The sequence below is a fragment of the Streptomyces sp. M41(2017) genome (assembly GCF_002078175.1).
Lineage (GTDB): Bacteria > Actinomycetota > Actinomycetes > Streptomycetales > Streptomycetaceae > Streptomyces.
In genome coordinates, this window is sequence record NZ_MWFK01000001.1 from 1,315,709 (window position 1) to 1,371,492 (window position 55,784).

The 55,784-nt window shown below is 72.1% G+C and carries 50 protein-coding genes, 1 tRNA gene, 1 pseudogene and 1 riboswitch (2 of these 53 running past the window's edge); of the genes and pseudogenes, 18 read left to right on the plus strand and 34 right to left on the minus strand.

What is annotated here, in order from left to right:
* Positions 1–196, plus strand: the end of a protein-coding gene (locus B0675_RS05740) for a UDP-glucose/GDP-mannose dehydrogenase family protein (protein ID WP_081217661.1). 1,148 nt of this gene lie to the left of the window's left edge; the window shows 196 of its 1,344 coding nt (coding positions 1,149–1,344); its start codon lies beyond the left edge, outside the window; it ends in the stop codon at positions 194–196.
* A gap of 126 nt (positions 197–322) precedes the next feature.
* Here B0675_RS05740 and B0675_RS05745 read toward each other — a convergent pair whose 3' ends face one another.
* The gene (locus B0675_RS05745) at positions 323–889 is read right to left on the minus strand and encodes a CGNR zinc finger domain-containing protein (RefSeq protein ID WP_081217662.1); all 567 of its coding nucleotides are present in this window, start codon (positions 887–889) and stop codon (positions 323–325) included.
* A gap of 91 nt (positions 890–980) precedes the next feature.
* Here B0675_RS05745 and B0675_RS05750 point away from each other — a divergent pair, with 91 nt between their 5' ends.
* Positions 981–1,340: a VOC family protein gene (locus B0675_RS05750; protein ID WP_081217663.1), complete on the plus strand. Its 360-nt coding sequence runs from the start codon at positions 981–983 to the stop codon at positions 1,338–1,340.
* Positions 1,341–1,402: 62 nt separating this feature from the next.
* The gene (locus B0675_RS05755) at positions 1,403–1,810 is read left to right on the plus strand and encodes a VOC family protein (protein WP_081217664.1); all 408 of its coding nucleotides are present in this window, start codon (positions 1,403–1,405) and stop codon (positions 1,808–1,810) included.
* Between the two features lie 49 nt (positions 1,811–1,859).
* Here B0675_RS05755 and B0675_RS05760 read toward each other — a convergent pair whose 3' ends face one another.
* From B0675_RS05760 to B0675_RS05775, 4 genes are all read right to left on the minus strand, one after another.
* Entirely contained in the window at positions 1,860–3,026 is a 1,167-nt protein-coding gene (locus tag B0675_RS05760) for a dipeptidase (protein WP_081217665.1), read from the minus strand.
* 186 nt (positions 3,027–3,212) lie between these two features.
* Entirely contained in the window at positions 3,213–4,427 is a 1,215-nt protein-coding gene (locus B0675_RS05765; RefSeq protein ID WP_081217666.1) for a dipeptidase, read from the minus strand.
* Positions 4,428–4,432: 5 nt separating this feature from the next.
* On the minus strand, positions 4,433–4,957 hold the full coding sequence (purE, locus tag B0675_RS05770) for a 5-(carboxyamino)imidazole ribonucleotide mutase (protein ID WP_081217667.1): 525 nt from the start codon (positions 4,955–4,957) through the stop codon (positions 4,433–4,435).
* The gene (locus tag B0675_RS05775) at positions 4,954–6,093 is read right to left on the minus strand and encodes a 5-(carboxyamino)imidazole ribonucleotide synthase (protein WP_241539899.1); all 1,140 of its coding nucleotides are present in this window, start codon (positions 6,091–6,093) and stop codon (positions 4,954–4,956) included. Before B0675_RS05775 ends, purE begins: the two co-directional genes overlap by 4 nt.
* A gap of 217 nt (positions 6,094–6,310) precedes the next feature.
* Here B0675_RS05775 and B0675_RS05780 point away from each other — a divergent pair, with 217 nt between their 5' ends.
* Positions 6,311–6,850, plus strand: coding sequence for a GtrA family protein (locus B0675_RS05780; protein ID WP_081217669.1), 540 nt, complete (start codon positions 6,311–6,313; stop codon positions 6,848–6,850).
* 60 nt (positions 6,851–6,910) lie between these two features.
* Here the strand turns inward: B0675_RS05780 and B0675_RS05785 are convergent, their stop codons facing one another.
* Both B0675_RS05785 and B0675_RS05790 read right to left on the minus strand, forming a co-directional pair.
* A complete protein-coding gene (locus tag B0675_RS05785; RefSeq protein WP_081217670.1) occupies positions 6,911–8,197 on the minus strand; it encodes an ATP-binding protein in 1,287 nt (428 codons plus the stop codon).
* A 209-nt stretch (positions 8,198–8,406) separates the two neighbouring features.
* On the minus strand, positions 8,407–9,084 hold the full coding sequence (locus B0675_RS05790) for a response regulator transcription factor (RefSeq protein ID WP_018566970.1): 678 nt from the start codon (positions 9,082–9,084) through the stop codon (positions 8,407–8,409).
* A 524-nt stretch (positions 9,085–9,608) separates the two neighbouring features.
* On the opposite strand from B0675_RS05790, the gene B0675_RS05795 reads away from it, so the two are divergent.
* Complete coding sequence (locus tag B0675_RS05795; protein ID WP_081217671.1) at positions 9,609–11,105, plus strand: oligopeptide:H+ symporter; 1,497 nt, start codon at positions 9,609–9,611, stop codon at positions 11,103–11,105.
* Positions 11,106–11,224: 119 nt separating this feature from the next.
* Here B0675_RS05795 and B0675_RS05800 read toward each other — a convergent pair whose 3' ends face one another.
* The 6 genes from B0675_RS05800 to B0675_RS05825 all read right to left on the minus strand — a co-directional run bounded on the left by B0675_RS05800 (position 11,225) and on the right by B0675_RS05825 (position 16,842).
* The gene (locus B0675_RS05800; RefSeq protein ID WP_179165381.1) at positions 11,225–12,508 is read right to left on the minus strand and encodes a hypothetical protein; all 1,284 of its coding nucleotides are present in this window, start codon (positions 12,506–12,508) and stop codon (positions 11,225–11,227) included.
* A 62-nt stretch (positions 12,509–12,570) separates the two neighbouring features.
* A complete protein-coding gene (locus tag B0675_RS05805) occupies positions 12,571–13,680 on the minus strand; it encodes a hypothetical protein (RefSeq protein ID WP_081221610.1) in 1,110 nt (369 codons plus the stop codon).
* Between the two features lie 17 nt (positions 13,681–13,697).
* A complete protein-coding gene (locus B0675_RS05810) occupies positions 13,698–14,675 on the minus strand; it encodes a hypothetical protein (RefSeq protein ID WP_081217673.1) in 978 nt (325 codons plus the stop codon).
* A gap of 30 nt (positions 14,676–14,705) precedes the next feature.
* Entirely contained in the window at positions 14,706–15,437 is a 732-nt protein-coding gene (locus B0675_RS05815) for an LPXTG cell wall anchor domain-containing protein (RefSeq protein ID WP_241539707.1), read from the minus strand.
* Between the two features lie 196 nt (positions 15,438–15,633).
* On the minus strand, positions 15,634–16,197 hold the full coding sequence (locus B0675_RS05820) for an ATP-binding protein (protein WP_081217675.1): 564 nt from the start codon (positions 16,195–16,197) through the stop codon (positions 15,634–15,636).
* Positions 16,198–16,473: 276 nt separating this feature from the next.
* Positions 16,474–16,842: an STAS domain-containing protein gene (locus B0675_RS05825; protein WP_081221611.1), complete on the minus strand. Its 369-nt coding sequence runs from the start codon at positions 16,840–16,842 to the stop codon at positions 16,474–16,476.
* A gap of 237 nt (positions 16,843–17,079) precedes the next feature.
* Here B0675_RS05825 and B0675_RS05830 point away from each other — a divergent pair, with 237 nt between their 5' ends.
* On the plus strand, positions 17,080–18,000 hold the full coding sequence (locus tag B0675_RS05830; protein ID WP_179165254.1) for an RNA polymerase sigma factor SigF: 921 nt from the start codon (positions 17,080–17,082) through the stop codon (positions 17,998–18,000).
* A 123-nt stretch (positions 18,001–18,123) separates the two neighbouring features.
* Here the strand turns inward: B0675_RS05830 and hutI are convergent, their stop codons facing one another.
* The 4 genes from hutI to hutU all read right to left on the minus strand — a co-directional run bounded on the left by hutI (position 18,124) and on the right by hutU (position 23,668).
* On the minus strand, positions 18,124–19,299 hold the full coding sequence (gene hutI / locus B0675_RS05835) for an imidazolonepropionase (protein ID WP_081217676.1): 1,176 nt from the start codon (positions 19,297–19,299) through the stop codon (positions 18,124–18,126).
* 120 nt (positions 19,300–19,419) lie between these two features.
* Entirely contained in the window at positions 19,420–20,778 is a 1,359-nt protein-coding gene (locus B0675_RS05840; protein WP_081217677.1) for a formimidoylglutamate deiminase, read from the minus strand.
* On the minus strand, positions 20,775–21,998 hold the full coding sequence (locus B0675_RS05845; RefSeq protein WP_081217678.1) for an allantoate amidohydrolase: 1,224 nt from the start codon (positions 21,996–21,998) through the stop codon (positions 20,775–20,777). Before B0675_RS05845 ends, B0675_RS05840 begins: the two co-directional genes overlap by 4 nt.
* A complete protein-coding gene (hutU, locus tag B0675_RS05850; RefSeq protein ID WP_081217679.1) occupies positions 21,995–23,668 on the minus strand; it encodes a urocanate hydratase in 1,674 nt (557 codons plus the stop codon). The genes B0675_RS05845 and hutU overlap by 4 nt, the downstream gene beginning before the upstream one ends.
* A gap of 175 nt (positions 23,669–23,843) precedes the next feature.
* On the opposite strand from hutU, the gene B0675_RS05855 reads away from it, so the two are divergent.
* The 5 genes from B0675_RS05855 to B0675_RS05875 all read left to right on the plus strand — a co-directional run bounded on the left by B0675_RS05855 (position 23,844) and on the right by B0675_RS05875 (position 28,115).
* Complete coding sequence (locus B0675_RS05855; RefSeq protein ID WP_241539708.1) at positions 23,844–25,484, plus strand: diaminopimelate decarboxylase; 1,641 nt, start codon at positions 23,844–23,846, stop codon at positions 25,482–25,484.
* Positions 25,485–25,924: 440 nt separating this feature from the next.
* Positions 25,925–26,332 (plus strand): hypothetical protein, encoded by a 408-nt coding sequence (locus B0675_RS05860; protein WP_081217681.1) that lies wholly within the window; start codon positions 25,925–25,927, stop codon positions 26,330–26,332.
* The gene (locus B0675_RS05865) at positions 26,329–27,144 is read left to right on the plus strand and encodes a hypothetical protein (protein WP_081217682.1); all 816 of its coding nucleotides are present in this window, start codon (positions 26,329–26,331) and stop codon (positions 27,142–27,144) included. The genes B0675_RS05860 and B0675_RS05865 overlap by 4 nt, the downstream gene beginning before the upstream one ends.
* A gap of 64 nt (positions 27,145–27,208) precedes the next feature.
* Positions 27,209–27,724: a roadblock/LC7 domain-containing protein gene (locus B0675_RS05870; protein WP_081217683.1), complete on the plus strand. Its 516-nt coding sequence runs from the start codon at positions 27,209–27,211 to the stop codon at positions 27,722–27,724.
* Between the two features lie 16 nt (positions 27,725–27,740).
* A complete protein-coding gene (locus B0675_RS05875; protein ID WP_081217684.1) occupies positions 27,741–28,115 on the plus strand; it encodes a hypothetical protein in 375 nt (124 codons plus the stop codon).
* A 50-nt stretch (positions 28,116–28,165) separates the two neighbouring features.
* Here the strand turns inward: B0675_RS05875 and B0675_RS05880 are convergent, their stop codons facing one another.
* The 3 genes from B0675_RS05880 to B0675_RS05890 all read right to left on the minus strand — a co-directional run bounded on the left by B0675_RS05880 (position 28,166) and on the right by B0675_RS05890 (position 31,399).
* The gene (locus B0675_RS05880; protein WP_081217685.1) at positions 28,166–28,735 is read right to left on the minus strand and encodes a hypothetical protein; all 570 of its coding nucleotides are present in this window, start codon (positions 28,733–28,735) and stop codon (positions 28,166–28,168) included.
* Between the two features lie 163 nt (positions 28,736–28,898).
* Positions 28,899–29,861, minus strand: coding sequence for a MurR/RpiR family transcriptional regulator (locus B0675_RS05885; protein WP_241539709.1), 963 nt, complete (start codon positions 29,859–29,861; stop codon positions 28,899–28,901).
* On the minus strand, positions 29,858–31,399 hold the full coding sequence (locus tag B0675_RS05890) for an aromatic amino acid ammonia-lyase (RefSeq protein ID WP_107482566.1): 1,542 nt from the start codon (positions 31,397–31,399) through the stop codon (positions 29,858–29,860). Before B0675_RS05890 ends, B0675_RS05885 begins: the two co-directional genes overlap by 4 nt.
* Before the next feature lie 214 nt (positions 31,400–31,613).
* On the opposite strand from B0675_RS05890, the gene B0675_RS05895 reads away from it, so the two are divergent.
* Positions 31,614–32,054, plus strand: a complete 441-nt coding sequence (locus B0675_RS05895; RefSeq protein ID WP_081217686.1) for a hypothetical protein — start codon at positions 31,614–31,616, stop codon at positions 32,052–32,054.
* Between the two features lie 469 nt (positions 32,055–32,523).
* Here B0675_RS05895 and B0675_RS05900 read toward each other — a convergent pair whose 3' ends face one another.
* The gene (locus B0675_RS05900; RefSeq protein ID WP_081217687.1) at positions 32,524–33,918 is read right to left on the minus strand and encodes a cystathionine beta-synthase; all 1,395 of its coding nucleotides are present in this window, start codon (positions 33,916–33,918) and stop codon (positions 32,524–32,526) included.
* Between the two features lie 144 nt (positions 33,919–34,062).
* On the opposite strand from B0675_RS05900, the gene B0675_RS05905 reads away from it, so the two are divergent.
* The 3 genes from B0675_RS05905 (at position 34,063) to B0675_RS05915 (ending at position 38,077) form a co-directional block, all read left to right on the plus strand.
* A complete protein-coding gene (locus B0675_RS05905) occupies positions 34,063–35,088 on the plus strand; it encodes an SGNH/GDSL hydrolase family protein (RefSeq protein ID WP_179165255.1) in 1,026 nt (341 codons plus the stop codon).
* Between the two features lie 667 nt (positions 35,089–35,755).
* Complete coding sequence (locus tag B0675_RS05910) at positions 35,756–36,976, plus strand: acetyl-CoA C-acetyltransferase (RefSeq protein WP_081217689.1); 1,221 nt, start codon at positions 35,756–35,758, stop codon at positions 36,974–36,976.
* Between the two features lie 294 nt (positions 36,977–37,270).
* Positions 37,271–38,077 (plus strand): hypothetical protein, encoded by an 807-nt coding sequence (locus B0675_RS05915; RefSeq protein WP_081217690.1) that lies wholly within the window; start codon positions 37,271–37,273, stop codon positions 38,075–38,077.
* Between the two features lie 60 nt (positions 38,078–38,137).
* Here the strand turns inward: B0675_RS05915 and B0675_RS05920 are convergent, their stop codons facing one another.
* Positions 38,138–38,449 (minus strand): hypothetical protein, encoded by a 312-nt coding sequence (locus tag B0675_RS05920; RefSeq protein ID WP_179165256.1) that lies wholly within the window; start codon positions 38,447–38,449, stop codon positions 38,138–38,140.
* A gap of 104 nt (positions 38,450–38,553) precedes the next feature.
* On the opposite strand from B0675_RS05920, the gene B0675_RS05925 reads away from it, so the two are divergent.
* The gene (locus B0675_RS05925; RefSeq protein ID WP_081217692.1) at positions 38,554–38,784 is read left to right on the plus strand and encodes a DUF4287 domain-containing protein; all 231 of its coding nucleotides are present in this window, start codon (positions 38,554–38,556) and stop codon (positions 38,782–38,784) included.
* Between the two features lie 107 nt (positions 38,785–38,891).
* Here B0675_RS05925 and B0675_RS05930 read toward each other — a convergent pair whose 3' ends face one another.
* The 3 genes from B0675_RS05930 to B0675_RS05940 form a co-directional block, all read right to left on the minus strand.
* Positions 38,892–39,773 carry a Bax inhibitor-1/YccA family protein gene (locus B0675_RS05930; RefSeq protein ID WP_081217693.1) on the minus strand — a complete coding sequence of 294 codons (882 nt, stop codon included), beginning with the start codon at positions 39,771–39,773 and terminating at the stop codon, positions 38,892–38,894.
* Between the two features lie 214 nt (positions 39,774–39,987).
* Complete coding sequence (locus tag B0675_RS05935) at positions 39,988–41,193, minus strand: 4-hydroxybenzoate 3-monooxygenase (protein WP_081221615.1); 1,206 nt, start codon at positions 41,191–41,193, stop codon at positions 39,988–39,990.
* A gap of 144 nt (positions 41,194–41,337) precedes the next feature.
* Positions 41,338–41,420, minus strand: a tRNA-Leu gene (locus B0675_RS05940).
* Positions 41,421–41,835: 415 nt separating this feature from the next.
* Here B0675_RS05940 and B0675_RS05945 point away from each other — a divergent pair.
* Positions 41,836–42,606, plus strand: a complete 771-nt coding sequence (locus B0675_RS05945; RefSeq protein WP_081217694.1) for an ABC transporter ATP-binding protein — start codon at positions 41,836–41,838, stop codon at positions 42,604–42,606.
* A 135-nt stretch (positions 42,607–42,741) separates the two neighbouring features.
* Positions 42,742–45,270 carry an FtsX-like permease family protein gene (locus B0675_RS05950; protein WP_081217695.1) on the plus strand — a complete coding sequence of 843 codons (2,529 nt, stop codon included), beginning with the start codon at positions 42,742–42,744 and terminating at the stop codon, positions 45,268–45,270.
* 96 nt (positions 45,271–45,366) lie between these two features.
* Here B0675_RS05950 and B0675_RS05955 read toward each other — a convergent pair whose 3' ends face one another.
* The 9 genes and pseudogenes from B0675_RS05955 to B0675_RS05995 form a co-directional block, all read right to left on the minus strand.
* Positions 45,367–46,656 (minus strand): cyclopropane-fatty-acyl-phospholipid synthase family protein, encoded by a 1,290-nt coding sequence (locus tag B0675_RS05955; RefSeq protein ID WP_081221616.1) that lies wholly within the window; start codon positions 46,654–46,656, stop codon positions 45,367–45,369.
* A gap of 252 nt (positions 46,657–46,908) precedes the next feature.
* A complete protein-coding gene (locus B0675_RS05960) occupies positions 46,909–48,303 on the minus strand; it encodes an NAD(P)/FAD-dependent oxidoreductase (protein ID WP_081217696.1) in 1,395 nt (464 codons plus the stop codon).
* A gap of 456 nt (positions 48,304–48,759) precedes the next feature.
* A complete protein-coding gene (locus B0675_RS05965; RefSeq protein ID WP_081217697.1) occupies positions 48,760–49,701 on the minus strand; it encodes a Ppx/GppA phosphatase family protein in 942 nt (313 codons plus the stop codon).
* Positions 49,698–50,258: a DUF501 domain-containing protein gene (locus B0675_RS05970; protein ID WP_081217698.1), complete on the minus strand. Its 561-nt coding sequence runs from the start codon at positions 50,256–50,258 to the stop codon at positions 49,698–49,700. Before B0675_RS05970 ends, B0675_RS05965 begins: the two co-directional genes overlap by 4 nt.
* Positions 50,259–50,298: 40 nt before the next feature.
* Positions 50,299–50,775, minus strand: coding sequence for a septum formation initiator family protein (locus tag B0675_RS05975; RefSeq protein WP_081217699.1), 477 nt, complete (start codon positions 50,773–50,775; stop codon positions 50,299–50,301).
* 124 nt (positions 50,776–50,899) lie between these two features.
* Positions 50,900–52,186 (minus strand): phosphopyruvate hydratase, encoded by a 1,287-nt coding sequence (eno, locus tag B0675_RS05980; RefSeq protein ID WP_081217700.1) that lies wholly within the window; start codon positions 52,184–52,186, stop codon positions 50,900–50,902.
* A gap of 345 nt (positions 52,187–52,531) precedes the next feature.
* Positions 52,532–53,218, minus strand: coding sequence for a transglycosylase family protein (locus B0675_RS05985; RefSeq protein WP_081217701.1), 687 nt, complete (start codon positions 53,216–53,218; stop codon positions 52,532–52,534).
* Positions 53,219–53,222: 4 nt separating this feature from the next.
* A riboswitch (cyclic di-AMP (ydaO/yuaA leader) is annotated at positions 53,223–53,414 on the minus strand.
* Between the two features lie 183 nt (positions 53,415–53,597).
* Positions 53,598–54,596, minus strand: coding sequence for a transglycosylase family protein (locus B0675_RS05990; RefSeq protein WP_081217702.1), 999 nt, complete (start codon positions 54,594–54,596; stop codon positions 53,598–53,600).
* Positions 54,597–54,866: 270 nt separating this feature from the next.
* Positions 54,867–55,784: pseudogene (locus B0675_RS05995) on the minus strand (cytochrome P450) (its annotated part continues 345 nt past the right edge of the window); the annotation flags it as partial.

Here is a 55,784-nt window from a genome sequence, read left to right on the forward strand (position 1 = left end):
CGCGACGCAGGCCGTGCGGGGCGCCGATGTGGTCCTGCACCTGACGGAGTGGCGGGAGTTCCGCGAGCTGGACCCGGCGGTGCTGGGCGAGGCGGTCACGTCCCGGGTGCTGCTGGACGGACGGAACGCGCTGGATCCCGAGGTGTGGCGCCGGGCCGGCTGGACGTACCGGGCGATGGGGCGGCCCACCGCCTGAGGGTGCCGGGGCGACGCCGGTCCGGCCGAGGCTCAGTCGGCCGGACCGGCGTCCGTTGCATTCTGCACCACTTCGCCGTGCGGTGGACGGCGGTCGCCCGACTCCCCTCGGCCCCCTGCCCGGGGGCTACTTGGCGCGGTAGCGGCGCATCTTGGCGCGCGCCCCGCACACCGACATCGAGCACCAGCGGCCGCGTCCCGCCGGTGAGCGGTCGTAGTAGGCCCAGTGGCAGTCCGGGGCCTCGCAGGCCTTGAGTCGCGGCCAGGTGCCCTCGACGAGCGACTCGGCGACCGCGACGGCGATCCGGGAGGCCAGGGGCACCCGGGCGGCCGACGAGCCCGAAGGACCCGAGGTGTTCGGGGAGTTCGGGTCGGTGGAGGTGTCGGCGTTCCCGGCGGGGGTCAGGCGGGCGCTGCCGTCGTGCTCGTCGACGGTCAGCCGCAGCGGGGCCCGGGCGAGGAGTTCGCCGAGCGGGGCGACCGCGGCGTGGGCCGGGTGTCCCGCGTGGGCCAGGCACACCGCCCGCAGCGACTCGCGCAGTTCACGTGCGCCGGCCACCTCGTCCGGGGTGAGGCCGAGGCGGGCGGGACCGTCGGCGGTGTCCAGGGAGTCGGCGCCCGATGCGAGGTCCAGGGTGTTCACCAGGGTCTGGACCAGGGCGAGGCCGCCGGGTGCGGGCGCTCGGTCGTTCATGCTTGCGACGTTACCTCCTGTGCGGGAGTATGGGGTAACCGTTACCTCTTGAGTCGACGTACCAGTAACCCGCACGCACACGGAGGAAGTCATGGCTCTCGCCACGCTCGACGTCGTCGTCCTGGACTGTCCCGACCCGCGCGCGCTGGCCGGGTTCTACGCCGAGGTGCTCGGCGGCACCGTCCGGAACGAGGGCGACTGGGTCGACCTCGACCTGCCCGGCGGCCGCAGGCTGGCGTTCCAGGCCGCGCCCGCGTACACGGCGCCCCGGTGGCCCGGCCCCGACGGGGCGCAGCAGTTCCACCTGGATCTGGCCGTCGAGGACCTGGACGCCGCGGAGAAGGGCGTGCTGGCGCTCGGCGCCCGCCCGCTGGACACCGAGGACCGGTCCCGCTCGTTCCGTGTGTACGCGGACCCCGCCGGGCACCCGTTCTGCCTCTGCGCCTGCTGAGCGCGGCTGTCCCGCCGCCCCGGCCCCCGCGCCCGCGGGGTTCACCTCTGGAGGAGCACGTCATGGAACAGCCCGTCGCCCGTCTGCGGAACGTCGTCCTCGACTGTCCGGATCCCCGTGCGCTCGCCGCCTTCTACGCGGCCGTGGCGGGCGGTATGCCGGAGGCGGAGGACGACGACTGGGTCGTCCTGCGCATCCCGGGCGGGCCCCGGCTGGCCTTCCAGCGGGCGCCGGGGCACGTCCCGCCGCGCTGGCCGAGCGCCGCCGGGGACTCGCAGCAGTTCCATCTGGACTTCGAGGCCGGTTCGACCTGGGAGGCCGTCGACGCGGCGCAGGAGCGGGTGCTCGCACTGGGCGCCCGTCCGCTCGACCTGGACGACGAGGACGGGAAGAAGGACTTCCGGGTGTTCGCCGATCCGGCCGGGCACCCGTTCTGCCTGTGCATGATCGACGCCCCCGGGGCAGCCTGACCCGGCACTCCGCCGGCGGTTCCCCGCCCGGGGCGCGGCCGCCGGGACCTCAGCCGTCCAGGTCGGCGATCCTCGCGCAGGACGGCGGGCGGCGCTGCTGGGCGGCCCGGGCCGTGAACTCCGCACTGCGCAGCACGCGCTGGACGTTGCCCCAGGTGAGCAGCGCGAGGTCGGACGTGGACCAGCCGCGGGAGATCAGTTCCGCGACGAGGTGGGGGTAGCAGGAGGCGTCGGCGAGGTCCTGGGGGTGGGCCGCGCCCGAGTCGTACGTGCCGGAGAGGCCGACGCACTCCGCGCCCGCGAGCGCGCGGACGTGGTCGAGGTGGTCGGCGACGTCCCGTACGGAGGGGCCGGTCTGCTCGGCGGTCAGCGGGACGAGGCACAGGCCCTTGGCGGCGCCCAGTTCGGTGAGGACCTCGTCGGGGAGGTTCGCCGGGTGGGGGCGCAGGGCGCGGGCGGCGGAGCGGGTGAACAGGACCGGGGCCTTGGTCACGGCGAGGACGCGGCGGACGGTGGCGTCCGAGGCGCCGGAGAGGTCGGCGAGGACGCCGAGCCGGTTCATCTCGCGCAGCACCTCCTCGCCGAAGCGGGTGAGGCCGGCCTCGCTCGCCCAGGAGACACCCGTGAGCGTGAGGATGCGCAGGCCGAGGGTGTGCAGGGCGCGCAGGATGCCCAGGGAGTCTCCGAGCGCGGCGGCTCCGGCGGGGCCGAGGACGACGGCGATGCGGCCGCAGTTGCGGGCGTCGGCGATCTCGGCGGCGCCGCGCGCCATGCGCAGCCCCTCGGGGTGTGCGAGGACCACCGTCTTGACCAGGTCGAGCTGCTCCATGGTGGCGCCGACGGCGCGGTCCCCGGCGAGGCCCTCGGGCAGGTGCAGGGACCAGAACAGGGCGCCCACGTGCCCTTCGCGCAGCCGGGGCAGGTCGGTGTCGACGGCGCTCTCGCCCAGCTCCAGATCGAAATAGGGCAGGTGGCGCAGCGCCCAGGGCAGGCCGGTGTAGCCGTCGGCGACGGGGTTGCCGACCAGGAACGCGCGGGCGCGCGCGAGCGGGTCCGCGCCGGGTTCGTTCCCGGGGGCTCCGCGGCCGGTGCCGGTGCCGGTGTCGGCGAGGCTGCGGGCCGCGGGGGCCGGCGGTTCGGACGCGGGCCAGGCAGCGGGCGGGTCGAGCTCTCCCACCTCGACGGCGGTGGCCAGTTCGTCCTGCAGGTCTGCCATGACAGGCTCCGGGGGGTGGACGGCGGTGATCGCAGTACCGCCACCGTGGCACGGAGCCCGGAGGGCCACCCGGTGGGTGGGGCGTTCGGGGGTACGTGTACGCCCCACGGGAGAGGCGGTGGCGGCCCTGGCATGCCGAAGGCGCCCGGCCGGTCGGCACGGGCGCCTTCGGAGGAGCGGGGGACGTCAGCCGTCCAGTTGCTCCAGGGTCGCGTTCGACGGGGCGCGGGTGGCCTGGAGGTCGCGGGCCACGTCCTCCGCCGCGCCCAGCACGCGTACGGAGTTCTGCCAGGTCAGCTTGGCGATGTCGGTGGCCGACCAGCCGCGGTCGAGCAGCTCGGCGATCAGGTTCGGGTAGCCGGAGACGTCGTCCAGGCCGTCCGGGGTGAACGCCGTGCCGTCGTAGTCGCCGCCGATGCCGAGGTGGTCGATGCCGGCGACCTCGCGCATGTGGTCGAGGTGGTCGGCGACCGTGGACACCGTGGCGACGGGGCGCGGGTTCGCCTCCTCGAAGACGCGGTGGACCTTCATGCCCTCGGCGGTGGTGTCGAGGTGGTGCAGGCCGTGCGCGCGCATGTTCTCGTCGGCGGCGGCCGTCCAGTCGACGGCGGCCTGGAGGACGAACTTGGGCACGAACGTCACCATCGCCACGCCGCCGTTGGCGGCGAGCCGCTCCAGCACGTCGTCGGGGATGTTGCGCGGGTGGTCGCACACGGCGCGGGCCGAGGAGTGCGAGAAGATCACCGGCGCGACGGAGGTGTCGAGCGCGTCGCGCATGGTGGTCGCGGCCACGTGCGAGAGGTCCACGAGCATGCCCTCGCGGTTCATCTCGCGGACGACCTCACGGCCGAAGGCGGACAGGCCGCCGACGGCGGGCACGTCCGTCGCGGAGTCGGCCCACGCGATGTTGTCGTTGTGGGTGAGCGTCATGTAGCGGACGCCGAGGGCGGCCAGCCGGCGCAGGACGGCGAGGGAGTTGTCGATCGAGTGACCGCCCTCCGCGCCCATGAGGGAGGCGATACGGCCCTCGGCGCGCGCCGCCTCCATGTCCGCGGCGGTCAGCGCGGCCCGCAGGTCGGCCGGGTGACGGTCGATCAACTGGCGTACGCAGTCGATCTGTTCGAGGGTCGCGGTGACCGCGCCGGGCAGGTCGGACCGGACGTACACCGACCAGTACTGCGCGCCGACGCCGCCGGCGCGCAGCCGGGCCAGGTCCGTGTGCAGGTGGGCGCTCTGGTCGGTGGCGATGTCCCGCGCGCCGAGGTCGTAGCGGACCTGTTCGCGCAACGCCCAGGGGAGGTCGTTGTGCCCGTCGACGACGGGGAACTCGGCGAGCAGGGCGCGGGCCCGGTCGAGAGAGGGGACGGAGGAGCCGGCGGGCAGCGGGGTCTCGGAGGACATGCGCGTCACTTCCCGAAGCCGAAGCCGCCGGAGCCGCTCTCGACCTTGGACCGCAGCCGCTTGCCCTTCTCGGTGGCCTGGTCGTTCAGCTCCTGCTGGAACTCCCGCATCCGGCCGAGGAGTTCCTCGTCATGGGCGGCGAGGATCCGGGCGGCCAGCAGACCGGCGTTGCGGGCGCCGCCGACGGAGACGGTCGCGACGGGCACGCCGGCCGGCATCTGCACGATGGAGAGCAGCGAGTCCATGCCGTCGAGGTACTTGAGCGGGACGGGCACCCCGATGACGGGCAGCGGGGTGACGGACGCCAGCATGCCCGGCAGGTGGGCCGCGCCGCCGGCGCCGGCGATGATCGCCTTGAGTCCGCGCTCGGCGGCCTGCTCGCCGTACGCGATCATCTCGCGCGGCATGCGGTGCGCGGAGACGACGTCCACCTCGTAGGGGATCTCGAACTCGTCGAGGGCCTGGGCCGCGGCCTCCATGACGGGCCAGTCGGAGTCCGAACCCATGACGATGCCTACTACTGGGCTCATTCGGTGATCGTGCCTCTCAGGTAGCCGGCTGCGTGCCGGGCGCGATCGAGGACGTCGTCCAGGTCGTCGCCATAGGTGTTGACGTGGCCGACCTTGCGGCCGGGCTTCACGTCCTTGCCGTACATGTGGATCTTGAGCTGTGGGTCGCGGGCCATGCAGTGCAGGTACGCGGAGTACATGTCCGGGAAGTCGCCACCGAGGACGTTGGCCATGACGGTCCACTTCGCGCGGGGGCGCGGGTCGCCGAGCGGGAGGTCGAGGACGGCGCGGACGTGGTTGGCGAACTGGGAGGTGATCGCGCCGTCCTGGGTCCAGTGGCCCGAGTTGTGCGGGCGCATCGCCAGTTCGTTGACGAGGATGCGTCCGTCGTGGGTCTCGAACAGCTCGACGGCCAGGTGGCCGACGACGCCGAGCTCCTTGGCGATGCGCAGGGCCAGCTCCTCCGCCTGGAGGGCCAGCTCCTCGGCGATGCCGGGTGCCGGGGCGATGACCGTGTCGCAGACGCCGTCGACCTGCTGGGACTCGACGACGGGATAGGCGACGGCCTGACCGTGCGGGGAGCGGACGACGTTGGCCGCCAGCTCCCGAACGAAGTCGACCTTCTCCTCGGCGAGGACGGGAACGCCCGCGCGGAAGGGTTCGGCGGCGTCCTCCAGGGAGCGGACGAACCAGACCCCCTTGCCGTCGTAGCCGCCGCGGACGGTCTTCAGGATGACCGGGAATCCGTCACCGCCCGCGCCTTCGGGCAGGCCCTCCGCGGCGAACGCGGCGACGTCCGCCACGTCCGTCACGATGCGGTGCCGCGGGCAGGGCACGCCGATCGCGTCGAGCTTCGCGCGCATCACGCCCTTGTCCTGGGCGTGCACGAGCGCGTCGGGTCCGGGGCGCACGGGGATGCCGTCCGCCTCCAGGGCCCGCAGGTGCTCGGTGGGGACCTGCTCGTGATCGAAGGTGATCACGTCACAGCCCCGCGCGAAGTCGCGCAGCGTGTCGAGGTCGCGATAGTCGCCGATGACGACGTCGCCGACGACCTGCGCCGCGGAATCCTGTGGAGTGTCACTGAGGAGCTTGAATTTGATGCCGAGCGGGATGCCCGCCTCGTGTGTCATACGAGCGAGCTGGCCGCCGCCGACCATGCCGACTACCGGGAACGTCACGCTCCAAGAGTATCGGCCACGCCGCGCGGGCTGGTTTCGGCACCGGTACGCCCGATTTTCCGCGCTGGTGACCGGGTCTTTTCTTACCTGTGAAGTCATGCACGGGCACCGCGCGGGGGCGCTGGTTAGCATGGCTGGGTTGACGTATTCCATCGCTTGATCGACGACGTACCCACCGACGGGGGCTGGCGACACCATGGACAGTGCTTCCTCGGGGCCTCAGGCGGGGCCCCGCAGCGCGGTTCGCCGCCGCTTCGACCTGCTGTTGCGTGAGGTCGCCAAGTTCGGCGCGGTGGGCGGGGCGGGGCTGCTCGTCAACCTGCTCGTGTTCAACCTGGTGCGCCACACGACGGACCTCCAGGTCGTGCGGGCCAGTGTCATCGCGACGGTCGTCTCCATCGTCTTCAACTACGTGGGCTTCCGCTACTTCACGTACCGGGACCGCGACAAGGGCGGCCGCACCAAGGAGCTGACGCTGTTCCTGCTGTTCAGCGCGGTGGGACTGGTCATCGAGAACGGCGTGCTCTACGCCGCGACGTACGGCTTCGGCTGGGACAGCCCGCTCCAGAGCAACATCTTCAAGTTCCTCGGCATCGGGGTCGCGACGCTCTTCCGCTTCTGGTCCTACCGCACCTGGGTGTTCCGGGCGCTTCCGGCCCGTGAAGCGGTGGCCAGTGCCGAATCGTTCCTGGACGAGGAGCCGGAGCCCCGGCGGGCCCAGGCACGCGCCAACTGACCCCGGAGGGGCCGTCCGGGAGAGACCGTCCGCTCCCCCGGCTCCCTCTGCTCCCCGCCCCTACCTGACCGTCCGCTCCTCGTCGTCGTCCTCGCCGATCAGCGGGCCTCGCTTCAGGGGGGTCCGGGACAGGAACAGGCCGAAGACCGGGGGCTGGGCCTGGAGCATCTCCAGACGGCCGCCGTCGGCCTCCGCGAGGTCGCGGGCGACGGCAAGGCCGATGCCGGTGGAGTTGCGGCCGCTGATGGTGCGCTCGAAGATGCGGGCGCCGAGGTCGGTGGGCACGCCGGGTCCCTCGTCGGTGACCTCGATGACGGCCTGGTTGCCGATGACCCGCGTCCGCAGGGCGACCGTGCCGCCGCCGTGCATGAGGCTGTTCTCGATCAGCGCCGCGAGCACCTGGGCGACCGCGCCCGGGGTGCCCACCGCCTGGAGATGGCGCTTGCCGGAGCTGACGATCGCGCGCCCCGCGCTGCGGTAGGCCGGGCGCCACTCCTCCAGCTGCTGCTTGATGACCTCGTCGAGGTCGAAGGTGACCGCGGAGCCGGTCCGCGGGTCGCGGGCGTTGGTGAGCAGCCGCTCGACCACGTCCGTGAGGCGTTCCACCTGCGTCAGCGCGATCGTCGCCTCCTCCTTCACCGTGTCCGGATCGTCGGTGAGGGTGATCTCCTCCAGGCGCATCGACAGCGCCGTCAGGGGCGTGCGCAGCTGGTGGGAGGCGTCGGCGGCGAGCCGGCGCTCGGCGGTGAGCATGCGGGCGATGCGCTCCGCACTGCCGTCCAGGACGTCGGCCACGCGGTCCAGCTCGGGGACGCCGTAGCGCTTGTGGCGCGGGCGCGGGTCGCCGGAGCCCAGCCGTTCCGCCGTTTCGGCGAGGTCGGTGAGCGGGGAGGCGAGACGGTTCGCCTGGCGTACGGCGAGCAGGACGGCGGCGACGATCGCCAGCAGGGCGACGGCGCCGATGATCAGCAGCGTGCGGCCGACCTCCCGGGTCACCGAGGAGCGGGGCTCCTGGACGGTGACCGTCTCGCCCTCCTCACCCTTGGCGGTGTAGTGGATGACGTCGCCGGTGGGTTCGGTGCCGACCTCGATGGGATCCCGTCCCGGGATCCTGATCTCGGCGTAGCGCTGGTCGGTGACCTGGTTGCGGAACGTGTCACTGGAGATGTTCTCGTCGCCGAGGATGCGGCTGTCCACGATGCTGGCCAGTCGCAGCGCCTCGGAGTCCACGCGTTCCTGGGCGCTGTTGCTGATCGTGCGGGTCTCGACGATGACGAGGGAGACACCGAACACGGCGATCACGACGAGGACGACGGCGAGGGTGGACTGGATGAGACGGCGACGCACGGGGCCCTCCGGGCAGGTGGCGGTACGTGGACCAGTGTGCACGGGCGCCGGGCCGTCACCGCGGGGCACCGGGCCGGGGTACGGGGTCGGGTGCGGGGCTTCCGGTGCCCGCCGGTTCCGGCACGGCCGCGCGGCGGGCGAGCCGTCTGCGGTGCGGTACGTGGAACGCCTCGGGGGCCGGACGGCCGTCCGGCCCCCGAGGCGGGGCCTCAGCTCTTCTCGAAGCGGAAGCCGACTCCTCGTACCGTCGCGATGTAGCGGGGGTTCGCCGCGTCGTCACCGAGCTTCTTGCGCAGCCAGGAGATGTGCATGTCGAGGGTCTTGGTGGAGGACCACCAGGTGGTGTCCCAGACCTCGCGCATCAGCTGGTCGCGGGTGACGACCCGGCCGGCGTCACGCACCAGCACCCGCAGCAGGTCGAACTCCTTGGCGGTGAGCTGGAGTTCCTCGTCGCCCATCCAGGCGCGGTGCGACTCGACGTCGATCCGCACGCCGTGGGTGGCGGGCGGCTGCTGGGGCTCGGCCGCGCCGCGCCGCAGCAGCGCCCGGACCCGGGCGAGCAGTTCGGCGAGCCGGAAGGGCTTGGTGACGTAGTCGTCGGCGCCGGCGTCGAGGCCGACGACGGTGTCCACCTCGTCGGCGCGTGCGGTGAGGATGAGGATGGGCACGGTGTGCCCCTCCGCGCGGAGCCGGCGGGCCACTTCCAGGCCGTCCATACCGGGCAGCCCGAGGTCGAGGACGACCAGGTCGACGCCGCCCTGCATTCCGGCGTCGAGCGCGGTGGGTCCGTCTTCGCGGACTTCGACCTCGTAACCCTCCCGGCGCAGGGCACGGGCCAGCGGCTCCGAGATGGACGCGTCGTCCTCGGCGAGCAGTACACGGGTCATGGGGTGATGGTAGTCCGCCGCGGACGAGGCTCGGGCAGTGATCGGCCTCCGTGATTCACACCCTCCGTCCGGGTGTTTCTTACCTGCGGGTGTGGGATGCCATCCTGAGGAACACCTTCGAATGGCTCCCGGCGGTTCCATGATCGCCTGTGATCCATCTCTCAAGTCCTTCCATATGGTGCATTGCCATGTCGTATGGTGACCAGACGCCTGTAGCACTACATGGGGACCTTTGGCGCGTGCTTGATGCTGAAGGTCTCTTTTGTGTGCGGGCTGGTGTTCGCCAGCCTCGAAAGGAATGACCTGTGGCCGGGCCCGAGGCGCGCTGACGCGCACCGGGCGTGGATCCCGGTGGTCGCCGTCCACCGCTTCGCCATCCGAAGCGGACTCCCCGTGGGCGTGGGGGCGGACGCCGTCACCGCCGGTGCCGGCCGCCCCCCACTGGGCGCGCGACTCCTCATGGCCTTCGACTCCGGTCCGGCCAGGGGGACCCCCACAGCGCGTCCCGACAGCAAGGAACGACCATGGCGTCCAGCCTGACGAAGGCCTCGGTGAACCCGGGTACCCCCGGGTCCGGGAAGACCTTCTTCGGCCACCCCCGCGGACTGGCCACTCTCTTCATGACCGAGATGTGGGAGCGATTCTCCTACTACGGCATGAAGGCACTGCTCCCGCTGTACCTGGTGGCACCGGGCGGCCTGCACATGAATGCGGCCACCGCGACCGCGATCTACTCGGTGTACCTGTCGCTGGTGTACCTGCTCGCCCTGCCGGGCGGCTGGTTCGCCGACCGCGTCCTCGGCCCTCGTAAGACGGTCGCCGTCGCGGGTCTGATCATCATGCTGGGCCACCTCACGCTGGCCCTGCCGACCTCCGGCACCTTCTTCGCGGGACTCGGCCTCGTCGCCATAGGTTCCGGTCTGCTGAAGGCCAACATCTCCACGATGGTCGGCCACCTCTACGACGGTCCGGACGACCCGCGTCGTGACGGTGGCTTCACGCTCTTCTACATCGGCATCAACCTGGGCGCCTTCATAGCGCCGCTGATCATCGGCACCGTCGGCGAGAACGTGAACTGGCACCTGGGCTTCGCCATCGCCGCGCTCGGCATGGCCGTGGGTCTGGCCCAGTACCTGCTCGGCAGCCGTCACCTCAGCCCCCGGTCGCAGGAGGTCCCCACGCCCCTGTCGCCGGAGGAGAAGGCCTCGACGCTGCGCAAGTCCGCGCTCTGGGCCGCCGTCGCCGTGGTCTTCTACGCGGTCGTCGGCTTCTCGGGCCACTACACGCTCAACTGGCTGCTGGTCCCGATCACGCTCGCCGGCCTGCTCATTCCGGTGATGGTCATCGGCCGCATCAAGCGGGACAAGTCGCTGGACCGCGCCGACCAGTCGAAGATGTCCGCGTACATCTGGTTCTTCATCGCCGCGGCCGTCTTCTGGATGATCTACGACCAGGGCGGGTCGACGATGTCGATCTTCGCCGATTCGTCCGCCGAGAACACCATCTTCGGCTGGGAGTTCCCGGTCTCCTGGTACCAGTCGGTCAACCCGGTCATGATCATGGCGCTCGCGCCGGTCTTCGCCTGGCTGTGGCTGGCCCTCAACCGGCGCGGCAAGGAGCCGAGCACGGCCACCAAGTTCGCCTCCGGTCTGGTCCTGGTCGGTGCCTCGTTCTTCCTCTTCCTGGCCCCGCTGACGATCGCCGAGGGCGGTCACAAGGCGGCCGCCATGTGGCTGGTGGCCATCTACTTCGTCCAGACCGTCGGTGAGCTGACGCTCTCCCCGGTCGGCCTCTCGGTCACCACCAAGATGGCTCCGGCGAAGTACGCCTCCCAGATGATGGGTGTCTGGTTCCTGGCCGTCACCGCGGGTGACGCCACGACCGGCCTGCTCTCCATCGCCGACGTCGACCTCAACAAGACGGGCATCGTGGCCCTGGAGGCCACGCTCGCCGTGATCGCCGGTGTCGCGGTGTGGATGTACCGCAAGAAGGTCAAGCAGCTGATGGGCGACGTCCGCTGACGCGGGCCGCACCAACGGCGGAGGGCCGCCGCACCAACGGGTGCGGCGGCCCTCCGCCGTTTCGGCACGCGGCGGTCGCCGTCACCGTGGCCGCCCGGCGAACTTGAAGGGTCGTCAGGTCACCTCGTCCTGCCGCGGGGCATGAACGTGAAGACCGCTCCGCCCAGGAGGATGACCGTGCCGGCGACCAGGCCCAGGGCCTCGAGGGCGCTGTGGCTGTCGGAGCCGGTCTCCGCGAGGCCGCCGGACGCCGAGCCCGTGGACCCCGAGCCGGACGAGGAGGAACCGCCGCCGGACGCTCCGCCCGCCTGCTCGGAGGTGTCCAGGGTGAGCGAGACCTCGGACGTGGCCGGGGTGCAGGTCGTCGTCGTACCGAGCGCCATCACCGTCAGGACACCCGGGGACAGCGTCGACTTGCCGGTCGCGCCCGGCTTGTACGTGCCCTTCAGGTCCGGGACCTCGATCGGGTCGCCCGACTTGATGGGCCCGGAGTTGGTCGGGCCCTCCACATGGACGGTGCCCTTGTCGGCGCCGCCGAGAGCGACCTCCATCGAGGGCTTCACGGAGTCGGCCGGGATGTCCGCCGGGCTGTCCATCACGGACGTGCCGAACTTGACGGTCAGGGCGTAACTCCCCCCGCTCTTCCTGGCGTTGATCTGCACGGGTGAGGTGGCGTTCTTGTCCCCGATGGGCGTCTTGCACGCGTAGGCGACGGAGACCTGCTTGCCGGTGAAGTCGGTCTGCCCACCGCCGCCGGTGGAGCCGCCGTCGTCGCCACCGGTCGTTCCCCCGGTCCCGCTGCCGGTCGGCGACGGGGTGGCCGAGTCGGTCGGCTCACCGGACGGGGTCGGCGTCGGGGTCGGGGTCGGCGTGGAGCCGCCCGAACCGCCGCCCGCGGCCGTCACCTTGATGGTCGCGGAGGAGCCCACCGCCTCCTTGGGCGTGCACTTGGTGTCGGTGGAGATCGGCTTGTTGACGTTGATGTTGTAGGCGTCCGGGGTCAGCGTGACGTCACCCGCCGCGGTCAGTTTGAACTTGCCCGTCATGTCGGACAGCTTCATGTCGCTGTTCTTGGGGATCGCGGGGTTCTGGCGCGGCCCCTCCATGGCGATGCTCGCGGTCTGCGCGCCGCCCGCCTTGAGGGTGCCGGAGGGCTTCACCGTGTCCTTGTCGAGGTCGAGGACGTCCGGGTTCTTCGACGCGGCCTGGGCGAACTTCCAGGTGATCGTGACCTCGTCACCCACCTTCGCCTCCGCGGGCGCGGTGATCTGCACCTTCGTGGTGCCCTGCACGGCGGGCAGCCCCGAGATCGCGGGCGGGATGCACTCCGTCTTGTACGACACCTCGGCGGCCTGCGCCGGTACGGCGGCCACGCCCAGCAGGATGCCCGCACCGCCGAGCATCAGCGCGACTCCGGCCGCGCCCGCTCTGCGTCCGGTGTCCGGTACCACTCTCCGTAGCGTCCTCACGTATGTCCCTCTCTCGTCTGTGTCGTCGGACCGTTCTCGTGCGGTGCGGAGAGCTGACCGTTCGTCGCGGTGCCCGGATCGCTGTCCGGGGTGAACCACGGCAGGGCGGCCGGGGCCGGCGAGGCGTCCGGGACGTCCGCCGGGGTGTGGGGGGCGGGCGCGGGGGCCGGCCGGGGCAGGCGCTGTGCGAGGTCGGTCAGACGCAGGACCCGGTGCCGGCCCGTGCGCCCGCTCGACCGGTGCGGGCGCACCCGGTCCACCAGGGCCATGCCGACACGGAACACCGCGGCCGGGACGACCACGCAGAGCAGGATCCAGAAGACGGTCACACCCCAGGGGCGGCCTACGCCCCACGGCTGCTCGGCGAGCACCTTCCCGCCGTACTTGAGGGAGACCGTGTAGTCGCCGTGCGCCCCTGCCGACAGCTCGAACGGGAGCTTGATCCGCGCTTTCCGGCCCGGCTCGACGGTGCCGCGCCACTCCTGCTCCTCCCACTGCGGGGCGAACACCCCGTGGGAGGTGCCCACCTGGAAGACCGGGTTCTTCACGGGGGCGGTGCCGACGTTGCCGACGGTGAAGACGAGGGTGCGCGCCGGGGGTGAGCCGAACCAGGTCAGCAGGCCGCTCGACCCGTCGAGGCGGGTGTCCGTGAGTACCGAGAGCCGGGCCCCGCTCGCCTCCTTGGGCAGCGGTTCGACCGAGTGCCCGGCCACCATGAAGACGGCGTCCGCCTGCGCCTTTGCCCCGGTGACGGTGGCGACGTGCACCACGCAGGGGCAGGGCTTCGGCGGTTCGGCGACCGGCAGCTTCTTGGTGAAGGCGCCCTTGGCGTCGGTGGTGACGGCCCGGCCGTCGGCGTTGGCACAGGAGTTGGTGCCGCCGATGACGCCGCGCGAGGGCACCGACTGTCCGCAGATGAGCATCATCAGCAGGGCCTCGGGCCGCCACCCGCTGCCGCTCACGGTGACCGAACCACCGGCTCCCGCCTGGGATCTGGACAGCTTCACGCCCGGCCCGTCGGCGGCGGACGCCGGACCCGCCGAGGCGATCACCGCCAACGGGCCGAGGAGAAGGACCAGGACCGCGCCCAGCGCCGCCGTCCGCATCGTGCCGCCCAGGACCCTCACGTCACCGCTCCCGTCAACTCGACCTCTGTGCCGGGCTGTTCGACCGCCGCTCCGGCCTCCGGGCTCCGGTGCCCGTGCCGCCGCGGACCCGGTCGCGCGGGTCGCCCCCGACGTCGTACGGCGATCAGGGCGACCAGTGCCGCCAGGACGGCGCCCGCTCCGGCTGGCGCCCACCACGGCACGAACCGGGCGGACGCGGTCGCCGTGCCGCGCGCCCCGCCCTCCGCGGTCACCGTCAGCCGCACGTCGACCGCGTCGAGGACCGGCGGGTCGGTCCACGGTTCGTGGAGCGTGACGCGGCGGCCGGGGAGGAGGCCGACGGGCAGGGTGCGCGGGGCGCGGTCCAGTACACGGCCGAGGACACCGTCCGCGTGCACGGCCAGGCGCGGGGTGAGGACCGTGGTGCCGCGGTTGACCAGTTGGTAGGAGATCTGGCCGCCGTGCACCCGGACGTGTTCGACGGTCAGGGCCGACAGGGCGGGTCCGGCCACCCTCAGCTGGACCCGGACCGCCGCGGTGCGGCCTCCCGCGCTCACGACGATCGCGCCGGGATGGTCGCCGGGCGCCGCGCCCGCCGGGACGGCGACGGTGAACGGCACGTCCGCGCGGGTGTGCGCGGGCACGCGGACGGACAGGGCGCGCACCGCCGTCCGCCGGCCGCCGGAGCGGTCGGCGAAGGCGATCCACGCGCCCGTGCCGGCGGCGCGGTCGCGCGCGGAGGTGCCGTCAGCGGTGTTGTCGGCGCCGCGCACCCGGACCGTGAGGGGCCTGCCGGCCGGATTGACCACGGACACGGCGTCCTGGAGGACCGTGCCGGGCGCGCCCTCCGCGTACACGGAGGGCCGTCCGTCGGCCGCGCCGCCCGCGGCCGGGACGACGGACCAGCCCGGAGCGGCCTGGGCCGCCGGGGCCGCGCCGAGCAGCACCAGGGTCGTCAGGCCCAGCACGCGGGCGGCGGGGAGTGCGGAGGGCATGCGGCGGCTCCAGGTCGTCGTGCGGGCAGGTCAGCGGCGTACCGCCTGATGCCTGCGGGTCAGCCACAGCGCGCCCGCCGCGCCCGCGAGCAGGACGGTGCCGCCGAGTGTGCCGAGGGCGATCGCGGAGTCCGCGGGGCCGGTCTGCGGAAGCTGCCCGCCGGAGTCCGAGCCGCCCTGGCTCCCCGAAGCCGAGGACCCCGAGGCGCCGGACGAGCCCGAGCCGGAGCCCGAACTCCCGCCCGCCGCCTTCACGTCGAGGGTCAGGGAGGGCTTCGGGTTGTTCGAGGGCGAGCAGGTGGTCGTGGTCCCGAGGGCCTTGATGGTGAGGACGCCCGCGGTGAAGGTGACCTTGCCGGACTTCTTCGGTGTGTACGTGCCGCTCAGGTCACTGATCTTGATGGGCGTGTTGGCGGGGATCGCGGCCGCGTTGGCCGGTCCGGTGACCGCCACGGTGCCGCTGTCGGCGCCGCCCACCTTGATGACGGCGCTGGGCGTCATGGCGCCCTTGCCGAGTTCGACCGGGCTGGAGGAGACGCCCTTCTGCCAGGACATCGTGAGCTTGTAGCCGCTGCCGCTCCTGACGCCCTTGATGTCGATGGGCGACACGGCGCTCTTGTCGCCGATCGGCGTCTTGCACTGGTAGTTGACGTCGACCACGGCGGCCTGGGCTGCCGGGGCGGCCATCAGCACCGCCGAGCCGGCCAGGGCCGCGGCGCACGCGAGCGCGGCGGTTCGTTTCTGGTACGTCCGGTACGACACGGGCCTGCCCCTCACTCCTGACGTCGTCCCCGACGGGACACGCGGCGAGATTTCCTGACGGAACATCAGATCGGCCGTCAAGGTACGCCCGGGGACTTGTGGAGGGAAGACAAAGTGCGCGCCGGATCCGTGGGGATCCGGCGCGCGGAGTGACGTACGGGGCGGGGGCGGAGGTGCGTGCGGAGGACGCCCCGCGTCAGGCGGGTGCGCCCAGCTCGGCCCACACGGTCTTGCCGGAGACTCCGGGGCTGCGGACGACCCCCCAGTCCAGGCAGAGCCGCTGCACGATGAACATGCCGTGGCCGCCGGGGCGGCCGGCGCGGTGCGGGGTGCGGGGTGCGGGCTGGCCCGCGCCGCGGTCCGACACCTCGATGCGCAGCACCTTGTTGTCGACGGAGATCCGGAGTTCGTCCGGGCCCTCGGCATGCAGGCAGGCGTTCGTGACCAGCTCGGAGACGACCAGCAGGACGTCCTCCGCGGCGGCACGCCGGTCGGCGCCCTCGGCGGGCAGCCAGCCCCAGGCGTACAGCGCCTGGCGGGCGAAGTCGCGGGCGAGCGGCACGACGCCGCTCTCGCCCTCCAAGCTCAGCCTGCGGGCCTGGCGGCCCGGAGGGGCCAGGACCGCACCGTCCGGAGTGGCTCCGTCGCCGGGCGGTCCGCCGTCCACGGGCGCCGTGTCGTCCACGGACGCCCCGGAAGCGCCGCCGTCGCCCGACTCAGGGCCGCGGTCGCCCGGCGGGCAAGGCCGGGTGGTGCTCATCAGCGCTTCACCTCACCGATTCACCGGTTCACAATTCAAGACTCGGTACGCAGTACTCAGTACGGATGGATCAACGGCTTTCGCCGCTCGTGGGTCGGACGACTTTCGCCGCACCGGAGGCCGGCCCGCTCGCTGCCGACGCATCCAGGATGTCTCCTGCCCGACGGAACCGTCCGAACACCCACTTATTCGGCACGGAAACTGTGACGCGGGTAACGCGCCGGTCACGCGGGGGCGACTGGGGCATAACGGCGACATGATCGACGGGCCGCCCGGTCAGTCGGCGAGAGCCGCTTCGAGCGTGTCGTGCACGGTGAAGACGGCCTCCGCCCCGGTGATCTCGAAGACCCGTGCGACCACCGGCTGCATCGCCGCCAGATGGACGCCGCCACCCGCGGCCTCGGCCTTCAGCCGGGCACCGAGCAGCACGTTCAGTCCGGTGGAGTCACAGAACTCCAGGCGCGAACAGTCGACGACGAGCCGTGCGTACCCCTTTTCGAGGCACCCTTCGAGTGGCTCACGCAACAAATCGGCCGTGTGGTGATCCAACTCACCCGCGGGGGTCACGACGGCACTAGTGCCCTCTTCCCGCACCTCGACAAGAAGCCGGCCAGACTGTGCGCTGCCGACCGTCCCGCGGTCCATGCCGTCTCTCTCCCGAGCGTCCGACTGCTGATGTATGCACTCGAACACTACGCCTTCTCTACGTCACCTGACACCCGAACAACCCCCCGCAAACGGACATTTCGCCACAGAAGGCACTTGCGACAAGTTCACAAAAGCGGGTAGGGCTAGAAGAGACACCTATCCGACCCGGCCGGCTTTGGAGGCGCCGCACACCGCAGTGCACGTATTGGCATCGGCGGCCATATGCCGAGAACGATGGAGGACACCATGTCACCCCGGCTCGACGCATCGCATACCCAGACGGCGACGTCGACACCCTCTCCGGTCGGCCCGGAGCACCTCGAAGGACCCGGCACCGACGGACTCACGGGGCTCGACGGCCTCCCGGAGATTCCCCCGTACGACGAGGTGGGGCCGGTGGACGCACGGGCCCTGTCCAAGACGCTCTTCGCGCGTCTCGAGTCCCTCGAAGAGGGCACGCACGACTACGCGTACGTCCGCAACACGCTCGTCGAGCTCACTCTCGCGCTCGTGAAGTTCGCCGCCTCCCGCTTCCGCTCGCGCAGCGAGCCCATGGAGGACATCATCCAGGTCGGCACGATCGGCCTGATCAAGGCGATCGACCGGTTCGAACTGAGCCGGGGCGTCGAGTTCCCCACCTTCGCCATGCCAACCATCATCGGCGAGATCAAGCGGTTCTTCCGGGACACCTCCTGGTCGGTGCGGGTTCCCCGCCGGCTTCAGGAGCTCCGGCTCGACCTGGCCAAGGCGGGCGACGAACTCGCGCAGAAGCTGGACCGCGCTCCGACAGTGGGAGAGCTGGCGGAACGCCTCGGCATCAGCAACGACGAGGTCGTCGAAGGCATGGCCGCGTCCAACGCGTACACGGCCAGCTCGCTGGACGCCCAGCCCGAGGAGGACGACTCCGAGGGCGCGCTCGCGGACCGCATCGGCTACGAGGACAACGGACTCGAAGGCATCGAGTTCGTGGAGTCCCTCAAGCCGCTGATCGCGGAACTCCCCCAGCGTGACCGGCAGATCCTCTCGCTGCGCTTCGTGGCGAACATGACCCAGTCCGAGATCGGCGACGAGCTCGGCATCTCGCAGATGCATGTCTCCCGGCTCCTGTCGCGCACCCTCGTGCGACTCCGGAAGGGACTGACCGTCGAGGAATGACAGGGCTTCGCGGCCCGTGTGGTCGCGCGCAAGGGAGCGGTCCGGCGCCATCGGCGCCGGACCGCTCCGTTTTCCGCTCCTGTGCCGTCGCGCGCGCCGCCCCGGCCGCGTCCGGCGGCCGCCTCAGACCGCGCGGGCGCCGCGCCGCCAGACGGCGCTGACCAGCGGGACGCCGGGACGGTAGGCGAGGTGGACGTGGCTCGGGGCGTCCAGCAGGGTCAGGTCGGCGTACGCGCCGGGCGTGAGGCGTCCGATGTCGTCACGGCGCAGGGCCCGCGCGCCGCCCGCCGTCGCCGACCACAGGGCCTCGTCCGGCGTCATCCCCATGTCGCGCACCGCGAGGGCGACGCAGAACGGCACGGACGAGGTGAACGACGAGCCCGGGTTGCAGTCCGTGGACAGGGCGACCGTGACGCCCGCGTCGATCAGTCTGCGGGCGTCCGGCCACTCGGCACGGGTCGAGAACTCGGCGCCCGGCAGCAGCGTCGCCACGGTGTTGCCGCTCGCGAGGGCGTCCACGTCCGCGTCCGTCAGATGGGTGCAGTGGTCGGCGCTCGCCGCGTCCAGCTCGACGGCGAGCCGGACGCCCGGACCGTGGGTGAGCTGGTTGGCGTGGACGCGCGGGTGCAGGCCCTTCGCCCGGCCCGCCGTGAGGATCGCGCGCGCCTGGTCGCCGTCGAAGGCGCCCTTCTCGCAGAAGACGTCCACCCAACGGGCGTGGGGGGCGCAGGCGTCGAGCATCTCGCCGGTCACCAGGGCGACATAGGCGGCCGGGTCGTCGGCGAGGTCCGGCGACACGATGTGCGCGCCGAGGTAGGTGACCTCGTCGGTGTGCGCGGCGGCGATGCGCAGGGCGCGGGCCTCGTCGGGAACGGTCAGGCCGTAGCCCGACTTGGTCTCCATGGTCGTGGTGCCCTGGCGGAGCGCCTCGTGGAGGTAGCGCGTGAGGTTCCGCTCCAGCTCCTCGTCGGAGGCGGCGCGGGTGGCGGCGACGGTGGTGCGGATGCCGCCGGCGCTGTAGGCGCGCCCGGACATCCGGGCGTTGAACTCCTGGGTACGGTCGCCGGCGAAGACCAGGTGCGAGTGGGAGTCGACGAAGCCGGGGATCAGCGCGCGGCCTTCGGCGTCGAACCGGTGGTCGGCGGCGGGTGCTTGGGCGGCTTCCCCGGTCCACACGACACGGTCGCCCTCGATGACGACGGCCGCGTCCTGGATCAGTCCGAGCGGGGATCCGTCGCCTCGGGAGGGATCGTTGGTGACCAGACTGGCGATGTTGGTGATGACGGTCGTGCTGCTCATGGCGTCCTCAGGGGTGGCGGGACTGCGGGTGGGGGACTGCGAACGAGGGGGCCGGGGGCGCCGGGGGCCCGGGGGGCCACCGGCCGCTGCCGGGCGATGGGCCCCGCCGTCCGGCTCCGGTCAGGCGCGCAGGGCCTCGACGGCGTCCGCGAGCGCCGTCGGCACGTCCGGTACGAGGGTGTGCGCGCCGTCGCGCACGATGTGGCGGCCCGCGACGACCGTGTGCCGGACATCGGCCGCGGTGGCCGCGAAGACGGCGGTCTCGGCGCCGAGGCGCGGCACCGGTCCCGCCGTTCTGACCGAGTCGAGGGCGATCGTCGTGAAGTCGGCGAGCGCGCCGGTCTCGATGCTGCCCGCGTCGTCCCAGCCGAGGGCCGCGTGGCCGTCGGCGGAGGCGGCGCGCAGCAGGGCGGCGGCCGTCCAGTGACCGCGGGTGCGGGTGCGCAGCCGTTCGTTCAGCTCCATCGCGCGGGCCTCTTCGAGGAGGTCGATGACGGCGTGGCTGTCGGAGCCGAGCGACAGGGGCGAGCCGGCGCGCTGGAGGGCCACGGCGGAACCGATGCCGTCCGCGAGGTCGCGTTCGGTGGTCGGGCACATGCAGGTGCCGGTGCCGGAGCCGCCGAGGAGGGCGACGTCCTGGTCCGTGAGGTGGGTGTTGTGGACCCCGGTGGTGCGCGGGCCGAGGACGCCGTGGTCGGCGAGGAGCTGGGCGGGCGTGCGGCCGTGGGCGGCGCGGCAGGCCTCGTTCTCGGCGGTCTGCTCGGACAGGTGCACGTGGAGCGGGGCGCGCCGTTCCTCGGCCCAGCGCGCGACCGTGGCCAGTTCGCCGGCGGGCACGGCCCGTACGGAGTGGATCGCCGCGCCGATCCGGGCGTGATCCTGGTCCTTGAGGAGTGAGGCGCGTTCCGCCCAGGCTTCGGCGGTGCCGTCGGAGAAGCGGAGTTGGTGCTGGTTGGGCGGCTGGCCGAAGGCGGAGGAGAGGTAGGCCGTGTCGAGCAGGGTGATGCGGATGCCGGCGTCCGCGGCGGCGGCGACGAGTGCCTCGCCCATGGCGTTCGGGTCGGCGTAGCGGGTGCCGCCGTGGGCGTGGTGGACGTAGTGGAACTCTCCGACGGCGGTGACTCCGGCGAGCGCCATCTCCGCGTACACCGCGCGGGCCAGGGCGTGGTAGGTCTCCGGGGTCAGCCGGTCGGCGAAGGAGTACATGATCTCGCGCCAGGTCCAGAAGGTGCCGGAGCCGACCTGGACGGTGCCGCGCAGGGCACGGTGGAAGGCGTGCGAGTGGGCGTTGGCGAGGCCGGGGAGGGTGAGTCCGCGGAGGATCTCGGCGCCGGGCGGCGGGGTGTCGACGCCGGTGCGGACCTCGGTGACGCGGCCGTCCTGGCCGGCCCCGGAGCCGCCGGTGGACACGGTCACGGTGACGCCCGGCTCGACGTGGGTGTCGAGCCAGGCGTGTTCCAGCCAGTACGTCTGCGTCACCTGCAGGCCAGCCCTTCGAGTACGTCGGCGAGTGCGGTCACCCCGGCCACGCAGTCGTCCTCGGCGGCGAACTCGGCCGGGGAGTGCGAGACACCGGTGGGGTTGCGTACGAACAGCATGGCGGTCGGGACGGTGCCGGAGAGGATTCCCGCGTCGTGTCCGGCGCCGGTGCCGAGTACGGGCACGGCGAGGGCGGCGTCGCGTTCCTTGCCGAGGATGCGGGCGAGTTCGTCGCGCAGGGCGTGCTCGAACTCGACGACGGGGGTGAACGACTCGCGGACGACGTCGAGTTCGACGCCCTGCTCCTCGGCGTGGGCCCGGGCCGCCTTCTCGATGCCGGTGACCACGGTGTCGAGGGTGGCCTGGTCGGCGGCGCGGGAGTCGAGCCAGCCGCGGACCAGGGAGGGGATGGCGTTGACGCCGTTCGGTTCGACGGAGATCTTGCCGAACGTGGCGACGGCACCGGCGAGCCGCGCCTCCTGCCGGGCGCTGAGCACGGTCTCCGCGTACGACAGCATCGGGTCGCGGCGGTCCACGAGCCGGGTGGTGCCCGCGTGGTTGGCCTCGCCGCGGAAGTCGAAGCGCCAGCGGCCGTGCGGCCAGATGGCGCTGGCGATGCCGACCTGGTCGCCGCCGATGTCGAGGGCGCGGCCCTGCTCGACGTGGAGTTCGACGAAGGCGCCGATCCGGCCGAGCCGTTCGGGGTCGGGGCCGATGGCGGCGGGGTCGTACCCGGCGCGCTCCATGGCCTGGGGGAGGGTGATGCCGTCGGCGTCGGTGAGGCGGTGCGCCTGCTCGACGGTGAGCTGTCCGGCGGCGAGCCGGGAGCCGACGCAGGCGAGCCCGAAGCGGGCGCCCTCCTCGTCGCCGAAGTTGACGATGGCGAGCGGCTTGGTGAACCGCGCGCCGCGGGCGCGGAGTTCGTCGAGCGCGGCGAAGGAGGAGACGACGCCGAGGGGGCCGTCGAAGGCTCCGCCGTCGGGGACGGAGTCGAGGTGCGAGCCCGTGACCACGGCGTCGCCCGCGGCGGGGTCGCCCAGCCAGGCCCACTGGTTGCCGTTGCGGTCGAGTTCGCAGGTGAGCCCGCGGGACTCGGCCTGCTGCCGGAACCAGGCGCGGCAGTCGGTGTCGGCGCCGGTCCAGGCGAACCGGCGGTAGCCGCCGGAGGCGGAGCTGCGGCCGATCGGCAGCAGCTCCGCCCACATGCTGTGGAAGGTCACGCGGTGCCGCCTTCGTCGCCCTCGCGCATCGGGATGCGCACACCGCGCTCGTCGGCGACGGTCTCGGCGATGTCGTAGCCGGCGTCGACGTGGCGGATGACGCCCATGCCGGGGTCGTTCGTCAGGACGCGGCGGATCTTCTCGCCGGCGAGCTTGGTGCCGTCGGCGACGGAGACCTGGCCCGCGTGGATGGAGCGGCCCATGCCGACGCCGCCGCCGTGGTGGATGGAGACCCAGGAGGCGCCGGAGGCGACGTTCACCATGGCGTTCAGCAGCGGCCAGTCGGCGATCGCGTCGGAGCCGTCGAGCATGGCCTCCGTCTCGCGGTACGGGGACGCGACGGAGCCGCAGTCGAGGTGGTCGCGGCCGATGGCGAGGGGGGCGGCGAGCTCGCCGGAGGCCACCATGTCGTTGAAGCGCTCACCGGCCTTGTCGCGCTCGCCGTAGCCGAGCCAGCAGATCCGGGCGGGCAGGCCCTGGAAGTGGACGCGCTCGCCGGCCAGCTTGATCCAGCGGTGCAGCGACTCGTTCTCCGGGAAGAGGTCGAGGATCGCCTTGTCCGTCTTGTGGATGTCGGAGGCCTCGCCGGACAGGGCGGCCCAGCGGAAGGGGCCCTTGCCCTCGGAGAACAGCGGGCGGATGTAGGCGGGGACGAAGCCGGGGAAGGCGAACGCCCGGTCGTACCCGGCGAGCTGGGCCTCGCCGCGGATCGAGTTGCCGTAGTCGAAGACCTCGGCACCCGCGTCCATGAAGCCGACCATGGCCTCGACGTGCCGCGCCATGGACTCGCGGGCGCGGGTCGTGAAGCCCGCCGGGTCCTTGGCGGCCGCGTCGGCCATGTCGTCGAAGTCGATGCCGACGGGGAGGTAGGCGAGCGGGTCGTGGGCCGAGGTCTGGTCGGTCACGATGTCGATGGGCGCGCCCTCGGCGAGCATCCGCGGCAGCAGCTCCGCCGCGTTGCCCAACAGGCCGATGGAGAGCGGCCTGCGCTGGTCGCGGGCCTCGACGGCGAGCTGGAGCGCGTGCTCCAGGGAGTCGGCCCTCACGTCCAGGTAGCGGTGCTCGATGCGGCGCTCGATGGCGCGCGGGTCGACGTCGATGCAGATGGCGACGCCGTCGTTCATCGTCACGGCGAGGGGCTGGGCGCCGCCCATGCCGCCGAGGCCGGCGGTCAGGGTGATGGTCCCGGCGAGGGTGCCGCCGAACTTCTTCGCGGCGACGGCGGAGAAGGTCTCGTAGGTGCCCTGGAGGATGCCCTGGGTGCCGATGTAGATCCAGGAACCGGCGGTCATCTGGCCGTACATGGTGAGGCCGAGGGCCTCCAGACGCCGGAACTCCTCCCAGTTCGCCCAGTCGCCGACCAGGTTGGAGTTGGCGATGAGGACGCGCGGGGCCCACTCGTGGGTCTGCATGACACCGACGGGGCGGCCGGACTGGACGAGCATCGTCTCGTCCTGCTTGAGGGTGCGCAGCGTGCGGACCATGGCGTCGAAGGAGCGCCAGTCGCGGGCGGCCTTGCCGGTGCCGCCGTAGACCACGAGCTTGTCGGGGTGCTCGGCGACCTCGGGGTCGAGGTTGTTCTGCAGCATCCGAAGGGCGGCCTCCTGCTGCCATCCCAGGGCGCTCAGTTCCGTACCGCGCGGTGCTCGGACGGGGCGGGGTCCTGACATGGTCTGCCTCCCAGCGGACTGTTGCTATGGATATTCACATCCTCACCCCTTGAATAGGCCTAGTCAATAGCTCCACGGAAGGCTCCTGGCGGTCACCGATGTTTGGCTGGGATCCATGGGCGCAGAGATGGACGGGGCGGGAGATCCGCCGTTCGACGGGGTGAGTGGGGCTGCGATGTCTTCGGCAGGAACGTCCGGACCGTCTTCGGGCGACAGGACAGGGAGCGGGAACGGGAACGGGACACCGGAGCGGGCCGGGGCACCGGGCGGGAACCGGCCACCGGGACGCGGCCGGGGCGGCGAGCCGGACGTCGGCGGATCCGGGAGCGCGGCGGCCGGCCCCGGGGCGGGCGGCGCGGCGCCGGACCGGGGCGGAAGCGGCGCCGCCGACGGAAGCGGTGTCGGCGCCGCCGCCGTGGCGGCCGCGGACGCCGAGCGGATCGCCCGGCGGGACGACGCCGTGCGGGCCGCCGTGGAGCAGGGCCTCCTCACCCCGGAGCAGCCCGTCGTCGCCCTGCTCGACGTGCCGGGCATCCGGGCCTCGGCGGCCGCCCTGCGCGCCGCCTTCGACACCGTGACCGCGCCCGGCACCCCCGTGCTGCACGCCTTCGCGGTGAAGGCGGCGCCCCTCGTGCCCGTCCTGCGGCTGCTGGCCGACGAGGGCGTCGGCGCCGAGGTGGCGAGCCCGGGAGAGCTGGCGCTCGCCCGCGCGGCCGGGGTGTCCCCCCGGCGGACCGTCCTCGACTCCCCCGCCAAGACCCCCGCCGAACTGCGCGAGGCACTGGCACTCGGCATCGCGGTGAACGCGGACAACCCGCAGGAGCTGGAGCGGATCGACGCCACGGTGCGCTCGGCGCCCACCGGCTCGCCCATCGGACTGCGGGTCAATCCGCAGGTCGGCGGCGGTTCCATCGGAGCGCTGTCCACGGCCACGGCGACCTCGAAGTTCGGCGTCGCGCTCCGGGACGAGGGCGCCCGCGCGTGGATCCTGCGGGCGTACGCCGACCGGCCCTGGCTGACCCGCCTGCACGCCCACTCGGGGTCGCAGGGCATGCCGCTCTCGCTGATGGCGCAGGGCGTCGCGGAGACGTACGCGCTGGCGGAGGAGATCAACCGGCACGTCGGGCGGCGGCAGGTCGACACGATCGACATCGGCGGCGGACTGCCGGTCAACTTCGGCTCCGACGCGACGGCCCCGACGTACGCGCAGTACGCCCGGCTGCTCGCCGAGGTGGTGCCGGGTCTGTTCGACGGGCGGTACGGGCTGGTGACCGAGTTCGGCCGGTCGCTGCTGGCCAAGCACGGCACCGTCGTGGCGCGGGTCGAGTACGCGAAGAGCGCGGGAGGACGCGCGATCGCCGTCACGCACGCGGGGGTCCAGGTGGCGGCCCGCACGGTGTACGCGCCGGGGGCCTGGCCGCTGCGGATCGCCGCGTACGACGCCAAGGGCCGCCCCAAGACCGGGCCGGACGTGGTGCAGGACATCGCGGGCCCCGCCTGTTTCGCGGGCGACCTGCTCGCCGAGGGGCGGGCCCTGCCGCTGCTCGAACAGGGCGACCTCGCGGCCGCGCTGGACACCGGCGCGTACTACTTCGCCCACCACTACGCGTACAACTCCCTCGCGCGGCCGGGCATCTACGGCTTCGCGCCGGACGGCGGCACGGGACACGACACCACGGAAGGCGACGGCCTGACCGACGGCGGAGGCGGCGCCGGCGGCGGTGTGCGGTTCGCCGTGGTCCGGGAGCCGCAGACCGTGGAGGAGATCGTCGCGGAGTCGGGCGGCGCGCACGGCCCGTCGCTCACCGCCCTGTAGCAGTCGCCCGCCCAGGCCCGTCGCGGCGCGGGGCCCCTCACCGAAGGGCTCCCTCTCGCGGCAGGGCGCCTCCGGGAACCCGCTCCCGCATCCGTCGGGAACCCGAACACGGGCCCGCGCGTCCGAGGAGCGTGCCGTCGGCTGGATCTCCCGCCGGAACCGGCGGCGCGCCCCGCCGTCTCGCCGTCGCGCGGGCACCTTCCCGGCGCGTGCGGCAGGCCGCGCGCCCTCCTCGGCCCGTGGGCGCCCCCGTCGTGCGCCCCAAGGCCGCACAAACCGCCCACCTGCGGTTTCAAGGGTACGGGAAAATATGGTCAGTTGACCCACCTTAGTCATCCCGGGCATGTTCCACAGGAAAATGCCGGATCACTCACTCATCGCGCACACAGTGCGTAACTTCTGCGTCACTCGGCCGAACCCTTGGCGGGAGGGGAGACACGGTGCCCGGAATCGACGAGTGCCTGCTGGAAGCCATGACACTGCCCGGTGCGCGGGGTGCCTCGGTGGTCGACTGGACCAGCGGGCTGGCCCTGGGCACGGTCGGCGACGCGCCGGGCGACGACCACGAGACGACCGCGGCGGAGGCGGCCGAGCTGGCCCGACTCGCCGCCGAGAACCGGTCGTTCGCTCCGAAGGACGGCTCCGACTGGTCCGAGTGGTCGGACCAGGAGACCCCCATCGAGGACCTGATCATCAGCAACCGCGACAGCTACCACGTCCTCCGGTTCGTGCGGACCAGCTTCGACAGCAGCGTGTTCCTGCACCTGTGGCTGGGCCGCTCGGACGGCAACCTCGCACTGGCCCGGATCCGGCTCGGCGAGATGGCCGGACGGCTGGTGCTCGTATGACGACCGTCAGAACCCCTCCCCCGCCCCGGCTCCCGGTGCGCGACAGGGCTCCGAGCACCGAGGCGGGCGGCGTCTCGCCCATGCTCGGGCGGCTCGCCGCCGAGCGGGCCACCGGCGTCCTCATCCGCGAACGCGGCACCCTCTACCTCGCCGACGGCGAGGTGGTGCACGCCGAGAGCCCGTTCACCCCCGGCATCGACGTGCTGTTCTCCGCCCGCGGGGTGCTGGACCCCGAGGTCTGGCGGGAGGCCGTCGCCCTGGCCGGCGCGCGCCGCCGGGTGGGCCGGTTCCTGATCGACAGCGGCCGCATAGCGGAGGGCGCGCTGCAGCTGTGCCACCTCGGCTCGCTCTACGACGCCGCGTACTTCGTGCTCGGCCCCAGCAGCACCCCGAGCCGCTTCCGGTACGGTGCCGCGCACTGGTTCGGCCCGCTCCGCCCCGTACCCGTCGCCGCCCTGGAGCGCGAGACGGTGCGCCGGCGCGAACTGCTGCACCGCATATGGCCCGACGCGGCGACCGACACCGCCCCGCTGCGCCGCGCCGGCCTCGCCGCGGGGCCGGCGATCCCGCTGCGCCAGGAGGCCGTCCTCGGCCGGGTGGACGGCGTCCGCACGGCGGCCGAGGTGTCCGCGGCGCTCGGCCGGCCCGCCTTCCACACGCTGGTCGACCTGCGCCGGCTCGCCGCCGCCGGCCTCGTGACGGCCGCGCCCGCGGTGCGGCCGCCCTCCGTGCCCGGCGTGCTCACCCAGTCCTCCAACGATCCCGACGTCGCCCTGCTGCGACGTCTCAGAGACGCGCTGGAGGCCTTGTGAGTACCGACCCGCGGGAGGCCTTGTGATCCGCGCGCTGCGACAGCGTGCCGAGAGGAGACTGCTGATGGCGGCGGAGCCCGAAGTCCTCGACGAGCTGCACCGGTTACGGGCCCGGGTGCCCCAGCTGACCGGAGCGCTCGCGGCCAGCGCCGACGGTCTCGTCCTCGCCCACGACACCCCCGGCGTCGAGCCGGACGGTCTGGCCGCGCTCACCGCGGCGGCCCTCGGGGTCGCCATCCGGATGGCGGACGCCACCGGCCAGGGCGACCTGCGCGAGCTGCTCGTGCGCGGTGTGAACGGCTATGTGGCGACCTACGCGGCGGGCGGTTCCGCCGTGCTGACGCTGCTGGCCCAGGACCGCGTCAACGTCGGCCGGCTGCATCTGGAGGGGCGGCGCTCCGGCACCCGGATCGGGGAGCTGGTCGACGCCGCCGCCGCGCGCGGCGAACCGCCCGCCGCCCCGGCCAAGCAGGCGCCGAAACCCTCACCGGGCATGCCGCGGCGTCCTCCGCGCGGCACGACACCCGCCCGGCCCACGACCACACCTGTCACCAACCACCCCAGCACATCCGAAAGTTGAGAAGGAGCACCCCATCATGACGAACACCGAGACCGCCCTCAAAGAAGCCCTGGCGTCCATCGAGGGCGCGACCGGAGCGGCGCTCGTCGACTACACCAGCGGTATGGCGCTGGGCACCATCGGCGGCAGCAAGAGCTTCGACCTCACCGTCGCGGCGGCCGGCAACACCGACGTGGTCCGCGCCAAGCTGCGCACCATGGAGCACCTGGGTCTGAAGGGCGAGATCGAGGACATCCTGATCACGCTCTCCGACCAGTACCACCTGATCCGGCTGATGAAGGGGCGCGGCGGGAACGGACTGTTCCTGTACCTCGTCCTCGACCAGAAGCGGGCCAACCTGGCGATGGCCCGCCATCAGCTCAAGCGCATCGAGACGGATCTGGAGGTCTAGGGCCTGTCGTCCGGATCATGCGGCGGGTCGAGCGACGACCCCGCGACGGGTCAGCGACGCCGTGCCCCTCCGGGCGCGGCGTCGCCCGCTGCCGGGCCGGTGGTCCGTACGGCCTTGACCGGCTTGCCCGCGGGGGCGCCGGCGCGCGGTCCGAGCCAGTCGACGCGCACCCAGATCAGCTCCTGCCCGGCCTGTTCGATCCGGCCGAGGCGCCCGGCCTTCAGCCACAGTCCGACGCCCGCGCCGGCGAGCAGCATGCCGCCCGCGGCGGGCAGCACGAAGGAGCTGCCGAGCGCGGCGGCGAAGGCGAGCAGGAGCCACCAGCTGTGGCCCCGGCGCCAGTTGCGGACCGTCACGGCGCGGTCCTGGAGCACGTCCTGCTTGCCGGCGCGGGCGGCGGCCCGGACCAGGGCCGCGTACCGCTTCCTGCGCCGGGCAGCCACGACGACCACCGCGACGAGGAAGAGCACGGCCCCCGCGAGGACCCCGATCCTGCGCCCGGTCAGCCCGGGGATGAGCACCCCGATGCCGGCCGCGAACACCCCGCACCACCACAGCGGTGCGGCTCCGGCCCGCACCACGACGGCCATCCGGGCCAGCCCCTGTCCTCCGTGCGCCATGTTCCGCCTCCTGTCCCCGCACGTCCGCGCAACGGACGTGCCGCCGGCAGGCGCCGCGCCCGTTGTCTCTTCGGGCGCGCAGGCTAGCGGCGGAACGTGAGACGAATCTGAGAACCCGGGGGCCGTACGGCAGCCGTCGGCCACCCGGGTGGGAGCGCGCCGCCTACTCCACGAACAGCCCCCGTGCGGCGGCGCGGGCGTCGAACTGCTCCAGTCGCGCCTGGGCGTCCGGCAGGTCGTCGCACATGGCCTCCAGCAGGACACGGCCCAGCAGCATCGGCGCGCACGCCGTGTCGAAGGCGAGGCCGGTGCCGACGGCGGCGGGGATCAGCAGGTCGGACACCTTGGCCACCGGCGCGAACGCCGAGTCCGCGACGGTGACGACGGTCAGTCCGGCCTCCTTCGCGTGGCCGAGGGCGTCGACGACCTCGCGCGGGTGCCGGGGCAGCGCGAAGCAGAGCAGGGCGGTGGCCCCGGCGCGGACGGCCGCGTCGATCCGGTCCTGGAGCATCGTGCCGCCTTCGTGCAGCAGCCGGACGTCGGGGTGGACCTTGGCGGCGAAGTAGGCGAAGCCGTAGGCCTGGGAGGCGGCGGCGCGCAGGCCGAGGACGGGCAGCGGGCGGGACGCGGCGAGCAGCCGGCCGGCCCGGGCGACGGGCCGCGGGTCGGCGAGGGCCTCGGCGAGGTGCCGCAGGTTCTCGATCTCGGCCTCGACGGCCTGCTGGTACTCGTTGTAGGCGGTCGTGTCGGTGGCCGGCTCGGCGGGCGTGACCTCGCGCAGGTGCCGGCGCAGCGCCGGGTAGCCGTCGAAGCCGAGGGCGACGGCGAAGCGGGTGACGGAGGGCTGGCTGACCCCGGCGAGTTCGGCGAGTTCGACGCTGGAGAGGAACGGCACGTCGGCGGCGCTGCGCACCATGCTGTGCGCGATGCGCCGCTGGGTGGGGGTGAGCCGGCGTCCCTCGAAGAGGGCCTGGAGGCGCCCGGCGGGGCTGTCGTTCACCCGCGTCCCGCCGTCGTCTGCGGAGCCTGCGGTCACCGAGGCGTCCCCGTCCGCGGCACCGGTCCCGTGCGTGCCCCCGCCCGCGTCCTCGCCGGTGTGCGTGCCTGCGGCCTTGTCCGCGCTCATGGCGTGCTCCCCCTCCAGATGTCCGTGAACCGGTCGAGCAGTGCGGCGGCCGCCGTCACGTCGTCCGTGAGCGGCCGGTCGGCCTGCTCGGCGTCGAGTGCCGCCTCGGCCAGTTCCAGCGCCCGTCCGGCCGGCAGCTCCGGGTCGGGCCGCAGGCCGCGCTGGCGCAGCGCCCGTACGGCGGCGACCAGTTCACAGCCGACGACGAGACGGTACGCGTCGCACGCCCGCAGCGTCTGACGTGCGGCGAGCGAGGCGAAACTCGCCTGTTCCTCGACGCCCCGGGAGAGTACAGCGTGGCCGAGCGAGGCGGGCGCCGAGAACGCCCGCAGGTCACCGAGGGCGGCACCGGCGGCGTACTCCAGGATCATCACGCCGGAGGACGCCGCCTCCTGGTCCGCGAGGAAGGGGCGCAGGCGGGTGTACGCGGGCTCGTTGAGGGTGGAAAGGCGCGAGGTGGACAGCCGTGCGACCTGGGTGACGGCGAGCCGGAAGTGGTCCAGGGCGAGAGCGAGTTGGGCCTGGTAGAAGCCGCCGTGGTGGTAGGCGGCCATGTCCTCGGCGGAGATGAGCGGGTTCTCGGCCGCGGCGTTGATCTCGACGGCGAGTACGTCCTCCAGGGCGTCCGCCGCGTCCTGCGCGGGGCCGTGTATCTGCGGCAGGCAGCGGAACCCGTACGGGTCCTGGATCCGGCCGAGGGGTGGGGTGGGACGGTCCGCGGCGCCGATCAACTCCCGCATCCTGCGGGCCACTTCCACCGATCCCCGGTGCGGGCGGGCGGTGTGCACGGGGGCCGCGTACGCCTCGTGGGAGCCGTCGACGGCCAGCAGCGACAGAGCGGCGACGACCTGGGTGGCGCCGATCAGCCCGCGCAGTTCGTGCAGCGCGAGCGCGGCCTGTCCGAGGGTGAGCGCGTTGCTGCTGATGAGGGCGAGGGCGTCGTTGTTGTCGAGCGGCTGCGGTACCGGGGCCAGGGCGGTCGGCGTGGCCCCGTCGGGACCCCGCCAGGGGTGTTCGCCGGCGAGGGCGAGGCCCAGCTGGGCGAGGGCGGCGATGTCGCCGGTGCCGACGGAGCCGAACGCGTTGACGACCGGGAAGACACCGGTCTCCAGCGCCTCGCAGAGGGCCGTCACGACGCTGGGGCGCAGTCCGGCGCCGCCGGCCAGGAGCTGGTTGGCGCGGACGGCGAGCATGGCACGGACCTGGCGTGCGGGGAGTTCCTCGCCGATGGCACCGGCGTGGCTGCGCAGCAGGCGCAGGCCGTGGTCGGCGGCCGCCTCGGTGGGCACGTCCTCGTTCCGGTTCGCGCCGACCCCGGTGGAGCGGCCGTAGACGCGGCCGGTGGCGGCGATCTGCCGGGCGGCGTCCCAGGAGACCTCGGCGCGCTTCATGCCGTCGGTGCCGGGAACCGGCCGGGCGAGCCCGTCGGCGAGCCGTACGACGTCGTCCACGCCGGTGCCGCGGCCGTCCAGGACCACGAGCGGGACGTGCGCCGGGCGGGCCACCGCACTCGACGTGTCCACAGTCTGCGACGACATCACGCGCACACCCTCCTCGGTCCGGACGCCGGATCCTGCCCGGCGGCCTTCGGCGGCCGGCGGTCGGCGCCGGCCCCGTTGCCAACCTATTCAGACAGGGAGAACTCTGCATGACGGTATGCAGGGCGGGCAAGGGACCCGGGGGGTCAGCCCCGCCGTAACAGGGGGGCTAACCCCAGTGCCACGGGGCCCGCGGCTGCCTAACGTGAGAGGCATGACCGGTATGGATGCCCGCCACGGCGACGCCGAACTGAAGAAGGAACTCGACGCCACCCTGCACGCGCGCAGGGAGCTCGGCGACGAGTACGAGTCCGCGCTCGTCGACTCGTTCCTGGAGAAGGTCGAGCAGCGCCTCGACGGAGCGGTCGACCGCCGGGTGCGGCGCCAGCTCGCCGAGCAGCAGATGGTGGCGGCGCGCGGCGCGCGTTCGCCCCAGTCGTCCGACTCCTGGGGCGAGCGGTTCGGCTTCGGGATCGTCTCCCTCGTGCTCGCCGTCCCACTGTCCGGGATCGGCGGCGGGGTCGCGGGCCTGAAGGGACTGCTCGTCGCCTGGGTCGGCATCGTCGGCGTGAACGTGGTGCAGGCGGCGCGCCTGTCCCCGGACTTCTTCGGCCGCCGCAGGTCCGGCCGGGGCGGCTCGGACTGGGAGGACTAGATTCCGCCCGCCTCACGGGACTCTCCGGGGCTCTGGACGACGGACACACGTGAGGGCCCGGTACTCGGTCGATCCGAGTACCGGGCCCTCGTGACGTATAGCGCGGGGACCGCCGCACCCCCGTTACCGGGGGGCGGGACGACGGCGGTCCCCGCGAGGGACGCGTGCCGGGTCAGGGCCGGGCGTGCGCGTCCTTGGCGTCCATGGAGGTCCGGGAGCCGCTCCGGAGGTCCTTGGCGCCGTTTTGGCGTCGGCCGGGGCGGGGAGCCGCTCCCGCCCTGCCGACATCCACCAATGTGCCGGACGCGTGTTAAGCGGGTGCTGCGTGGACGTGACGCGCTCGTACCACTTCCGCGAAGTTCGCCCCGGACGGGCCGGGAAGATCCGCCAGGCGATCCGGTACGGGTCCCCGGACGCACGGACGCACGACACCGGGACGGTGTCGTGCGTCCTGAACAGCGGCTCCGGGCTACTGGCGGGCGCCGCCCTTAGCCAGGAAGGACAGCAGGTCCTGACGGCTGACGACACCGGTGGGCTTGCCCTCGACGAGCACGATCGCGGCGTCGGCGGTGCCGAGCACGGACATCAGGTCGCCGACCGGCTCACCGGAACCGACCTGCGGCAGCGGCGCCGACATGTGCTTCTCCAGCGGGTCGTTCAGCGAGGCCCGCTGGGTGAACAGCGCGTCGAGCAGCTCGCGCTCCACGACCGAACCGATGACCTCGGCGGCCATCACGTCCGGGTGGCCGGCGCCCGGCTTCACGATCGGCATCTGCGAGACGCCGTACTCGCGCAGCACCTCGATGGCCTCGCCGACGCTCTCCTCCGGGTGCATGTGGACGAGGGACGGGATGGAGCCGTGCGCCTTGTCCTTCAGCACGTCGGCGACGCGCGCGTTCGGGCCGGTGTCCTCCAGGAAGCCGTAGTCGGCCATCCACTCGTCGTTGAAGATCTTGCTGAGGTAGCCGCGCCCGCTGTCGGGGAGCAGCACCACGACGACGTCGTCCGGGCCGAGGCGCTCGGCCACGCGCAGCGCGGCGACCACGGCCATGCCGCAGGAGCCGCCGACGAGCAGGCCCTCCTCCTTGGCGAGGCGGCGCGTCATCTGGAAGGAGTCCTTGTCGGACACGGCGACGATCTCGTCGGCGACCGTACGGTCGTACGCGGTCGGCCAGAAGTCCTCACCGACGCCCTCGACGAGGTACGGGCGGCCCGAACCGCCGGAGTAGACGGACCCCTCGGGGTCGGCGCCGACGACCTGGACCCTGCCGTCGCTGGCGTCCTTCAGGTACCGGCCGGTGCCGGAGATGGTCCCGCCGGTGCCCACACCCGCGACGAAATGGGTGATCTTCCCCTCCGTCTGCTCCCACAGCTCGGGGCCGGTCGAGTGATAGTGCGACAGGGGGTTGTTCGGGTTGGAGTACTGGTCGGGCTTCCAGGCTCCGGGCGTCTCACGGACCAGCCGGTCGGAGACGTTGTAGTACGAGTCCGGGTGCTCCGGGTCCACGGCGGTGGGGCAGACCACGACCTCCGCCCCGTACGCGCGCAGCACGTTGATCTTGTCGGTGGAGACCTTGTCGGGGCACACGAAGATGCACTTGTACCCCTTCTGCTGCGCCACGATGGCGAGGCCCACACCGGTGTTACCACTGGTCGGCTCGACGATCGTGCCGCCCGGCTTGAGGGCGCCGCTCTCCTCGGCGGCCTCGATCATGCGCAGGGCGATGCGGTCCTTCACGGAACCGCCGGGGTTGAAGTACTCGACCTTCGCCAGGACGGTCGCCTGGATGCCCGCGGTCACGTTGTTGAGCCTCAGCAGCGGGGTGTTGCCGACGAGGCTGATCATCGAGTCGTGGAATTGCACCGTTGTCTCCGGAGCTGCGTTTTTTACAGGAATGGTCCCGTCAGCCTACGGCCCTGGGCAGGCGTTCACGCCCCGTTGAGATTGGCCGACCTCCTCTTCGGGGCAAGCAGTGGTTGTACGGCTACGAGGAGGTGGCGGCGACGGATGTCGAGCTTGTCGAGGGCGAGGGTGGCCCGGCGGATCGCTGCGGGAGCGGCGTACGGCGGTGGCGGGGTCGGGCTGGTGGGCGCGGCGGCCGTCGGTCTGGTGCTGGCGGAGGTGCAGCTGGCGAAACGGCACGTGGGCAACGGACACGCTCCGTACGCCCCGCGGGCGGACGGTCTGTACGGGTACGACTACGCGGGCGCCTCGCCTGACGAGCCGCCGCTGCGTCTGATGATGCTCGGCGACTCCACGGCCGCGGGCCAGGGTGTCCGCCGGGCGCGCCAGACGCCGGGGGCGCTGCTGGCGTCGGGGCTCGCCGCGGTGGCGGAGCGGCCGGTGGAGCTGTGCAACGTGGCGCTGCCCGGGGCCCAGTCGGACGACCTGGACCGGCAGGTGGCGCTCGCCCTGTCGGACGGCTCCCAGCTGCCGGACATCTGCGTGATCATGGTCGGCGCGAACGACGTGACGCACCGGATGCCGCCGACGCGGTCCGTGCGCCATCTGTCGGCCGCGGTACGGCGGCTGCGGACGGCCGGCGCGGAGGTGGTCGTCGGCACGTGTCCCGACCTCGGGACGGTCGAGCAGGTCCAGCAGCCGCTGCGGTGGCTCGCCCGGCGGGCGTCCCGCCAGCTGGCCGCGGCACAGACGATCGGCACGGTCGAGCAGGGTGGGCGCACGGTGTCGCTGGGCGACCTGCTGGGGCCCGAGTTCGAGGCGAATCCGCGGGAGCTGTTCGGGCCCGATCACTACCACCCCTCGGCCGAGGGGTACGCGACGGCCGCCATGGCGCTGCTGCCCACGGTGTGTGCCGCGCTGAGTCTCTGGCCGGAGGAGGAGCGGCCGGACGTCTCGCGCAACGAGGGGTTCCTGCCGGTCGCACGGGCCGCCGCGGAGGCGGCGTCCGAGCCCGGCACGGAGGTGGCCGCCGCCATGCCGACGGGGCCTCGCGGCCCCTGGGCCCTCCTCAAACGCCGCCGACGCCGCCGCCTCCCCGCCACAGACCCGACCCCGGCCCCGTCGACCTGACCCAGCCCGGGCCGGGCGGCGTCGACCTGACCCAGCCCGGGTCGGGGAGCGTCGACCTGCCCTGCCCGGCCCACCCCGCTGTCACCTGCGGGCGCGCGGTCCTGCTCGCGCAGTTCCCCGCGCCCCTGGAGGGCTTGCCCTGACCGGCACCAAGAACGGCGCCCGGGGGACCCGCACCGTTCGCGCAGTTCCCCGCGCCCCTGGGCATCCCACCCCGGCCGGCACCAAGAACGGCGCCCGGGGGGAGCCGCACCGTTTCGCGCAGTTCCCCGCGCCCCTGGGGGGCTTGCCCCGGTCGGCACCAAGAACGGCGCCCGGGGGGAGCCGCACCGTTTCGCGCAGTTCCCCGCGCCCCTGGGGGGCTTGCCCCGGTCGGCACCTGGGCGCGCCCCGGGGGCCTGGCCGAGGGGAGGGGAATTCAGCCCCTCCGGCGTTTGAGGAGCGGGGTCCGGGGCGGAGCCCCAGGTGGGGGGACACCAGCGCCGGGCGGCCGATGAAACCCGGCAGGGAAAACGAACCCCCCTCCCCCAAGGCGCCCCCGCCAGAAAAAAGCAAGCGCTTGGAAAGTGCGGCCCGTGTCACACGTCGAGACCGGTGACCCGGGCGGTACGTGCGGGTAACTTCCCAAGCAGCCCTGCACACATCCCAGAGCGCCAATGGAGCCGTGATGCCCGAAGCCGTGATCGTCTCAGCCGCCCGCTCCCCGATCGGCCGCGCCTTCAAGGGCTCCCTGAAGGACGTGCGTCCCGACGACCTGACCGCCACGATCATCGAGACCGCCCTGGCCAAGGTCCCCGGGCTCGACCCGAGGGACATCGACGACCTGATGCTCGGCTGCGGCCTCCCCGGCGGCGAGCAGGGCCACAACCTCGCCCGGATCGTGGCCGTGCAGATGGGGATGGACCACCTCCCCGGTTGCACGATCACCCGTTACTGTTCCTCCTCGCTGCAGACCTCCCGCATGGCCCTGCACGCCATCAAGGCCGGCGAGGGCGACGTCTTCATCTCGGCGGGCGTCGAGATGGTGTCGCGGTCGGTCAAGGGCACCTCCGACGGCATGCCGGACACCCACAACCCGCTCTTCGCCGACGCCGAGGCCCGCACGGTCGAGGTCGCGCAGTCGGAGGGCTCGTCCTGGCACGACCCGCGCGAGGACGGCCTCATTCCGGACGCGTACATCGCGATGGGCCAGACCGCCGAGAACCTGGCCCGCCTCAAGGGCGTCACCCGCCAGGACATGGACGAGTTCGGCGTCCGCTCGCAGAACCTCGCCGAGGAAGCCCTCAAGAACGGCTTCTGGGAGCGGGAGATCACCCCGATCACCACCCCGGACGGCACGGTCGTCAGCAAGGACGACGGCCCGCGCGCGGGGGTGACGCTGGAGGGCGTCCAGGGCCTCAAGCCCGTCTTCCGTCCCGACGGCATGGTCACCGCCGCCAACTGCTGCCCGCTGAACGACGGCGCCGCCGCCCTCGTGATCATGTCGGACACGAAGGCGCGCGAGCTCGGCCTGACCCCGCTCGCCCGCATCGTCTCGACCGGCGTCACCGGCCTGTCCCCCGAGATCATGGGCCTCGGCCCGGTGGAGGCCAGCAAGCAGGCGCTGCGCCGCGCCGGCCTCACCGTGGGCGACATCGACCTGTTCGAGATCAACGAGGCCTTCGCCGCCCAGGTGATCCCGAGCTACCGCGACCTGGAGATCCCGCTGGACAAGCTGAACGTGAACGGCGGCGCCATCGCCGTCGGCCACCCCTTCGGCATGACCGGCGCCCGCATCACCGGCACGCTCATCAACAGCCTCCAGTTCCACGACAAGCAGTTCGGCCTGGAGACCATGTGCGTCGGCGGCGGCCAGGGCATGGCGATGGTCATCGAGCGTCTCAGCTAGGACACCCGCGAACTCCCGTCACCCTGTGGGTGACGGGAGTTGAACGCACGGTGACCGAAACGGCCCAGACTCCCACAACCACCGGGACTCTGGGCCGATTTGTGATCCAATCCCATCCAAGATGTGACCTATGTCCCTCCCGACCGGCGTTCGCGCAGGTCAAAGTAGTTACGTGGCTAAACCCCGGCCCCAAAGTCCTGTCCCATTTGTGACGTTACGCACTGACAGTTTGGTGGTTCTCCCTTCAAGCTGATGTAGGAAGTCGGGGGCCGACTTTGAACCGGGAGTACGTCAGTGAGCGCCATGCCGATTGCTTTGCTGCTCACCACCGCCGCCACCGCGGCCGTGGGCGTCGCCGCTCTGCGCACCCTGCGGGGTCTGCGCCGGCAGGTCGCGGCCCTGCACAACGAACTGGTCGAGAGCCGCGCCGGTGACGCGCGCGGCCTCGTGCCCGCGGCGCGTGGAGCGGCCGACGCGGACGAGATACGCACGGCCGTGGCCGAGGCGCTCGCCGAGGAGCGGGAGCGCGAGCTCGCCGAGGCGCGGGCCTTCTGGGCCGCCCAGGAGGCACGGGACGCCTCCGACGCGCCCTCGCTGCTCGGCCTGCCCGACAGCGAGCTGTTCCTGCCGCGCCACTCGGACTTCATGGGCCTGGAGCACCTGGAGCCGGTGACCGAGGCCGGTCCCGACGTGGAGGACTTCCTCCAGGGCGGCACCTCCGGCGACTCGCCGGAACTCGCCGCGGCCCGCCGCCGGCACCCCTCGCATCCGGACTTCGTCCCCGTCCAGTCACCCGTGGTCGACGACCACGAACGCACGGTGGCCTGCCTGGAGGAGCTCGCCGAGTCGCGTACGGAGCTGGCGGACGTCCGTCCCGGCCCGCTCGGCACGCTCGACGTCTATGTCTTCGCCGACGGCACCACGCTGTGCATGACCCCGGGCCACCGCGAGACCGCCGAGCAGCTCGCCGCCGCGCTGGACGCCGGTGAGACCCCGGTCCTGCTGGGCGGCTCCGGCGTCTCGGGCGCGTACGCCCTGACCTTCGCCTTCGGCGAGGAGAACGTGTACATCCTGGCGGACCGCGTCATAGCGTCCCTGTGACGTCGGCGCCACGAGCGCCCCACCCAGCGGCACACCGCGCGCCGGAGTCGATCCAGTGGATCAGACCCCGGCGCGTTTCTGTGCCTCCGCGACGAGCGTGACCGCGTCGGCCAGTTCGTCCTCGTCCTTCAGTACGAGCGCCAAGTCGTGCGCGGCGACGGTGATTTGGTCGGCGGCGGCGAACATCCCGGCGTCGGGCATCTCCCGCGGCTGCCCCGCGGGGTCCTCGACCCGCTGGGTGCGCAGTGCGAACTCCCTGGCCAGGCCCAGGGCCTCGGCCGCCGCACCGCGTTGCAGGCGGCTCTGCGGCGCGGCGCGCAGCCGGTCGGCGAAGTGGTCCACGGCTCGGGTCAACGGCGTCGTATCCAGCACGCCGCGAGACTACGCGCAGCGACGGGACTGTTGCCAACGACCCGACGCTCAGGCACGGTGGCGTGAAGGACCGGCTTACATCCCCTTTGCGTCCGGAGGCGCCGATGTCCCACGTCTTCTCCGAGGAGACCCATCGCAATCTGCTCGCCCGCATCCCCCATTGCACCGGTCGTGAGATCTCCGACTGGATCCGCACCGTCGACGAAGGCCCCTCCCTCTTCCGCTTCGAGGAGAAGGTGAGCTGGCTCCGCGCCGAGCACGACCTCGCGTACGGCCACGCCAAGGCGATCATTCACGAGTACGACCTGAGGAGGGCCGCGCGCAACCTTCGGTGAGCGCGCGCACGACCGAGACGACCGGCACCCACGACGAAGGGCCCGCGAACCGGTGAGGTCCGCGGGCCCTTCGTGTCGGTCGACGGCCGCGGGGGCCGCCGGCGCCGCTAGTCGTCGCCGCTGAAGATGGCGACCAGCCGCAGCATCTCGACGTAGATCCACACGAGCGTGAGGGTCAGGCCGAACGCGGCCAGCCACGCCTCGTCCTTCGGCGCGCCGTAGGCGATGCCGTCCTCGATCTGCTTGAAGTCGAGGGTGAGGAAGAAGGCGCCGATCAGGATCGCCAGGATGCCGACGATCGCGCCGAGCGGGCCGTTGCTGCGCAGACCGCCGTCCGGGGCGACACCGAAGGCGACCAGCAGCAGGTTCACCGCCAGGACGACGACGAACGCGATGGCGATGGTCATGCCGATGCGCGCGTACCGCGCGGTGACCCGGATCCAGCCCGCCTTGTAGACGAGGAGGGTGGCGCCGGTGACCGCCATGGTGCCGAGCACGGCCTGGAAGGGTGCGCCGGACCACTGCGAGTTGTACATCTCGCTGATGACCCCGAGGAAGACACCCTCGAAGGCGGCGTACCCGATGATCAGGGCCGGTGTGGCCTTGCGCTTGAACGACTGCACCATCGCCAGCACGAAGGCGACGAGCGCCGAGCCGATGGCCAGGCCGTAGCTGGTGCTGGAGACCGGCAGCAGCGCCCAGGCCAGGACGGCACCGACGACGACGGTGCCGAGGGTCATGGCCGAGCGCATGACGACGTCGTCCATCGTCATACGGCCGGCGGAGGCCGGGGCCTGCGGCGGGGCGCCGTACTGAAGGTCCTGCTGTGCGTACGGGTTCTGCGCGTAGGGGTTGCCGCCCTGCTGGGCGTACGGGTTCCCCTGCGTGCCGACAGCGGGTCCCCCGGCCTGCGGCGCCGCGTTGAAGCCCGCGTAGCCGTTGTCGCGGCTGAACCCCCGTCGCGAGAAGACCGGGTTACTGCTCCTCATTTCACTCCTCCATGGCCACCCTGCGTGGCCTTGGCTCAAGAGTAATAGGTAGGCAAAGGACTGACCCTAGTGCTTGGGGAGGATCTTTCCCTTGTGGTGCCACCGTACGCGTGTGCCCCCACGCACGCCCGTACTGGTACGAAGCCGTGACCACCGGCTTCGAGGGCTCTCGTGCCCTGTCAACCGCCCTTGATCCCTTCTTGTTCCGCCGCGCCTACGGCCTGGGCGCCCCGCCCGGTGCCGCGGCCTCGAAGGGGAAGCCCGTGTAGCCCTCGGCGAGGTCGGCCGCCGCCGACCGGGACGTGGCGAACCGCTCCAGCCGGGCGAGCTGGAGGCGGTCCTCGAAGGGGCTCGCGGCGGGGTCGCGGTGCAGCAGGGTCGTCATGTCGTACGAGAACCGTTCGGCCTGCCAGACCCGGGCGAGACAGGTCTCGCCGTAGGAGTCGAGCAGGGCGGCCGATCCGGTGTCCCGGAGATGGACGAGGGCGCGCGCGAAGGTCACGACGTCGCCGACGGCGAGGTTGAGGCCCTTGGCCCCGGTCGGCGGCACGATATGGGCCGCGTCACCGGCGAGGAAGAGCCGGCCGTGCCGCATCGGCTCGTGGACGTGGCTCCGCATGGGGGTGACGGACTTCGCCGTGACGGGGCCCCGGCGCAGCCGCCATCCGTCGGTGGTCTCCAGGCGCCGCTCCAGCTCGTCCCAGATCTCCTCGTCGCTCCAGGCCGCGGGGTCGGTGCCCTCGGGCACCTGGAGATAGAGCCGGGAGACGGTGGGCGAGCGCATGCTGAGCAGGGCGAAGCCCCGGTCGTGGCGGGCGTAGACGAGTTCGTCGTGCGAGGGCGGCACGTCGGCGAGGACGCCGAGCCAGGCGAACGGGTAGGTGCGCTCGAAGACGCGGCTGAGCGCGGCGGGCACGGCCCGGCGGGCGACACCCCAGAAGCCGTCGCAGCCGACGACGTAGTCGCACTCCAGGACGTCCTCGCGTCCCTCGTGCCGGAACCGCACGCGGGGCCGGTCGCCCTCCGCGCCCTCCACGGCGAGCGCCTCGGCCCCGAAGAGCAGCGGACCGCCCTCCTTGAGCTGGAGCGCGATGAGGTCCTTGCACACCTCGGTCTGCGCGTACACCATCACGGACCGTCCGCCGGTGAGTGCCGGGAAGTCGATCCGGTGCCGCCGGCCGGCGTGGCGCAGCTCGATCCCGTCGTGGCGCAGCCCTTCCCGGTCCATCCGCTCCCCGGCGCCGGCGGCGCGGAGCACGTCGACGGTCCCCTGCTCCAGGATCCCCGCCCGCTGCCGCTGCTCCACGTAGGCGCGGTCCCGGCTCTCCAGGACCACGGCGTCGATCCCGGCACGGTGCAGCAGCCGGGCCAGCAGCAGCCCCGCCGGACCGGCCCCGACGATCCCCACGGTGGTACGCATCGGCACGCCCCTTCGCTCCCCTTGTTCGCCTGGTGAAATTTCCTTCACCTTTCGGAAGGGAGTCTCCGCCGCCGCACGACCGCTGTCAACGGCCGTCCGGCCGGCACGGGGAGGGGTGAGCAGGAGCGAGGGGAAGATCGGAGGTGCCCGGAGCCGGACTTGAACCGGCACGCCCGCGAGGGGCAGCGAGGTTTAAGCTCGCCGTGTCTGCATTCCACCATCCGGGCAGGCCATGAGCCCCGCGTCGAGACTCCGAGCCTATCGGGGCCCGCCCCCCGAACAGCGGCCGGGCGAACCGATGTTGTCTTATTTTATTGACGTCTGAGGGTGCATCAGCACCGGGTACGCGCCGTCAGCACTTGCCAACAGCCTTTCCGACGCACGAGGCCCCCGTATACGGAATGACGGAATTTCACCGTCCGGGCAGGGCGGGCCCCGGTGGCGCGCCCGGTGCCCCGGCGGAGCGCGACCCGGAGGACCCTCAGGGCGGACCCGTCATCCCCAGGTATGACACAACGGCTCGCGGTGCGACCGGAGTCTGCCCCCGGAACCGGAACAGCGGCTGACTCCGGGGCGCGGATCGGGACGGACGATGGAATCCGTCCCTCGCACATCTCGTCGTCCCGACAGGAGCACCCTCCCGTGACCACCACTCCCCTCGCCGGCACAAGCACCGCGGTCGCAGCCCGCGCCACGGAACTGTCGAAGGTCTACGGGCAGGGCGAGACCCAGGTGGTCGCCCTCGACCAGGTCTCCGTCAGCTTCCGCCAGGCCGAGTTCACCGCGATCATGGGCCCCTCCGGCTCGGGCAAGTCCACGCTGATGCACTGCGTGGCCGGCCTGGACACCTTCTCCTCGGGCTCGGTGCGCATCGGCGACACCGAACTCGGCTCCCTCAAGGACAAGCAGCTCACGAGGCTGCGCCGGGACAAGATCGGCTTCATCTTCCAGGCGTTCAACCTGCTGCCCACGCTGACCGCCCTGGAGAACATCACGCTCCCGATGGACATCGCGGGCCGCAAGCCCGACAAGCAGTGGCTGGACACGGTGATCCGGATGATCGGCCTCGCCGACCGGCTGGGCCACCGCCCGTCGCAGCTCTCCGGCGGCCAGCAGCAGCGCGTCGCGGTGGCCCGCGCCCTCGCCTCCCGGCCCGACATCATCTTCGGCGACGAACCGACCGGAAACCTCGACTCGCGCTCCGGCGCCGAGGTCCTCGGCTTCCTGCGCAACTCCGTGCGGGAGTTGGGACAGACCGTGGTGATGGTGACCCACGACCCGGTGGCCGCCGCCTACGCGGACCGGGTCGTCTTCCTCGCCGACGGCCGGATCGTCGACGAGGTGTACGAGCCGACCGCCGACTCCGTCCTCGACCGTATGAAGCAGTTCGACGGCAAGGTCCGCACGAGCTGACCCCGGCCGGACGGCCCACCTCCGCACGGGCCCCGGCACCCCGCTCCTTCCTCGGCGGCCCGCACCGTTCCGCACCCTGCCGCGCCCGCCCGCGGCTTCCCGCGCCCTCCTGCGACTCCTGGACTGAGAAGACCCATGTTCCGTACCGCCTTGCGCACCGTGCTCGCGCACAAGGCCAGGCTCCTGATGACCGTGCTCGCCGTCCTGCTCGGCGTGGCGTTCGTGTCGGGGACCCTGGTCTTCACCAACACCATCTCGGACGCCTACCAGAAGAGCTCCGCCAAGGGCTTCGACCAGGTCGACGTCGCCATCCGCCCGGAGAGCGCCGAGGACAGGGGAGACACCGTCGGCGCGACCCACAAGCTGACCCGCCCGCTGCTCGACAAGGCGGCCCGGACACCGGGCGCCGCCTCCGCCATCGGCGTGGTCGACGGCTTCACCGCGATCGCCGACAAGGACGGCAAGCTCATCGGCGGCGGATTCCAGTCGCAGGGCGGCAACTACTGGGGCGACAAGGACCCCCGCTACCCGCTGACGGCCGGTCACGCCCCGCACGGCACCGGCGAGGTGGCGATCGACGCCGAGACCGCGCGGCGCGCCGGGTACCACGTCGGCGACACCGTCCGGCTGTCGGTCGACGGTCCCGTCCTCGAACCCGTCGTCACCGGCATCTTCACCACCGACGACGGCAACGTCGCCGCGGGCGGCAGCCTCGCGCTGTTCGACACGGAGACCGCCCAGAAGCTGTTCCACTCCGTCGGCTCGTACGACGAGATAGACGTGAAGGCCGCCGCCGGCACCAGCCAGACGGCGCTGCGCAGCGCGCTCGACGAGGTCGTGCCCGCGAAGGTCGCCTCCACGACCACCGGCCGGCAACTCGCCGACGACCAGGCCGAGATGATCTCCTCGTCGATGAGCGGCATGAAGACCGGCCTGCTGGTCTTCGCCGGGATCGCGCTCTTCGTCGGCACGTTCATCATCGCGAACACCTTCACCATGCTGGTCGCGCAGCGCACCAAGGAGCTGGCCCTGCTGCGCGCGGTCGGCGCCTCCCGCCGCCAGGTCACCCGGTCCGTGCTGCTCGAGGCCTTCGTGGTCGGCGCGGTCGCCGCGGTCACCGGACTCGCCGCGGGCATCGGCATCGGCGCGGGCATGCGCTCCCTGATGGGCACGCTCGGCGCCACCGTCCCGGACGGCCCGCTCGTCGTGTCCCCCGGCACGGTCGCCACCGCGCTGCTCGTCGGCGTCCTCATCACGATGCTCGCCGCCTGGCTGCCCGGCCGCCGGGCCGCGAAGATCCCGCCCGTCGCCGCGATGAGCAGCGTGCACGCGAAGGCGACGACGAAGTCCCTGGTGCTGCGGAACACGATCGGCGCCCTGTTCGCCGCCGCCGGTGTCGCCGTCGTCCTGGCCGCGACGACGATGGACGGCTCGGACGGCCAGGCCCCGATGGGCTTCGGCGCGGTCCTGCTCATCATCGGCGTCTTCGTCCTCACCCCGCTGCTGTCCCGCCCGCTCATCGCCGCGGCGGCCCCCGTCCTGCGGATCTTCGGCATCTCGGGGAAGCTCGCCCGGCAGAACTCGGTGCGCAACCCGCGCCGTACGGCGGCCACCGCCTCGGCGCTGATGATCGGCCTCACCCTGATCACCGGCATGACGGTGATGGCGGGCAGTCTGCAGAAGTCGATCGACAAGATGGCCAGTTCGGCGGTCAGCGCGGACTACGTCGTCTCGATGGCGAACGGCAACTCGCTCTCCCCGGACGTCGAGAAGAAGCTCGCCGGGGCCGACGGGGTCACCGACGTCAGCCCGCTGCGCAACGCGCCCTCCCGCATCGACCGGCAGACCGAGTACCTGACCGGAGTCAACGGCGCGGCCATCGGCAAGCTCACCGATCTCACCGTCGAGGACGGCTCGTTCACGGTCGGCGGCCCGCGTGTGGTGGTCGACGCGGACACCGCCGCGTCGCACGGGTGGAAGGCGGGCTCCGCCTTCCACGTCTCCTACGAGGACGGGAAGCGGCAGAACCTGACCGTAGCCGGGGTCTACGAGGGCAACGAGCTGATCCGGGGCATCATCCTGGACAAAGCCACGCTCGCCCCGCACCAGAGCCGCGTCTCCGACATGCAGGTCATGGTGAAGACGGCGGGCGGCGCCTCGGACGCGGCCAAGAACCGCCTGGAGAAGGCCCTCGGCGACAACCCGGCGATCCAGGTCCAGAGCAAGAAGGACCTCTCCGACAGCATCGCCAAGATGTTCACGCTGATGCTCAACATGCTCTACGGACTGCTCGCGATGGCCGTGATCGTCGCCGTCCTCGGCGTCATCAACACCCTCGCGATGTCGGTCTTCGAGCGCTCGCAGGAGATCGGGATGCTCCGCGCGATCGGCCTGGACCGCAAGGGCATCAAGCGGATGGTCCGGCTGGAGTCCCTGGTCATCTCGCTCTTCGGCGGTGTCCTCGGGATCGGTCTCGGCGTGTTCTTCGGCTGGGCGGCCGGGGAGCTGATCGGCAGCAAGATGCCGACGTACGAACTGGTGCTGCCCTGGGGCCGGATGGCGGTCTTCCTCCTCCTCGCGGCGGCGGTCGGCGTGCTCGCGGCGCTGTGGCCGGCCCGCCGCGCGGCCCGCCTGAACATGCTGACGGCCATCAAGTCGGAGTAGCGGGCCCGGACGCACGAAGGGTGAGGGCCCCGTTCCGGCACGGGACGGGGCCCTCACCCTTGGGCACCGCGGGATGCTGCCCGGCCGTCCCCGGGGTCAGTTCCAGGTTCTCGCCCGCAGCGGCATCCCGGACGCTCCGGTTCCCTCCGGTGTCTTCACCGCCAGGACCTGGTTGACGCCGATGTTGTTGCGCTCGAAGGCCAGGGCACTGGCCGCCATGTACAGGCGCCAGACCCGGGCGCGGCCGGGGCTCGTGAGGTGGACGGCACGGGTCCAGTCGGCCTCCAGGTTGGCGACCCAGCGGCGCAGCGTGAGCGCGTAGTGCTCACGGATGGACTCCACGTCGCGCACCTCGAACCCGGCCCGCTCCAGCTGGGTCACGGTCGTGCCGACGGGCGCGAGTTCGCCGTCGGGGAAGACGTAGGCGTCGATGAACTCGTCGACGGCGTACGCCGACTCGTCGTGCCGGGGCCGCCGGCCGATCTGGTGGTTCAGAAGCCGTCCGCCGGGTCTGAGCAGGCGGTTCAGCACCTCGGCGTACTCCAGGTAGCGCTCGGCGCCCACGTGTTCGGCCATCCCGATGGAGGAGATCGCGTCGAAGGGCCCGTCGGTGACGTCCCGGTAGTCCTGCACGCGGATCTCCACCTTGTCGGTCAGGCCCTCCTCGGCGACCCGCTTACGGGCGTAGGCGGCCTGCTCCTGGGACAGCGTCACCCCGACCACGGTCACGCCGTACTCGCGGGCGGCGTGAATGGCCATCGAGCCCCAGCCGCAGCCGACGTCGAGGAGCCGCTGACCGGGCTTCAGGTCGAGCTTGCGGGCGATGAGGCCGAGCTTGTCGCGCTGGGCCCCCTCCAGGGTGCCGCCGTCCTGCCAGTAGGCGCACGAGTAGACCATCGAGGGGCCGAGGACGATCTCGTAGAAGTCGTTGCCCACGTCGTAGTGGTGGCTGATGGCGCGTCTGTCGCTGCGCTTGGTGTGCAGGTGGCGGCGTCTGCGCATCTCCTCCGCGGGCGGCGGGGGCGGCAGCGGCGGCCCGGCCAGCTTCACCAGCCCGCGGACCGCGGCGCGCACCTCCGGGTCACGGAGAGCCTCCCCGAGCCCCCGTGCGTCCTCGCCCCGTTCCCAGACCAGCCCGGACAGGTGGCCGAGGGCGGTGTAGAGGTCGCCCTCCACGTCCAGGTCGCCGGAGACCCAGGCCCGCGCGAGGCCCAGCTCGCCCGGCTTCCACAGCAGCCGGCGCAGGGCCCGGCGGTTGCGCACGACGAGTGCCGGAGCGCCGGGCGGCCCGGCCTCGGAGCCGTCCCAGGCACGGATGCGCAGCGGGAGCGGAGCTCCCATCAACTGTTCGACAAGGCTCTTCAGCCGCGGCGCGGCGTCCTGCATGACGTACACCTCCGAGACAACACTCCCGAACGCTCCAACACCACGTAAACACCTACCCGCCCCTCGCGCAGTCCCCTCCTCGCGTCACGGCTTGGCAAAATACGTGTACACACCATGCTTTCTGTGCCGGTTCGCCCCGGCTGTCCGCCCGGCGGGCGGTCCGTGCGCGGGAACGCCGAAGGGGCCGCCCGCACCACGGATGGCGGGCGGCCCCTTCGGGGCGTTCGGTGACCGGAGGTCAGCGGACCTCGGTCAGGAGGCCTTGGCCTTCTCCTCGGACTTGGCGGCGGGCGCCGGGGCCGCGGCGGCCGGAGCCGGCTTGGCAGCCTCGTAGAACTCCTCGCGCGGTGTCTCCATGGCGCCGAGCGAGACCACCTCGCGCTTGAGGAACATGGCGAGCGTCCAGTCCGCGAAGACGCGGATCTTGCGGTTCCAGGTCGGCATGGCCAGACCGTGGTAGCCACGGTGCATGTACCAGGCGAGACGGCCCTTGAGCTTGATCTTCATCTTGCCCATGACGATCATCGCGACGCCCTTGTGGAGGCCGAGACCGGCCACCGCACCCTTGTTGGAGTGCGCGTACTCCTTCTGCGGGAAGCCCCGCATACCGGAGACCACGTTGTCGCCGAGCACCTTGGCCTGACGCAGCGCGTGCTGGGCGTTCGGCGGGCACCAGGCGTTCTCGACGCCGGCCTTGCGGGCGGCCATGTCCGGCACCTGGGCGTTGTCGCCCGCGGCCCAGATGTAGTCCGTGCCCTGCACCTGGAGGGTGGTCTGCGTGTCCACGTGACCGCGCGGGCCCAGCGGCAGACCGAAGCGGGAGAGAACGGGGTTCGGCTTGACGCCGGCCGTCCACACGATGGTGTTGGAGTCGACCTCGAGGCCGTTCTTCAGCACCACGTGACCGTCGACGCAGGAGTCCATGGAGGTGGAGAGGTAGATCTCCACACCGCGGCTCTCCAGGTGCTCCTTGCCGTACTGACCGAGCTTCGGACCGACCTCGGGGAGGATCTTGTCCGCGGCGTCGACGAGGATGAAGCGCATGTCCTCGCGGGACACGCTGCTGTAGTACTTGGCCGCGTCGCGGGCCATGTCCTCGACCTCGCCGATGGTCTCGGCGCCGGCGAATCCGCCGCCCACGAAGACGAAGGTCAGCGCCTTGCGGCGGACGTCCTCGTCCGTGGTGGAGTCAGCCTTGTCGAGCTGCTCGAGGACGTGGTTGCGCAGGCCGATGGCCTCCTCGATGCCCTTCATGCCGATGCCCTGCTCGGCGAGGCCGGGGATCGGGAAGGTGCGGGAGACCGCGCCCATCGCGATGACGAGGTAGTCGAAAGGCAGCTCGTACGCCTCGCCCACGAGGGGGGCGATCGTGGCTACCTTGCGGTCCTGGTCGATGGTGGTGACCCGGCCGGTGAGGACCTCCGCCTTCGGCAGCACGCGTCGCAGCGGGACGACGACGTGCCGAGGGGAGATGCTGCCGGCGGCGGCTTCGGGGAGGAAGGGCTGGTAGGTCATGTACGACCGGGGGTCGACGACCGTGACGGTCGCCTCTCCGTAGCGCATCTTCTTGAGAATGCGCCGAGCTGCGTACAGGCCTACGTACCCACCGCCTACTACGAGGATCCTGGGACGCTCCGTGGTGCTCATGCCATCGAGTATCCACCCGCTCATGGGGGGTCGCTCGTGCGCCCCTTCACAAGCTTGGGCAGGTGCTCTGCTACACTGCGCGGCCCGCATGATCGAGGTCATGGTCCGCGAGGGCGGCACGCGTACGGTTCGTACCCTTGTCAACACCGCGTGAGCTGCACTCCGACCCGTTCGGCCCAGTAGTGAACTCCCCTGTTTCACCGACCGGAAACGCGCCCGCAACACGCCGTTGAACCTTCTCCGGAGGCGACCGGACCCCGCTCGGAGGCCCAAGCGGCCCCTTCCACGCCCAGCAGGGGTTTTTTCCTTGTGAAGAACTTCACGAACTTTCTCGGCGAGGTGCATCCGAGGGGCTCCCCCGACCCCCTCGGACCCGCTCATACGCTAGCCGACCTGCTCAGCCGAGGCTACTGATCGGTAGCAAAGGAGACCCGGGCCACCTCCCGGACGACCGGCCTAGGCCACCGACCAGGCGATGCCGTCGAGGATGTCGTGCTCGCTCACGACGACCTCCCGGGCGCCGGTGCGCTCCATGATCGACAGGAGCACCAGGGCGCCCGCGCCGATCACGTCGACACGCCCCGGATGCATGGAGGGGACCGCCGCGCGCTCGGCGTGGGTGGAGCGCAGCAGCCACTCGGTGATCTCGCGGACCCGCTCGACGGGGATCCGCGAGTGGTGGATGGCCGCGGGATCGTAGGCGGGCAGCTCCTGGGCGATCGCCGAGACCGTGGTGACCGAGCCCGCCAGGCCGACGAGCGTGCGTGCCTCGCGCAGCGGGACGGTCTCGGCGGCGAGGTCCAGGGCCGCCTCGATGTCGGCGCGCATGGCCGCGACCTGCTCGGCGCTGGGCGGGTCGGTGACGCCGCCGTCGTGCACGAGGTGCCGCTCCGTCATCCGCACGCAGCCGACGTCCACGGAGCGTGCCGCGCGGACCGTGTCGGCGCCGACCACGAACTCCGTCGAGCCGCCGCCGATGTCCACCACGAGGTACGGCTTGGCCAGGTCGTCGCTGCCCTTCAGCTCCAGGGTCGCGCCGGTGAAGGAGAACTCCGCCTCCTGGTCGCCGCTGATGACCTCGGGTTCGACGCCGAGGATGTCGAGGACGCCGCGCACGAAGTCGTCGCGGTTCTCGGCGTCCCGGGAGGCGGAGGTGGCCACGAAGCGGAGCCGCTCGGCGCCGTGCTCCTTGATGACGGCCGCGTACTCGCGGCACGCGGCGAACGTCCGCTCCAGCGCCTCCGGGGCGAGCCGTCCCGTCCGGTCGACGCCCTGGCCGAGCCGGACGATGGTCATCCGGCGGTCCAGGTCGACGAGTTCCCCGGTCTCCGGGTCCGCGTCGGCGACCAGCAGGCGGATCGAGTTCGTACCGCAGTCGATCGCGGCGACGCGGGTCACCGGCCGGCCTCGTCGACGGGCTGCGCGGGCTCGGCGGCCTCGCCGGGGACCGTCACGCACGCTCCCTTGCGCCACCACTCCGGCAGCATCGCGATGGTCTCGTCGCCGAGCGGGTTGACGCCCGGTCCCGCGGCCAGCGAGTGGGCGACGAGGACGTGCAGGCACTTGACCCGGTCCGGCATGCCGCCGGCGCTCGGGAAGCCCGCCAGGACCTCGATGGCGTCACGGCGCGCGATGTAGTCCTCGTGGGCGGCGCGGTAGGCGGCGGCCAGCTCCGGATCGGTCGCCAGCCGGTCCGTCATCTCCTTCATGACCCCGTTGGCCTCCAGGGTCCCGATCGCGGACGCCGCCCGGGGGCACGTCAGGTAGTACGTGGTCGGGAAGGGGGTGCCGTCGGGGAGGCGGGGCGCCGTCTCCACCACGTCGGGCTGACCGCACGGGCAGCGGTGCGCGATCGCGCGCAGTCCGCGCGGCGGCCGGCCGAGCTGCTGCTTGAAGGCCTCGACGTCGGCGTCGGTGGGCTCGGTGCGCGGGGTGGTCGGCGGTGGCGTTTCCATGCCGTGAGTCACGTGTCTTTCTGGTCAGTTCAGGGGTTCGTCACTGGTCGGCGGCGTCGGACTTGTCCACGCCGTCCCAGACGTTGGTGTACCAGGGGCGGTCGGCGGCACCCTGGCCGGCGCGGGCCTGCTTCGCCGCGTCCGGGTCGACCACGATGTAGCCGTTCTCGCCCGGCATGACGTAGTGCAGCCGCTGCCGGATCTGCTGCTCGGCGTACGCGTCGTCCTGCCAGCGCGCCTTCAGGTCGCGCAGTTGCTCGACCCGCTGACGGGCCTGCTCCTGACGGTGCTCCAGGTCGGCGACCTCGGCACGCTGGGAGACGTACTGCCGCATGGGGTAGGCGAGCGCGACGATCAGGGAGCACAGGACGAGAGCGAGGAGCGCGGCCCGGCCGGTGAGCCGGGAACGGCGGGCCTGCCGTTTGGTCTGGGAGCGGTAGACCCGGGCCGCCGTCTGCTCGCCGAGCAGCTTCAGCCTGGTCGAGGTGGAGAACCGGTCCCGGTCCTTCACGGCCATGAGTCCCGCCTCCCCAGTACCGGCCCACCGTGGTGCGGGCCCGTCACGTGCGTACGTCCCCGCACACGGTACGGGACCGAGTACGGGGACGTACGTACGACGCTTCCTAAGGAGCGGGTGGTGCTCAGCCCTTGAAGCGGGGGAAGGCGCTGCGGCCGGCGTACACCGCGGCGTCGTCGAGGATCTCCTCGATGCGCAGCAGCTGGTTGTACTTGGCGACACGGTCCGAGCGGGCCGGGGCGCCGGTCTTGATCTGGCCGCAGTTCACGGCGACCGCGAGGTCGGCGATGGTGACGTCCTCGGTCTCGCCGGAGCGGTGGGACATCATGCACTTGAAGCCGTTGCGCTGGGCCAGCTCGACGGCGTCCAGCGTCTCGGTCAGCGAGCCGATCTGGTTGACCTTGACGAGCAGGGCGTTGGCGGAGCCCTCCTCGATGCCGCGGGCCAGACGCTCCGGGTTGGTGACGAAGAGGTCGTCGCCGACGATCTGGACCTTGTCGCCCAGCCGGTCGGTGATGACCTTCCAGCCGGCCCAGTCGTCCTCGTACAGCGGGTCCTCGATGGAGACGAGCGGGTACGCGGAGACGAGCTCCTCGTAGTACTCGGTCATCTCGGCGGCCGAGCGGGACTTGCCCTCGAACTCGTACTTGCCGTCCTTGTAGAACTCGGACGCGGCGACGTCGAGCGCGAGGCCGATCTGCTCACCGGGGATGTAACCGGCCTGCTTGATGGCCTCGACGATGAGGTCGAGGGCGGCGCGGTTGGACTCCAGGTTCGGGGCGAAGCCGCCCTCGTCGCCGAGGCCGGTCGACAGGCCCTTGGTCTTCAGCACCTTCTTGAGCGTGTGGTAGACCTCGGCGCCCCAGCGCAGGGCCTCGGAGAAGGACTCCGCGCCGATCGGGGCGATCATGAACTCCTGGATGTCCACGTTCGAGTCGGCGTGCGACCCGCCGTTCAGGATGTTCATCATCGGAACGGGCAGCAGGTGCGCGTTCGGGCCGCCCAGGTAGCGGAACAGCGGCAGGTCGGACGCCTCGGAGGCGGCGTGCGCGACGGCGAGCGAGACGCCGAGGATCGCGTTGGCGCCGAGCGAGCCCTTGTTGTCGGTGGCGTCCAGGTCGAACATCGCCTGGTCGATCAGGCGCTGCTCGGTGGCGTCGTAGCCGACGAGCTCCGGGCCGATCTGCTCGATGACGGCGAGGACGGCCTTCTCGACACCCTTGCCCTGGTAACGGTTGGGGTCACCGTCACGGAGCTCGATGGCCTCGAAGGCACCGGTGGAGGCGCCGGACGGAACGGCGGCACGACCCGTGCTGCCGTCGTCGAGGCCGACCTCGACCTCGACCGTGGGGTTGCCTCGGGAGTCCAGGATTTCCCGGGCTACGACGACGTCGATGGACGGCACGAGCATCTCCTTCTGGGATGTGACGCGAATACGCAGGGCTTGGCTAGTCCTGCGGGACGAGCCTAACCGGCCCGGAGGGATCGGCCAGCCGATCGACCACCCCTTGGGCAGAACTCCGGGTACATATTGTTCCCGATCGGAACAAAAACGAGATGAAAAACCCCGCTCCGGCGCGTACGGGGGAACACGCGCCGGAGCGGGGAGCCCGTGGGGACGGGAACCCTCGGTGGGGATCAGGCCCGGGGTCCGGGCCCGCGAGGGGGCTGTCGTTCAGCCGGGCGGAGCCGCCGGGCCGGGGAGGTGGTCGCCGTCCGCCGAGGGCGACCACGTCCGGCCGGTGTGCGGCCTCGCTCAGTGCAGGTGGAGCTGCTGGCCCGGGAAGATGAAGTCGGCGTCGTCCACGATGTCGTGGTTCAGCTTGAACAGCTTCTGCCAGCCGCCCTTGACGTGGTGCTTCTGGGCGATCGAGCTGAGGGTGTCACCCTTGACGACCTTGTACTCGCCGTCACCCTTCTCGACCTTCTTGCCGGTCGGGGTGGTGACGGTCTTCTTGGCGGCCGGGCGCTCCTGCGAACGGGAGGCGGGCTGCTCGGACGTGCGGTCCTGCGGGCTGCCGGCCGACGAGGAGCCGGAGGAGGTCGACGGCGCCGCGGGGGTGGAGCTGCCACCGCTCGACAGGCCGGTGCCGCAGGTCGGCCAGGCACCCTTGCCCTGCGCGGCGAGGACCTTCTCGCCGACGGCGATCTGCTGCGACTTCGAGGCCTGGTCGGCGGTGGAGGCGTAGGCGGTGCCGCCGTACGCGGCCCAGGTGGAGGACGAGAACTGCAGGCCGCCGTAGTAGCCGTTGCCGGTGTTGATCGACCAGTTGCCGCCGGACTCGCACTGGGCGACGGCGTCCCACTCGGAGCCGGTCGCGGCGGAGGCGTTGCCCGCGGCCATCAGCGGTGCGGCGATGGCGACACCGGTGACACCGGCGAGCGTGGCGACACGGGTGGCCTTGTTCGGGCGGCGGTGCTTGCCCTTGCTGGAAAACAGCATCGAGTGATCCCCTCACCGACGCCTGCGAGGTGAGCTGTCGGGTTCGGGCCGGTTGAGTTGCCCGGCCGCACGTCCCCGGTCCCGTCTCGGAACCACGGCGCGCGGCTTTACCCCAAGCCGTCCCCGGGCGTCTCTCAACTCCCGGTCGCGGCACTTACCTTGGGTCCCCCGCTCCTGCCTACGGCGCTTGACGCGACGACTGTTCCCGTACGGCCGCTGGCAGGATTCGGCGTTGCGACCGTCGGGGCCCGCTGTGGCGAGCGATCACGACCGTAAGCAGTCGATCGCCTGAATTTCAAAGACGATCAGGGCTTCTGAGACTCATGTCTCACTCGCGCCAAACCGGACATTCCACGGCGAACCGTGACGTGAACTCCCGCTACTTTTCGACCGATTCGCTATCAACAGCAAGGCTCTGACCGGGCAGGATGAGGTCCGGGTCGATGCCCACGGTCTTCTCGTTGGCGGCGTACAGGTCGGCCCATCCGCCCGTGACGTCGAGGGCGTCGGCAATCTTCCAGAGGCTGTCGCCGGAGCGCACGACATAGGTGCCGTCACCGGCGTCACGCGCGTCGTCCGAACCGCGCGAGGCGTGCCGCCCGGACGTGCCGTCGGTGCGGCTGTCGGTCGCGGCGTCCACCCCGTCCTCGTCGGCGCTGCCGCCGCGGTGCCGTCCCGCGGTGGACGCGTCAGCGGAGGGCTCCGAAGAGGCGTCGGTCCGGCCCGACTTGTCCGACTCCGACGGATCGGACGTCGAGTTGTCCGACTTGTCGGAGCTGTCCGAGTTGCCTGAGCTGTCTGCGGCCTGTGAGTCGCCGGACTTCGTGCCGCTCCCGGTCGCCTTCGGCGAGGCGGTGTCACTCGCGCCGGAGGAATCCGACGATCTGGACGATTCGGTGGAAGGGGAGGCGCTGGGCGAGGTGGACAGCCCGCTCGAACCGGAGTCGTCGGCGTCGCCCGACGCGCCGTCACCCATGCCCGTGTCGACGTCGACCCCGGCCGAGTCCTTGCTGAGGCCGGAGAGCGGTCCGCAGGTCGGCCAGGCGACGAGGCCCTGGCCGTCGAGCACCTTCTCGGCGACGGCTATCTGCTGCGAGCGGCTGGCCTGGTCGGCGCTCCGGGCGTACTCGAGACCGCCGTACCGCTCCCAGTTGTCCTGGGTGAGCTGGAGGCCGCCGTAGTACCCGTTGCCGTTGTCGGCGCTCCACGCGCCGCCGCTCTCGCACTCGGCCACCCGGTCCCAGGTGGTCCCGTCGGCCGCGCTCGCGCTCGACGCCCCGAGGAGCGGGATCGCGATGGCGGACCCGGTCACCCCTGCGGCGACGATGAGGGCCGGGGCCTGACGGGGGCGCCGGTGACGGCCGTTCCCGGAGAGCATGCGGAAGCCTTTCGCGTGACAACGGGGTAACTACGGCGCCTACGGCGAAGTGACGATCGCCGGGGCCGTATTGATGGGTGAACGTATATGGACTCGAACGCTTGTCACAAGTCGATGCAGCGCAGATCACGTGAAGATCACAGTTATGACGGCGTGTCAGTTGACGTCGCCCGTCGGGTCGGTCGACCGGGCGTCCTCCCGGCGCCCGCGGGAGTCCTGTCCCCCACCGTCACCAGGCGTTCCGGATGAACCGGTTCCGGACTGTCCGACCGGGGTGAACTCCACAGGAAGTGTCCGCAATCCACGCATAATGAGCCCGCCACGCCAGCGCAAATCGGCCGAATCTCCAGCGAGTTGGAGGTCGGGGAGCCGGGTGAGGAGGGTGGCCAGCGCGGTCTGGCCCTCCAGCCGGGCGAGCGGCGCGCCCAGGCAGTAGTGGATGCCGTGGCCGTAGCCGAGGTGCTGATTGTCACGCCGGGCGAGATCGAGGGTGTCCGGCTGTTCGAAGCGTTCGGGGTCGCGGTCCGCGGCGGCGAGGACGACGAGCACGGGGTCGCCCGCGGCGATGTCCTGGCCGCCGATCCGCACGCTCTCGGTCGCGAACCGCCAGGTGGCCAGCTCCACGGGCCCGTCGTAGCGCAGGAGTTCCTCCACCCCCGTCTCCAGCAGGTCGCTCTCCCCGGCCGCGAGGGAGGCCTGGAGGCGGGCCCGCTGCCCGGGGTGGGTCAGCAGGGCGTACAGACCGTTCCCGATCAGGTTGACCGTGGTCTCGAACCCCGCGAACAACAGGATGAAGGCCATGGCGGCGGCCTCGTTCTCCGTGAGGTGCTCACCGTGGTCGGAGGCGCGGATGAGTCCGGAGATGAGGTCCTCGCCGGGCCCGGCCTCGGCGGGCAGCGCCTCCCGCTTGCGGTGGATCAGTTCGGCGAGATACCCGCGCATCTTCTTGACCGAGCGGGCGACCCCGCCCCGCGGACCGCCGCCGTGCCGGATCATCATTCCCGCCCAGTCACGGAAGTCGTCCTGGTCCTCGCGAGGGACCCCGAGCATGTCGCAGATGGCGTAGATGGGAAGCGGGAACGCGAACTCGTGGATGAGGTCCGCCGACCCCTTCTCCGCGAACCCGTCGATGAGATCGTCCGTCAACTCCTGCACCCGCGAGGAGAACTCGGCGACGCGCCGCGGGGT

What these genes read in the sequence shown, in the direction of transcription:
- B0675_RS05810 (WP_081217673.1), bottom strand. Translation starts at nt 14,675, where the DNA reads ATGCCCTCCGCACTCCCCGCCGCCCGCGTGCTGGGCCTGACGACCCTG.
- B0675_RS05905 (WP_179165255.1), top strand. Translation starts at nt 34,063, where the DNA reads ATGTCGAGCTTGTCGAGGGCGAGGGTGGCCCGGCGGATCGCTGCGGGA.
- B0675_RS05755 (WP_081217664.1), top strand. Translation starts at nt 1,403, where the DNA reads ATGGAACAGCCCGTCGCCCGTCTGCGGAACGTCGTCCTCGACTGTCCG.
- B0675_RS05970 (WP_081217698.1), bottom strand. Translation starts at nt 50,258, where the DNA reads ATGGAAACGCCACCGCCGACCACCCCGCGCACCGAGCCCACCGACGCC.
- purE (WP_081217667.1), bottom strand. Translation starts at nt 4,957, where the DNA reads ATGAGCCCAGTAGTAGGCATCGTCATGGGTTCGGACTCCGACTGGCCC.
- B0675_RS05790 (WP_018566970.1), bottom strand. Translation starts at nt 9,084, where the DNA reads ATGACCCGTGTACTGCTCGCCGAGGACGACGCGTCCATCTCGGAGCCG.
- B0675_RS05960 (WP_081217696.1), bottom strand. Translation starts at nt 48,303, where the DNA reads ATGAGCACCACGGAGCGTCCCAGGATCCTCGTAGTAGGCGGTGGGTAC.
- B0675_RS05775 (WP_241539899.1), bottom strand. Translation starts at nt 6,093, where the DNA reads ATGGTCGGCGGCGGCCAGCTCGCTCGTATGACACACGAGGCGGGCATC.
- hutU (WP_081217679.1), bottom strand. Translation starts at nt 23,668, where the DNA reads ATGTCAGGACCCCGCCCCGTCCGAGCACCGCGCGGTACGGAACTGAGC.
- B0675_RS05855 (WP_241539708.1), top strand. Translation starts at nt 23,844, where the DNA reads ATGTCTTCGGCAGGAACGTCCGGACCGTCTTCGGGCGACAGGACAGGG.
- B0675_RS05985 (WP_081217701.1), bottom strand. Translation starts at nt 53,218, where the DNA reads ATGCTGTTTTCCAGCAAGGGCAAGCACCGCCGCCCGAACAAGGCCACC.
- B0675_RS05975 (WP_081217699.1), bottom strand. Translation starts at nt 50,775, where the DNA reads ATGGCCGTGAAGGACCGGGACCGGTTCTCCACCTCGACCAGGCTGAAG.
- B0675_RS05780 (WP_081217669.1), top strand. Translation starts at nt 6,311, where the DNA reads ATGGACAGTGCTTCCTCGGGGCCTCAGGCGGGGCCCCGCAGCGCGGTT.
- B0675_RS05955 (WP_081221616.1), bottom strand. Translation starts at nt 46,656, where the DNA reads ATGCAGGACGCCGCGCCGCGGCTGAAGAGCCTTGTCGAACAGTTGATG.
- B0675_RS05870 (WP_081217683.1), top strand. Translation starts at nt 27,209, where the DNA reads ATGGCGGCGGAGCCCGAAGTCCTCGACGAGCTGCACCGGTTACGGGCC.
- B0675_RS05925 (WP_081217692.1), top strand. Translation starts at nt 38,554, where the DNA reads ATGTCCCACGTCTTCTCCGAGGAGACCCATCGCAATCTGCTCGCCCGC.
- B0675_RS05750 (WP_081217663.1), top strand. Translation starts at nt 981, where the DNA reads ATGGCTCTCGCCACGCTCGACGTCGTCGTCCTGGACTGTCCCGACCCG.
- hutI (WP_081217676.1), bottom strand. Translation starts at nt 19,299, where the DNA reads ATGAGCAGCACGACCGTCATCACCAACATCGCCAGTCTGGTCACCAAC.
- B0675_RS05895 (WP_081217686.1), top strand. Translation starts at nt 31,614, where the DNA reads ATGACCGGTATGGATGCCCGCCACGGCGACGCCGAACTGAAGAAGGAA.
- B0675_RS05820 (WP_081217675.1), bottom strand. Translation starts at nt 16,197, where the DNA reads ATGAGCACCACCCGGCCTTGCCCGCCGGGCGACCGCGGCCCTGAGTCG.
- B0675_RS05890 (WP_107482566.1), bottom strand. Translation starts at nt 31,399, where the DNA reads ATGTCGTCGCAGACTGTGGACACGTCGAGTGCGGTGGCCCGCCCGGCG.
- B0675_RS05795 (WP_081217671.1), top strand. Translation starts at nt 9,609, where the DNA reads ATGGCGTCCAGCCTGACGAAGGCCTCGGTGAACCCGGGTACCCCCGGG.
- B0675_RS05880 (WP_081217685.1), bottom strand. Translation starts at nt 28,735, where the DNA reads ATGGCGCACGGAGGACAGGGGCTGGCCCGGATGGCCGTCGTGGTGCGG.
- eno (WP_081217700.1), bottom strand. Translation starts at nt 52,186, where the DNA reads ATGCTCGTGCCGTCCATCGACGTCGTCGTAGCCCGGGAAATCCTGGAC.
- B0675_RS05830 (WP_179165254.1), top strand. Translation starts at nt 17,080, where the DNA reads ATGGAGGACACCATGTCACCCCGGCTCGACGCATCGCATACCCAGACG.
- B0675_RS05800 (WP_179165381.1), bottom strand. Translation starts at nt 12,508, where the DNA reads ATGCTCGGCGGTGCGGGCATCCTGCTGGGCGTGGCCGCCGTACCGGCG.
- B0675_RS05745 (WP_081217662.1), bottom strand. Translation starts at nt 889, where the DNA reads ATGAACGACCGAGCGCCCGCACCCGGCGGCCTCGCCCTGGTCCAGACC.
- B0675_RS05930 (WP_081217693.1), bottom strand. Translation starts at nt 39,773, where the DNA reads ATGAGGAGCAGTAACCCGGTCTTCTCGCGACGGGGGTTCAGCCGCGAC.
- B0675_RS05865 (WP_081217682.1), top strand. Translation starts at nt 26,329, where the DNA reads ATGACGACCGTCAGAACCCCTCCCCCGCCCCGGCTCCCGGTGCGCGAC.
- B0675_RS05910 (WP_081217689.1), top strand. Translation starts at nt 35,756, where the DNA reads ATGCCCGAAGCCGTGATCGTCTCAGCCGCCCGCTCCCCGATCGGCCGC.
- B0675_RS05990 (WP_081217702.1), bottom strand. Translation starts at nt 54,596, where the DNA reads ATGCTCTCCGGGAACGGCCGTCACCGGCGCCCCCGTCAGGCCCCGGCC.
- B0675_RS05935 (WP_081221615.1), bottom strand. Translation starts at nt 41,193, where the DNA reads ATGCGTACCACCGTGGGGATCGTCGGGGCCGGTCCGGCGGGGCTGCTG.
- B0675_RS05825 (WP_081221611.1), bottom strand. Translation starts at nt 16,842, where the DNA reads ATGGACCGCGGGACGGTCGGCAGCGCACAGTCTGGCCGGCTTCTTGTC.
- B0675_RS05760 (WP_081217665.1), bottom strand. Translation starts at nt 3,026, where the DNA reads ATGGCAGACCTGCAGGACGAACTGGCCACCGCCGTCGAGGTGGGAGAG.
- B0675_RS05765 (WP_081217666.1), bottom strand. Translation starts at nt 4,427, where the DNA reads ATGTCCTCCGAGACCCCGCTGCCCGCCGGCTCCTCCGTCCCCTCTCTC.
- B0675_RS05885 (WP_241539709.1), bottom strand. Translation starts at nt 29,861, where the DNA reads ATGAGCGCGGACAAGGCCGCAGGCACGCACACCGGCGAGGACGCGGGC.
- B0675_RS05805 (WP_081221610.1), bottom strand. Translation starts at nt 13,680, where the DNA reads ATGCGGACGGCGGCGCTGGGCGCGGTCCTGGTCCTTCTCCTCGGCCCG.
- B0675_RS05950 (WP_081217695.1), top strand. Translation starts at nt 42,742, where the DNA reads ATGTTCCGTACCGCCTTGCGCACCGTGCTCGCGCACAAGGCCAGGCTC.
- B0675_RS05875 (WP_081217684.1), top strand. Translation starts at nt 27,741, where the DNA reads ATGACGAACACCGAGACCGCCCTCAAAGAAGCCCTGGCGTCCATCGAG.